Source organism: Dyella choica (assembly GCF_003977665.1).
Lineage (GTDB): Bacteria > Pseudomonadota > Gammaproteobacteria > Xanthomonadales > Rhodanobacteraceae > Dyella_B > Dyella_B choica.
On sequence record NZ_RYYV01000001.1, the window covers coordinates 227225 to 284895 of the forward strand.

Here is a 57671-nt window from a genome sequence, read left to right on the forward strand (position 1 = left end):
AGCCCGGCACGTAGGGGGCGTGGAAACCCGCCAGCAGCTTGGACTTCACCACCACGTCCTTGAGGATCTTGTTGATCGCGTGGCCCAGATGGATCGTACCGTTCGCGTACGGCGGACCGTCATGCAGCACGAACAGCGGGCGACCCTGGGTCTTGGCCTGAATCTGCGCGTAGCGGTTCACCTTTTCCCATTCGGCCAGCCAGCCCGGCTCGCGCTTGGGCAGGTCGCCGCGCATCGGGAAGCTGGTCTGCGGCAGGTTGATGGTGCTCTTGTAGTCCTGGGTCATCGCTCGGTTGCCGTGTCTACGGGGGTTCCGCTTCGATGCCCGGGAGGGACCGAAGCTTCGGTGCTTGCCGCGCGCGGCGGCAAGCGCACGCGCTTCGGCGAGGGCTCGTCAAATAATAATGATCGTCGCGACCATGGCCGTCGGCGAAGGGTGCAAGCTGGGCAAGGGGCTGCTCATGATGAGGCCTGGTTCGCGTCGATCAATGCCGGGTTCATCCCAAGGATCTCCCGGGCGGAACGTGCATCATGCCGCATTTGCTCTTTCAATGCGTCGAGGCCGTCGAATTTCATTTCGTCGCGCAGCTTGGCCACGAACTGAACCGCCATGCGCTTGCCGTAGAGATCGCCCTCGAAATCGAACAGATGCACTTCCAGCAGCGGCTCGGCCACCTCGTTGACGGTGGGCCGCGTGCCCAGGCTGGCTACGCCCGGCCAACTACACTCGCCCTCGCCCAATCCCACGCGTACCGCAAAGATGCCGTGTAGCGGGGTGACGCGCTCACGCAAATGGATATTGGCGGTAGGAAAGCCGAGGGTGCGGCCCAGCCGGTTGCCGTATTCCACCTTGCCCTCGATCACGAAGGGCCGGCCCAGCAACGGCGTGACGGCGCCGAAATTCCCCGCGGCGAGCAGCGCCCTCACCCGGCTGGCCGAGACGCGCTCACCTTCCAGCAGCACGGCCCGCAGGGTGTGCGCGATAAAGCCCTGGTCCCTGCCGATGCGCTCCAGCATGGCCACGTCGCCGGCACGCTTGTGACCGAAACGGAAATCCGCTCCCACCCACACCTCGCGCACCTTGAGCCGGTCGATCAGTATCTGCTGCACGAACTGCTCCGGCAGCATGGCTGTCAACGCCTGGTTGAAGCGCAGCAGCAACGTGTGTTCCATGCCGGCCGCGGCAAAACCCAATAGCTTCTCGCGCACGCTGGACAAGCGCGGCACCGGTTCCTTGGAGAAATAGGCGCGCGGCAGCGGTTCGAAGCTCACCACGATCGGCGTGCAGCCAAGCTCCTGCGCCCGCTGGCGCACTTCGCTGAGCAAGGCTTGGTGGCCGCGGTGCAGGCCATCGAAAGCGCCGACCGCAACCACGCTGCCGCCGGGGGCCAGGCACGGCCCCGCGACATCCCGGGACAGTTTCATCATCCTGGAAGTATAGCCGTAGGCTGGGGTGCAAACCCCAGCATTGCCATGCCAGCACATCGCGATATTGGGGTTGCACCCCAACCTACGTCACTGGTGATGGAGATCGCGCAAGCGGAAGCCGGTAGCGAACAGCACCACGACGTAGGTGCCCCCACCCGCACCGACCAGCAAGGCCAGACGCCACACGCGTCCTGCCACTGACAGCAGCGTCCAGTCGGGCCAATACCAACGTCCCAACAGCAAAAGCGCAACCATCGCTGCGCAGGCCAGCGCCAGCCGGGTCAGATGGCGCCCCCATCCCGGCTGCTGCTGATAGATGTCCGCCCGCTGCAGCCAACGCCACAGCAACCACAGGTTGATGTAACTGGCCACTGCACTGGCCATGCCCAGCGCCAGATGTAGTCCGGGCACCCTGGACAAACCATCCAGCAATGGCCCGGCCCGCAGTTCAGGTGGTGCCCAAGACGCATACAACATCATCAGAAACACGCCGTTGAGCAGCATATTCGACAGCAACGACGCCACCCCGGCACGGACCGGTGTACGCGTATCCTTGCGCGCATAAAATGACGGCAGCAGTACTTTCACCAGCGCGTACGCCGGCACGCCAAAGCTCAGCGCAGTAACCGACAGCGTGGCCATGCGCGTATCGAACGGCCGGAACTGGCCGTTCTGGAACAGCGTGGCGACCAGCGGTTGTGCCAGCAGCATCAGGCCGAACATGGCCGGCACGGCAATCAGCAAAGTGGTGCGCAAGCCCCAGTCCAGCGCTTTGGAAAAACCTTCCGTGTCGGTCGCCACGTGATGGCGCGACAGCGAAGGTAGGATCACCGTGCCCAGCGCCACGCCGAACACCCCCAGCGGCAATTCCAGAAAACGGTCAGCCTGCGACAGCCAGGTCTGCGAGCCGGAAATCAACAGCGAGGCGATCACCGTGTCGAACAACAGGTTGATCTGCGAGACGGAGGAGCCAAACAGCGTTGGCACCATCTGGCGCATGATCCGTTGTACCTGCGGGTGGCTCCAGCCCCAATGCGGCCAGGCCAGCAAATCGAGCCTGCGCAAGGCCGGAAGTTGAAACAGCACCTGCGCAATTCCCGCGGCGAGCACCGCCCAGCCCAGCGCCAGGATCGGCGTCTGCAAACGCTTCGACAGCCACCACGCGCCGGCGATCATGCACAGATTGAGGATCACCGGCGTCAGCGCCGGCAGGCCGAAACGGTGGAAGCTGTTGAGCGCCCCTCCCGCCAGCGCGGTCAGCGAGACGAACAGCAGGAAGGGAAACGTGAGCCGCAGCAACTCCACGGTGAGGGTGAACTTGTGCGGCTCTTCCACCGCCCCCGGCGTGAACAACAATGCCACCTGCGGCGCGAACAACACACACAGCGCCGCAACCACCAGCAGCACGCCACCCAGCGTCCCGGCCACACGCGACATCAGCTCCCTCAGCTCGGCATGGGTACCGGTCTCCTTCACCTCGGTGAACACCGGTACGAAGGCGGTGGAGAAGGCGCCTTCCGCGAACATGCGGCGCATGAAGTTGGGAATACGGAACGCCACCCAGAACGCATCGGTGGCCACGTTGGCGCCGAACACATGGCTGATCGAGATATCCCTGAGCAGCCCGAGCACGCGCGAAACCATGGTCATGCTGCTGAAGGAAAGCAGCCCGCGTAACATGCTGGGGGATTTCATGCTGAGGTTGAGGTCGGTCAGGGCCAGAACGGCGTGTAGTTTGGCAGTAGTATGGGGGCGACGAAAACGCGCCGCGGCGCCCAGCCGCCACACAGATGCTGGCGGCCCGGCTTAAGCGCTTGACCTGCCGGCAAATTACCGTCATAATTGCCGCCTTTTTCCAGCCCCAGTATTCATTCCGGAGTTCTACCTTGGCCAACATCAAGTCCGCGAAGAAGCGCGCGCGCCAGTCCGAGCAGCGCCGCCTGCGCAACGTCAGCGCCCGTTCCATGGTCCGTTCCGCCCTGCGCAAGGTCGTCAAAGCGATCGAAGCGAAGGACAAGGCTGCCGCCGTGGAAGCCTTCGCGGCTGCCCAGCCGGTGATGGATCGCTACGCCGCCCGCGGCCTGATCCACAAGAACAAGGCCGCTCGCCACAAGAGCCGCCTGAACGCGAAGATTCATGAGCTGGCCTAAGGCTGAGCTCGCGTAAGGGTTGGTACAAAAGGCCGGCGGAAACGCCGGCTTTTTTGTGCTCCGAAATGCAGCCGCCTCCCCTACTACACGTAGGGGAGGGAGCCGATGCCGGCTAGCTGAGCCTTCATCGCCCGCACCTCTTCCACGCTGCTCTGCTCGATATCCGGCGCCAGATCCTTCAACGCCGGATTGAGATAGCGCATCGAGGATTTCAGCACCGTACGCGCCGAGCCATGAAACTCATGGGCTCCGGTCAACCGCGCCACTTCGGCCAGATTGCCAGAGCGTATGCCCGCCCCGGCCATGATCCTGATCCGTTCTCCTGCCTGCCTCACCAGGCCGGCCAGCACCTGAGCACCGGCCAGTGCATTGGCGCATCCGCCCGACGTGAGCACGCGCTCGCAACCCAGCGCGATGATGTCCTCCAATGACCGGTTCAGATCCACGCTTGCATCGATCGCACGATGGAAAGTCACGCCCAGCTTGCCGGCAGCCCCGATCAATTCACGGCAGCGCGGATCGACCTTTCCGTCTGCATCGAGCGCACCGATCACCACTCCATCGAATCCCAGCCCGGCGCAGGTTTCGATGTCCCGCCGCATCATCTCGAACTCGGCATCGTCATACAGAAAATCGCCGGCCCGCGGCCGCACCAGCACATACACCGGAATGCGCACACGCTCGCGCACGGCAACCAGCATTCCGTAGGACGGGGTGATGCCGCCTTCGGCCAGGCTGCTGCAAAGTTCGACGCGGTCGGCACCGCCTTCCTGCGCGGCCAGGGCGGATGCCAGCGAACCGGCGGCAATTTCAAGCAAGGGTTGTCTGCTCATTAGCTGTACGTGGTCTGGTAAACACTGGGCGAGGCGAGCAGGCGATCCTGCTGCTGCGCATCGCACACCGCATAGGTGAAGCCTTTCTGGATCGCGTAGGCACCGCATTCGCCGTCACGCCGCAGGGCGAGAAAACCTACCTGCAACTCCTTCGCGGCATCCGGTCGCTTCTTCACGATGCGCCGCACGGCCTCTTCGCAAGCCTCCTGCGGGCTGCGCCCCTGGCGCATCAGTTCCACCACCAGGAAGCTGCCGGCATTGCGAATCACTTCCTCGCCGACACCGGTCGAGGTGGCGCCACCCACTTCGTTGTCGACGTACAAACCGGCGCCGATGATCGGACTATCGCCCACGCGGCCGCGCAGCTTCCACGCCATGCCGCTGGTGGTGCAGGCGCCGGCAAGGCGTCCGTTCGCATCTACGGCCAGCATGCCGATGGTGTCGTGATTGTGCTTGCCGCCTGGTAGACCCAGGTTCTGCACGCTGCGGTGGTAGTCGATGTTCTCGCTGTTGGCCACCGGCTTGTACTTGGCCTGCTTCAGCCATTCGTGCCAGGCCTTTTCGGATGCCGGCGTGAGCAGGTCTTCTTTCTTGAAGCCCTGCTGCAAGGCGAATTCCAGCGCTCCGTCACCGACCAGCAGGACGTGCTGTGTGTTCTCCATCACCTTGCGCGCCACGTTGATCGGATGGCCGATATGTTCCAATGCCGCTACGGCACCACAGCGGCCGTCGCCATCCATGATGCTGGCATCCAGCGAAACGTGGCCGTCGCGATCCGGATAGCCCGCACGCCCCACACTATGATTGTTGAGATCCGACTCCGGCACCATTACGCCCTGCTCCACCGCATCCAGCGGCTTGCCGCCCTTGCCGAGCAAGGCCCACGCCGCCTGGTTGGCCGGCACACCGAAATCCCAGGTGGAAACGACGCGTGCGCCCACCTTGCCGGGGACAGAGCCGGCCACCGTGGTGGTGGCGCGCGAGATGCGTGGCAGCGCCAAGACGGAACTGGCCAGCAGGCTGGCTTTGAGGAAGTCGCGGCGATCGGTCATGAATAGCTCCGGCAGGAGGACATCGCATCATGACGGATTGACGCAATGCCCGCATGCTTCACAGGTCATGATCCCTGTCGCTGGTCGCCACGAAACTCTCTGCGGTAAACGGAGGGCGCAACCTGGGCGCCTCAAGCCGAATACTTCCGCTGCGATGCCGGCCTCGAACAGGCTGAGGCCACGGTAAGCGATCGACACCACTCGGGGCAGCACGGCAGGCATGGCGGCTTCCTACCGCTATGGGGCGAATTCGTCAATGGGATTCCTTCCGCGCGCTGCGTAAAGTAGCTGCATCGAAGCCTCTTGGAGCTCTGCCGTGCTCCCCAAGCTTGCATCGATCGGCGTGCTCCTTCTGGCCTGGGCCATGGCCGACTCCCGCCCCATGAGCAGCATGAGTTCCAGCATGATCGAAGCCTTGCGCGCCGAAGGTCCCCACGCCTCGCTAGGAGCTCAGGCCAGCGTGTTCGGTCGACTGGTCGGCACCTGGGACCTCACCTGCGAGCGGCATGCCTCCGACGGCGCGCACACGAACTCGCGCGGCATTTGGTCTTTCGGGTGGGTCATCGATGGCCGGATCTTGCAGGACGTCATCGACTTCTTTGCGGCCGGGCAATCGGCCGAGCGCGATGGCGGCACCACGCTGCGGTTTTACGACACGCAGACCCGGCAATGGCGTGTCTATTTCTTCGCGCCTGCGCGCAACGCCGTCATCGCGCTTGCCGGCGGCGCCGAGGGTAACCGGATCGTTCTGCGTGGGAATGATGTGGATGGATCGCTACTGCGCTGGTCCTTCAACGACATCAAGCCGGATTCGCTCTACTGGAAGGGCGAAATCTCGCACGATGGCGGCAAATCCTGGCGAATTGAACAGGAGATGCACCTGACCAGGCATCGGTAGGCTGGGATCACAATCGTAGGCTGGGTTGAAAAACCCAGCATGGCCATGCGTGTAACCCACGCGATGCTGGGATTGTCATCCCAGCCTACACCGTCACGGGGCGAGGTTACTCACTATGCGTCGCCAGGCAAAATCCCACGCAATGCGCTCCTGCTCCAGGCGCACTTGCTTGTACTCGCCTTCGCGCAAGGCGCGATACAAGTCCTGCTCTGCGTCGGTGAGATGCGAAAACGCTGTTGCCGCATGCGGTTTCTCTTCCCTGCCCCACAACTGCTTGAATTCCAGCAGTGTCGTTTCATCCATCAGCAACGACTGCGCCTGCGGCAAATGCATGCGCAATCGGCTCAGTATCGCGAAACCGTGCGTATCGATATCGCCCCAGTAAAACACCGGCAAAGATGCCACCCACGGCAAGCGCGCCAATGCATCCACCGCATAGCCACGCTGCATGAACACCAGCGTGCCGGGCAGCTCTTCGCAGGCAAGACCGGTGACGAGATTTTCCACGATCAGCACCTGCCGCACAGGCAAGGCCAGCTCGACCAACTCATCAACCGGCGCTTCGATGTCAGCCAGGCCGGCCAACGCTGCACGCAACGCCGGATCGAGCAAGCGCATGCGCAAGCGGTCAGGCGCGGCACGCAAGCCCGTCACCGAGTGAAAATCGCCGGACGATCCACAGCCCTGCAACGCACCTACCCACGCCGACACCACCCCGCGACGCGATTCGATCCACTTGCTGTCGATGCCGGAAATCCCGAGCTGCCGCGGATATAGACCCGATGCCGGATGCTGCCACAGCCACTCGACTACGCGACACAGACACCCGAAATCAGTGTCGTCCAGATCGGCCAGCAGGTCGAAATGGCGCGACAATTCCGCTTGCCAAGCGGCATCGGCCTGCCACGCCGCCAGGGCATCGAAACGTTGCTTCGCCACGGACCAGCGTGCCAGCTGCCTCAATGTCCCAGCTACGGCTGCCGGCGCAGCAAACTGCCAGGCGCAAGGGATCCGCTGCTCGCCCACGCGCGACCAGGTACGCGCTTCATAGCGCACCACCCCCTCTCCGCCGCGCGATACGTCCCGCCATTGCGCAAGCCAGCCATCGAAATGCGCCCAGTCCGCCAGCACCTTCGCTTCGGTAGGCGGGTCAATGCTCAAGGCCAGCGGCCATTCGCCCTGTCCCTGCAGCCAATGGCGCCGCTGGTTGTGCCAGCGTGACAACAGACGCCTTCGCAGCTCCTCAGGCGTCCGCATCGGCCTGGCGCACCTTCTCGGGCAAGGCCAACCGCTTGTTGCCTTCGTCGTATTCGATCAGCAGCACGCCTGAATCGTGACGGCCGGTAATATCGACGAAGCACGCGCCACCGATGAATGGCTCCAGCGTCATCACCGACTTCAGCGGCGTGGCCACCACCATCTGGAAGCCGAAGTTCTCGAAGATGTTCATCGCCAGCGCGGTGAATTCGTTGTCGGCCTTGTCGAAGGCTTCGTCGAGCACCACCGGCGCATAACGCGGCAAATGTCCGTCATCACCGCCGAGCTGGTAGCGCAACGCTGCGGCAAGACAGGTCGTAGCCAGCTTCTGGCGCTGGCCGCCGGATTTGCCAGCACCGCTGCGGTACACCTCTACCGTAGCCTGCGTGTTGGCATCCTTCTCCACGCCCACGAATTCCACATGCTGGCGCACGTCCAGCACCTGTTCACGCCAGCGCTTGTGTTCGGCATCGTCGGCAGCCAGCTTGGCCACCACCTGGCGCAACACGGCGAACTGCGCCTCGGCGCGATCGCGATCCTCGGTCTGGTGGTGGGAAAGCACCTCGCGCAATTGCAGCTGGAAGTCGCGCACTTCCGGCAAATTGCGGTCGGTGAGGTCGATCTGCAGCAGGGTGCCGCGGTTGAACGGCACGCGCTCCAGGCTTTCGTTCACCTCCTCCATGCGCTGGCCGATCGACTTGCGCGCCTCGGTCATGTGTTTCTGCAGCACCAGCAGGTTCTGCTTGCTCTGGCTTTGCAGCAGTTCGAAGAAACGCGCCTCATGCTTGGGTAGGCCGTCCAGTTCCAGCCGGCGCAGACGAGAGAGAAAACCTTCCGCCGAATCCATGTTGGGCGTGAAGTCGGCGCTGTCCTGTGGCCACTTGCGGCAGAAGCTGCGGAAGCATTCTTCGGCCGTTTGCACCAAGGCATTGTCCTTCTGCGCCTGCTCGGCCAAGGCCACGTTCAAGCCGTCCTTGACTTGGTTGATCTGGCGTTCGAGATTGTCCAGCAGCAACGGCGGATGCTGCGGCAAACGCATCGCCAGCGCATTGGCCTGCACAGGCGACAGCGTCATCGCGTGGGCCAGCGGCAGGCAGGATTCACGTTGCCGGGTTACGCCGTTGCGCTCTTTTTCCAGCGAGAGGCGCTCGGCGGAAGCGTCTTCCAGGTTGCCGGCCGCACGCCCTCGCGCAATGCGTTCGGTATCGAGCTGGCGCATGATCTCCTGCAGCGTGGCATCGCCCGCGCGCAATTGCTGCAGCTGGGTTTCGATATCGCCCAGGCGGCGCAGCTTGGGCGCCACGTCGATCTCTTCCCATTCCAGGTTGGCGAGCTGCGAAGCGGCCAGGCGGCGGTCACCGTCTGTATCGCGCTCGGCCTTCAACTGGTCCAGCTCGGCGGCGGCTTGCGCGATCGCCTGGGCCAGCTCCTGCCCTTCGCGCTCGAACACGGCGAGCTTGTCGCGGTTGTCGAAGCCGAGCACCCAATTGCGGCGGTCATCCACCGCACGGCGATCATCCTTTTCATGCCGGTCGCCGCCATGCTTCACCAGGCCCTCGCGGGTGATGGCACGATCGGCATTACGCAAGGCAGCCGGCGTATCCACGCAAGCGTAGTCGAAGCGCCGCGTCAGCTCGTTGGTGAGCCAATCGCGATGTGCATGATCGCGAACCTCCAGCCGATGCACCAGCGAGCGCGACTCCGGCGTACGGTTACCAAGCCCATCGGCGCGCCCTACGCGGTAATACACCAGCTTGCCGCCCAAGTGAGTCTTGTTGACCCAGCTGGAAACCTCCGCATAGTGGCGCTCGTCCACCAGCAGCGACAAGGCGAAACCGTGCAGCACGCGCTCGACGGCCCCTCGCCATGCGGCGTGTTCGGCTTTCACCTGCAACAGCTCGCCCACGAAGGGCAGCGTGTTCTCCGACCAGCCCAGCTCGCTGCACAGGCGTGCACGCATGGCCTGGACCGGCGCGGGTATATTGGATGGATTGCGTTTCAGTGCCTCGATCTCGGCGCGCACGCCGCCAAAGCGCTGGCTGGCCAGGTCGCGTTCGCGCTTGAGCGCATCCATGCGTTCTTCCAGGCCGGCCGCACGATCGCGCGCGCCGTCCAGCAGTTCGCGCGAACGCCCTACCAGCTCGGCAAAACCTTGCGCAGTGGACGGCACAGTCCAGTCGAGCGCCTTGCAGGCGCGCTCAGCCTTGTCACGGCGCTTCATGCGCTCGTCGCGTTCGCGTGCGACCTGCTCATGCTCGCGTTCGAGCTGGTCGATCAGGTCGCCACCCTGCTCGCGGCGCTGGCGTTCCAGATCGAGCAGGCGGCGGTCGTGGTTTTCCACGATTTGCCGGCGTTGCGCGATTTCGCCTTCCAGCGCCACGTCGCGCACGTTCAGTTCGGCCAGCTTTTCGTCCAGCAGCACGAGGCGGCGTTGCTCGCGCCAGGTATCCACGCAAAGATGCAGTTCACGCAGGGTGCTGGTTTCGCGTCGCAGCGTGATGAGGTCTTCGTGCGCGATACGCGCTGGCACCAGCGTATCGACCTGCTCGCGTGCAATCACCACCGCCTTGTGGGCGGCATCCAGCTCACCGAAGTCTGTCACCAACCGGCTCGCTGCACCGAAAGTTTCCGGCTCATCCAGCATGAAGCCGCGCAGGAACGAATTCAGATCGCCCAGGTTCTTGGCCGACTGCGTCTTGTGCAGCAGCTTCAGCGCCATTTCGTTCTGGATGCCGAGCAAACGGCGAAAGCGTTCGGCGTAGCCGGTGAAGGTATCGAAGTGGTGCACGTCTTCGCCGAGGCGCGTCTTGAGCTTGCGCAGGTCCAGATCGAAGCCCTTGAGCTCGCTGGCCACGTCGAAGGCGCGCTCGCACACCATGTAGTGCTTCTTCACGTCCGCCGCGGTGGAACCGTTGCCGGCGACCCAGAACAGGCGAATCAGGCTGACCGTTTCCCCCACCGCATTGCGGTATTCCAGCACCAACGCAGACCAGGTGCTGCCTTTGCGCAGGTACTGCGTGGCGATTTCACCGGATTCGCCATCGTGCTGATCCGCCCACGCACCGCGTACGTACGAAACCAGGCTGCGATCGCGGCCGCTGCGTTCGGCCTCGCGCGCGGCGGCGTTGAAGTCCACCAGGTTCGGTGGCACCAGCAAGGCCGACATGGCGTCGAGCAAAGTGGATTTGCCCGAGCCGGAACGGCCCACGAACAGAAAGCCGCGCTCGGCGATCGGCACCTCGACCAGGCCGCTGAAGGTGCCCCAGTTGAACACCTGCAGGCGCCGCATGCGGAACTGCTCGTCGCGCGGGTCGGGCAAGTCGGAGAGGAACAGCGTGGGTGTCGTGTCGCGCTTGGGTTGCTTGCGCGTGGTCTTGGCCTTAGCGTTCATCCGCTGCCTCCTCCATGGCTTCGTCCGCCTCGCGCAGCTGGCGGTAGATCTGCGCCAGGTTCTGCACGTCCTCAGCCGAGAACAGCAGCTTCAGCGCGGGCGACACTTCGTAGCGATCTTCGCTGCCGCGCAGCTTTTCCAGCACGTGGTTGTCCTTCATCTTGGCGATGGAGCCAGCAACGCGCCTGTTGAAGCCGGCACGGTCGGTGGAAAGATTCTTTTCGTACACCGACAAGGCATCCAGCAGCACGCTTTCCTCCACCACCGCGCGACGCCCTTGCGCATCGGCCTCGGCCAGCTGCTGGCGCAGGTGCAGCAGCAGCACCGAATCGATGAAGGTGAGCGGCGAGGAACGCAGCAGCACCGGCGTTTCCAGCTCTCCGGTGTCGGCCTGGCGCGTGAAGGCCACGCCGCCTTCCCGGTCGAGCACCAGTTCCAGGAACAGGTCGTTCAGATGCGAACGCAGCTGCGCTTCGTAGCGCAATACGGCCGGCCACAGTTGATGGTGCCGCCCTTGGTCGATACTGGGCCCGCTCAGCAGCTGGCACAGCGCGCGGCGCGCATCCAGCGGCAAACTGCCGGAGTCGCCTTCGAACAGGGCGCCATCGCGTGAAGGCTTGGGCGCAGGAGCGATGGAAAGTGTTTCGTCTTCAAGCAAATTCATTGCGTTTCTCTTTCAGAAACCACACCAGCGGAATGCGCGCCTGGCGCCAGTGGCCGTCGCCGCCCTTCCAGCGCACGGCTTCCTGTTCGTCGCCGATCACGCCATGGCGCGTGGCCAGCGAGAGATAGCCCACCACGCTGCCCAACCCCTGCTCGGCCGGCTTGCGTTCCAGTACCTGGGCAATGGAAAGCTGATCGTGCTCGGCAAGCAGCTCGTGCAGGTCGCGGCGCAGGCTGCGGAAATCGATTTCCGATTGCGACACCAGCTCGCTCACGCTGTCCAGCGAAATAGCCGCGCCTTCGCTGCGCACGATGCTGCCGTCCACCTGGGCGTTGCGCGGATCATGTAGCCGCCACTGCGAGAGCGAACGCAGGCGGCTGGTGGTGAGCTGCAGCGTGTACGGAGTGCGCTGGTGCGCGCTGACTGAGTCGCGCAATTGGAGCGCTTCGGCTTGCGCCTGTTTCAGCAATTGGTTCAAGCGGCGCTGCTCCAGGTAGCCGCGGCTCTGCACAAAGCCGCGCAGGCTGCGTGCGAACTGTTGCAGCACGTCGTGCACGTGACCACCGCGCTCCATCATCACACCGGTGAAGCCGCGCAGGAACTGGCGTTCGTGCCGTTGCAGTTTCTTGGTGAAGTTGCGCGACAGCACGTTTTCCAACGCCGCATCCAGCTGAGCGCTTTGCTCCATGTCGTTGAGCAGGCTCCAGAAGGCATGGAAGCTGCGGCCAGCTTCGCTCTCGGCGATGACGTCCACGCCTTCGAACAGGCGATCGAGCACCTCGCCGCGCTCGCCTTCGTCATCGATGATACGCTCGCGGAATTCGCGGTTCAGGCGCTCGAAGTCATCGCGCACGCGGCGAAAGTCTTCGGCCAGCTCGTCGGCAAGCTGAATCACCTCACGTGTCCGCTCCAAGGCGCGCTTGCCGTCCAGCGCGGCGACCTTGCCGGTGCCGATCCGAGCGATCTCGGCATCCAGCCGATCGCGTTCGGCGTACAGGGCCTGCAGGCGTGCGGTCGGATCGGTCTCGGTCTGCTCGGCCAGACGGACGAGCTGCTGGATCACCAGCGACAGGCGGCTCTCGGTAGCGACGTTGCGCGGCGTATCCAGTGTGCTTACGAAACGGATCGCCTGCGCGGCCAGGGCTGAGAGTTCGTATTCCTCTTCGCTCGCGCCCTCGGGCAGGCGTCGCTCCAAAAAGCCTTTGGCCAGCCAGTCGGCGATGTAAGCCTGGGCAGTACGCGGCAATTCGCGCGGCAAATCGGATGCATTGATGGCATCGAGCTGGTGCTGCAAGCGCTCGAACAGGACGGAGGCGCCGAGCTTGCGCTCGCCATCCATCAACAAGGTTTGCAGCAGGCCAATGATTTCCGGCGCGTGATCGGCGGCAAGCAGGCGCCAGAGCGGCTCATCGCGCAGGCGTCGGTAGGTGGCGATACGGGCCTGGAGTTTCATCGCTTAAGCTCAGGACTCCCCGCGCAAGCGCACATCTCCTGGCAACATGTCGGTACGCCCTTCGCGCGCTTCATGCTGTGCTTCGAAGAAGCGCTGGACCTGCTGGCACACGCTCATGGTGTTCTCGCGCGCAATGGCCGAGACCAGGAACCAGGGCTGGGTCCAGCCCAGGCGCTCGACGACGGCCTCAGCCACGCCCTGGCGCTCGTCCTCCGGCAGCACGTCAGCCTTGTTCAAGACCAGCCAGCGCGGGCGCTGCAGGAGTTGCGGGTCGAACTTCTCCAGTTCGTGCTCGATGGCGTGCACCTGCTCGGCTACGTCGGAGCCATCGATTGGCGCGATGTCCACGATGTGCAGCAGCAGGCGCGTACGTGCCACGTGGCGCAGGAACTGGATGCCCAGGCCCGCTCCTTCCGCGGCACCTTCGATCAGGCCGGGGATGTCGGCAATCACGAAGCTCTGGTCGGTTCCAAGGCTGACCACACCCAGGTTGGGATGCAAGGTGGTGAACGGGTAGTCGGCCACCCGCGGGGTGGCGGCGGAAACGGCGCGGATGAAGGTGGATTTGCCGGCGTTGGGGAAGCCAAGCAGGCCCACGTCGGCCAGCAGCTTCAGCTCCAGCTTCAGCTCGCGCACCTCGCCAGGCGTGCCGGGGGTGGATTTACGTGGCGCGCGGTTCACCGAACTCTTGAAGTGGATATTGCCCAGGCCGCCCTTGCCGCCCTGCGCCACCAGCAGGCGCTGACCGTGCGCGGTGAGGTCACCGATGATTTCGTCGGTGTCGAGGTTGGTGACGACCGTGCCGACCGGGACGCGGATGCTGTTGTCCCCGCCGCCCTTGCCGTACATGTCGCTGCCCATGCCGTTCTCGCCGCGCTGCGCCTTGAAGCTGCGCTGGTGACGAAAATCGATCAGCGTGTTGAGGCCTTCATCGGCCACCAGCCAGACCGAGCCGCCCGAGCCGCCGTCACCGCCGTCGGGCCCCCCGAACGGGATGAATTTTTCGCGGCGAAAGCTGATGCAGCCGTTGCCGCCGTCCCCGGCGTGGACTTTGATGATCGCTTCGTCGACGAATTTCATGAGCTTGAGACCGTAGATGAGGGATCCTGGCGGAAAGGCGATCTTGCCATACCGTCATTCCGGCATAGGCCGGCATGAGGCCGAGGCAGAGCCGGCCAGGACCCGGATAAGACTGATAAAACAAAAGCCCCGCCGGGGCGGGGCCTTCGTTGCAGTGCAAAGGCTTCGATCAGGCCTTGACTACATTGACGAACTTGCGGTTGTTCTCGCCGCGGGTCTTGAACTCGACCACGCCGTCAACCAGCGCGTAGAGAGTGTGGTCACGGCCCAGGCCCACGCCGGTGCCGGCATGAAACTTGGTGCCGCGCTGGCGGACGATGATGTTGCCGGCCTCGATGGCCTGGCCACCGTAAATCTTCACGCCGAGGTATTTCGGGTTCGAATCGCGACCGTTGCGGGATGAACCTACGCCTTTCTTATGTGCCATGACTGATTACTCCAGATTGGCGGATCAGGCGTTGATGCCCGTGATCTCGACTTCGGTAAAATGCTGACGATGTCCCTGCTGGCGCTTGTAATGCTTGCGGCGGCGGAACTTGACGATGCGGACCTTGTCGGCGCGGCCATGCTTGCGCACGGTGGCGGTGACGGTGGCGCCGGCCACGGTCGGAGCGCCGACGGTGATGGTCTCACCGGCGCCGACCAACAGCACCTGGTCGAACTTCACGCTGGCGCCTTCTTCGGCGCTCAGAAGCTCCACGCGCAGGACATCGCCCTGCTGGACGCGGTATTGCTTGCCGCCGGTCTTGATGACTGCATAACTCATGGGATTGGCCCTTGTGTCGTTATTCTCTTGGGTTCGATGCAGCCCTTACAGGCGCACCGAACTGGGGATTATAGCGATGCGGGCGTTGACTGGTCAATCACTGACCAGCCGGGTCCTTGCCGCCGCCGGTCGCCGGGCAGCGCCCGTCCGCCCCCAGTTTCCCTTGCTTCTGCAGCTCGGCAAACATGTCCGCGGTGCGCTGACGGCTCCATTGCTGGCCGCTCTGGGCCGCCTCGGCCAGGGTGGCCGGCATCTGGGCAACCAGCTTCTGTCCCAACGGAGATTTATAGAATTTGATCAGGCCCGCCACTTCATCGGCGCTGAAATGGTGCTGGTAGGCCGGGATCATCGCCGTAACCAGCTGTTCGGTCCCGGCCTTGTCGATGTAGCCCTTCCAGTAGTCGACCGGCACGCACGGGAGCTGCTGGCCCATCATCTCGGCCATCTGGCCGTTCATGGCGGCGAACTGGCCGGACACGTTCATGACCTGCATCAGTTCCCGGACCTGCGCCTCGCTAGGCTGCGACGCCAGGGCCGGGCCAGACGCCAGCGCTGCACATGCCCCCAGGATCATCCACCGCTTGCCCTTCATAGGTCCTCCGCTCACCACCGGCGTTCACCTTTGAGAGCATAAGTCGCCTGCCTGACTGCTGCCTAGACGGACGCACGCCCGGCCTGCTGACACAACGTTGTCAGCAGGTTTTCGTTCACGCCCTGCGGCCCTGACACAAGCACTTGTTATAGTGCGAGGTCACCCAAAATAGTCAGCGTGATGGATACCATACGCATTCGCGGCGCGCGCACGCACAACCTCAAGAACATCGACCTGGACCTACCCCGTGATCGGCTGATCGTGATCACCGGCCTGTCCGGTTCGGGCAAATCCTCGCTGGCCTTCGACACCATCTATGCCGAGGGCCAGCGGCGCTATGTCGAATCGCTGTCGGCCTATGCCCGCCAATTCCTCTCGATGATGGAAAAGCCGGACGTGGACCACATAGAGGGCCTGTCGCCGGCCATCTCGATCGAGCAGAAATCCACCTCGCACAACCCGCGCTCCACCGTGGGCACCATCACCGAGGTGTACGACTACCTGCGCCTGCTGTACGCGCGCGTGGGCACGCCGCGCTGCCCGGACCACGGCATTCCGCTGGAGGCGCAGACGGTAAGCCAGATGGTCGACACTACCCTGGCGCTGAACCCGGAAAAGCGCTTCATGCTGCTGGCACCGGTGATCCGCGAGCGCAAGGGCGAGCACGTACAAGTGTTCGAGCAACTGCGCGCCCAGGGCTTCGTGCGTGCACGCGTGGATGGCGCCGTGTACGACCTGGATGCTGTGCCACCGCTCACCCTGCGCCAGAAGCACACCATCGAGGCGGTGATCGACCGCTTCCGTCCGCGCGAAGACCTCAAGCAGCGCCTGGCCGAATCGTTCGAGACTGCGCTGCGACTGGGCGACGGTCTGGCCATCGTGGTCGACATGGACGACGCCAAGGCGAGCGAACAGCTGTACTCTTCCCGCTACTCCTGCCCGGTGTGCGACTACTCGCTGCCGGAACTGGAACCTCGCCTGTTCTCCTTCAACTCGCCGGTGGGCGCCTGCCCCTCTTGCGACGGCCTGGGCGTGACCCAGGTGTTTTCACCTGAGCGGGTGGTGCATCACCCGGATATGTCGCTCTCCAACGGTGCGATCCGCGGCTGGGACCGGCGCAACGCGCATTACTTCCAGTTGATTCTGTCGCTGTCCAAGCACTACGGGTTCGACGTGGACACGCCCTGGCAGAAACTGTCCAAGCCCGTGCAGCAAGCCGTGCTGTACGGCAGCGGCAAGGAAAAAATCACCTTCAAGTACCTCACCGAGCGTGGCGGCAAGGTCACGCGCGAGCATGCCTTCGAAGGCATCCTGCCGAACCTGGAGCGCCGCTACAAGGAAACCGAATCGGCAGCGGTGCGCGAAGAACTGGCCAAGTACATCAGCGACCAGCCTTGCCGTGAATGCGAGGGGCAGCGTCTGAACCGTTCGGCGCGCAACGTGTTCGTGGTCGATCAGTCATTGCCCTCGCTTACCTCGCGCTCCATCGACGACTCACTCGCCTTCTTCGAAACGCTCACGCTCAGCGGCTGGCGTGGCGAGATCGCGGTGAAGATCGTGAAGGAAATCCGCGAACGCCTGAGCTTCCTCAACGACGTAGGTCTGAACTACCTCACGCTCGACCGCCAAGCTGATTCACTGTCCGGCGGCGAGGCACAGCGCATTCGCCTGGCCTCGCAGATCGGTGCCGGCTTGGTCGGCGTGATGTACGTGCTGGATGAACCTTCGATCGGCCTGCATCAGCGCGACAACGAGCGCCTGCTCGGCACGCTTACCCGGCTACGCGACCTGGGCAACACGGTGATCGTGGTGGAACATGACGAGGATGCGATCCGTGCCGCCGATCATGTGCTCGACATCGGCCCCGGCGCCGGTGTGCACGGCGGCGAAATAGTCGCGCAAGGCACGCTGAAGGACATCCTCGCCTCGCCGCGTTCGGTCACCGGCCAATACCTGTCCGGCAAGCGCGAGATCAAGGTGCCCGAAGATCGCCGCGAGCAGCTCGACAAGGAATCCTGGCTGCATTTGCGCGGGGCCAGCGGCAACAATCTTAAAAGCGTGGACCTGGCGATTCCCGCGGGCCTGTTCACTTGCGTCACCGGCGTATCGGGTTCCGGCAAGTCCACTCTGATCAATGACACGCTGTTCGCGCTCGCGGCCGCGGAATTGAACGGCTCAAGCGTCCAGCCTGCGGCGTACAAGTCAGTGGAGGGGCTGGAACTGTTCGACAAGGTAGTGGATATAGACCAGTCGCCGATCGGTCGCACACCGCGTTCGAATCCCGCCACCTATACCGGCCTATTCACCCCTCTGCGCGAGCTGTTTGCGCAGGTGCCCGAAGCGCGTTCACGTGGCTACACCGCTGGCCGCTTCAGTTTCAACGTGCGCGGCGGCCGCTGCGAGGCCTGCGAAGGCGACGGCATGATCAAGGTGGAAATGCACTTCCTGCCGGACGTGTACGTACCTTGCGACGTCTGCCACGGCAAGCGATACAACCGCGAAACGCTGGAAATTCTCTACAAGGGCCACACGATTGCCGACGTGCTCGACATGACGGTGGAAGACGCCGCCAAGCTGTTCGAGAACGTGCCGGTGATTGCACGCAAGCTGGATACGCTGCGCGCAGTGGGCCTGGACTACATCAAGCTGGGCCAGAGTGCGACCACCCTGTCCGGCGGCGAGGCGCAACGCGTGAAACTGTCCAAGGAATTGTCCAAGCGCGATACGGGTCGCACGCTGTACATCCTCGACGAGCCCACCACAGGCCTGCATTTCCATGACATCGAGCAGTTGCTGGACGTGTTGCATCAGCTGGTCGAACAGGGCAACACGGTGGTGGTGATCGAGCACAATCTCGACGTGATCAAGACCGCCGACTGGATCGTGGACCTGGGACCGGAAGGCGGCGCCGGCGGCGGGCGCATCCTGGTCACCGGCACGCCGGAAGCCGTGGCCGCCACGCCGGGCTCGCACACCGGACGCTTCCTCGCCACCCACCTCAAGCCGGCAAAGGCCGCGCGCGCGAAGATCGAGAACGACAAGCCCAAACCCAAACGCAAAGTAGCCCTATGACAACGGCACCCGATACCCCCGCAGCGCAATCGCCCCTGCTGTACACCGCGCCGATCAGCGTGCGCTGGCGTGATCTGGACGCGTTCAACCACGTCAACAATTCAACCTACCTCACCTATCTGGAAGAGGCGCGCGTGCAATGGCTGCAGCGCCTCCCCGGCCCATGGTCCGACGAGCACGCGATGCCGGTGATGGCCGCCAGCGAACTCAACTACCGCCTGCCGATCGAATGGCCTGGCGAGGTGCACGTGCAGTTGTACTGTACACGGCTGGGCAACAGCTCCATGACGGTCGGGCATCGCATTGTCGACGCCGCCGATCACAACAAGCTTTACTGCGATGGCCACGTGGTGATGGTGTGGATGGATCCGGCGACCGGGAAATCCGTGCCGTTGCCGCAGGCGCTCAGGGAAGCCGCGTCCCAGGCCGCGTAGGCTGGGATGACAATCCCAGCATGCGCCGCTGATGGCCGTCATTCCCGCGAAAGCGGGAATCCATCTTCAGCTTTTTGTATCAGAGCAACATGGATTCCCGCTTTCGCGGGAATGACGACGCAAAAGGGGATCCCCTAGCAAAAGCTGAAGCACCCTCCGCGGGAGCACATGCGCCACGGTCTTCCCCCGCTATGATCGGCCGCATCATCCGCTAAGGGAGTGCACCATGACGATCAGGCATCGAACTGTATTGGCCTTCAGCCTCGCCACGCTTTGCGGCACTTCATCGGTATGGGCTGCCGATGGCGCATCCATCACCTTGTATCGCAGCGACAGCCCCTCTTTGTATGCCAGCAGCGGCGAAACCGACAGCAACGAGGGCTACGCCGTAGTCCGCGAGGGGCGCCATTTGGAGTTGCAATCGGGTGTGCATGATCTGGTGCTGGGTGACCTGCCCAATCACCTGGATGCCGAAGCGTTGGCGCTGGGCTTTCCCAACGTCTCGGCCAACGTCGTTTCGCAACGTCTGTTGATTGGCCAGGGCCCGAACGCCGCACTCACCGGCCTTACCGGCAGCAACATCAGCGTGCTCGGCGATAACGGTCAGCCGCTGGCCAGCGGCTCGTTGCTGCGCGCAGGGCCGGATGGGCTGGTCGTACGCAGCGGCAACGGTACAACGCTGATTCGCCAATACGCCGCGGTAACTACCGTGGACGGCAATTTCCCGACCGGCTCCAGCCTGCGCCTGCGCGTGGATGCTTCGCGCAGTGGGCAGGCCGACGCCGTCCTGAGCTATCCCACTTCCGGCATCGGCTGGCGTGCCAGCTATGTGGCCACGCTGCGGTATGGCAATGTCTGCAGCATGCAATTCGAATCACGCGCCAGCATTGCCAACCGCAGCGGTCGCGACTGGCGCGACAGCAACCTCACCCTGATCGCCGGCGAGCCGAATTTCGCCAAATCTGCCGCACCTCGTCCGATGATGGTGTACGCAAACGCTGCTCCCAGGGCCGCTAACGCGTTGCCCGAGCAATCGTCCGTAGGCGATTACCGCAGCTATACCCTGCCCGCAGCGGTCGACCTGCCCGACGGCAGCGTCAGCCAGGTGCTGCTATATGCCCCGCGCACGGTCGATTGTGAACGCACCTCACTGTATGAAAATGGTGGCAACTGGATGCCGCCGCAGCCGATGCTCAACGACGGCTTCAACTCCGACAGCAACACCAGCATCACCAGCACACTACGCTTCAGCGCTTTCGACAGCCTGCCCGCCGGCTATCTGCGCGTGCTTGCAGCTGGTCGCACCGGCGGGCCGCAATTCATTGGCGAAGGGCGCATCAATGACACCCCCAAAGGAACGGATGCCACGATCACCCTGGGCACCGCTTTCGACCTGCGCGGCAAGCGCGATCGCAGCAGCTTCCACGTGGACAAGGCCGGCCGCACCCTGGACGAAGCGTTCCGCATCACGCTGACCAACGCTGGCGACTATGCGCGCACGATAACGGTACGCGAGCATCCGAATCGCTGGCGGCAGTGGACGCTGACCTCGTCCACGGTGAAGCCCAGCCAGCAGACCACCGATACTCTGGAATTCAAGGTCGACGTACCGGCCAACGGCAAGGCCGTACTCGACTATGGCGTACGCTACACCTGGACGGCTGACGATCAGCCGCAATCCTGACCACAGGGGCCCCTATCCATGCTCAACCTCATCAAGCACGATGCCGTCACCGAGATCCAGATGACGCGCCCACCGGTCAATGCACTGAATCTGGATCTGCTGCGTAGCTTGCAGCAAGCCTTGGCGGAAGCGGTAGGCGATGGCACACGCGGCGTCGTTTTGTCCGGCACCCAGGGCATGTTCTCGGCCGGCGTGGATGTGCCGGAGCTGCTGACGCGCGACCGCAGTGGCGTGCATGAATTCTGGCGCGAGTTCTTCGTCACTTGTGCCGCGCTTGCGCACCTGCCGATACCAGTCGTTGCCGCCATCACCGGCCATAGCCCCGCCGGCGGCGCGGTGCTGTCACTGTTCTGCGATTACCGTGTGATGGCGCAAGGCCCTTACCGCATCGGCCTGAACGAAGTGCAGGTGGGCCTGATTGCGCCCGACTGCATCCAGATGGCGTTGCGCCGCGTGGTGGGCGCGTACCGGGCGGAGCGCCTGCTGGTCTCCGGGGCATTGATCGATTCGGAACAGGCGCTGGCGTTCGGCTTTGTCGACGAACTTACGTCCGTGGATGAGGTTTCCACGCGTGCCCTGCACTGGCTCAGCGAAACGCTGGCCCTGCCCGCGCACGCGATGCTGGGAACGCGCCGGATCGCACGGGCGGATCTGATGACCGCTTTTGCCGACGTGGATGCCTTGCCGATCGACACGTTCGTGGATGCAACCTTCCATCCGCAGACGCAAGCCACGCTGCAAGCGTTGGTCGAGAGGCTAAAGAACAAAGCCAAATGACAAGGCACTCCCTCCCCTGCTACGGCAGGGGAGGGAGAAGATTACGCGTCTCCGGTTGCAATCGGGCGCGATTCGTCACTGATCCAGCCGCTCCACGAAGGGGCATACAAGCGCGAGCCGGCAAGCCCTGCGTGCTCCATCGCCAGCAGGTTGTGACAGGCAGTAACGCCGGAGCCGCACATATGCACCACTTGCTCCGTTGCATGATTACCGACCACCGACTGAAATTCCTTGCGCAATTCGGTCGGCGATTTGAAGCGCCCATCCGCCTGCAGATTGTCGGTGAACGGACGATTCGCCGCGCCCGGCACATGGCCTGCGACGCGATCGATCGGCTCCACCTCACCGCGATAACGCGGCGTGGCGCGCGCATCGATCAGCAGTTCATCATGCATGCCTGCGATCACGGCATGATCGAGAATCACCTGGTCATGCTGGAAATGCACGCTGACCTGGGTCGGCTGCCGCTGCGGAATCTCCTGCGTTACCGGCAGGTTCGCCGTCTTCCATGCCGCGTAGCCACCATCGAGTACCGCCGCTTCGCGCACGCCGCACAACCGTAGCAGCCACCAGAAACGCACGGCAGCCAACGCACCAGTGCTGGCGTCGTAGCACACCACCTGTAGTCCCGGGCGCCAGCCCAGGCGCGAGAGGAACGCCGAAAACGCGGCTTCGGACGGCAGCGGATGTCGCCCCAGGCCAAGCTGCACGCGGCTGAGATCGGACAAATCGTGATCAAGGTCCGCGAACACCGCACCGGGAATATGTTCGGCGCGGTAGTCACGCTCGCCCTTGGCCGGATCGGTCAGTTCATGCCGGCAATCGACGATCAACACGCCTTGTGGGGACAGCGCCGCGAGCTGTTCGGCCGCAATCAAGGTGCTTTTCATGGCTGTTCCATCCTTTGCACAAGATTCAGCAAGATCGCCGCGGTGGCGCCCCAGATGCGATGGCCTTCGTAGTGGAATTCCACCATCTCGCGCCGATGGCCGCGGTAGTCCATGGTGTAGCGCTTCAGGTTCGCCGGCTTCAGGAAAAACTTGAGCGGCACCTCGAACACCTCGGCCACTTCGGCCGGCGCCGGCCGAAACCGCGCTTCGCTGGCGATGTGCGCAACCACCGGCGTGATGCAGAAGCCGCTGATGGTTTCGAAGCAGTCCAGGTAACCCAGCGGCGTCACCCGGGCACGTTCCAGGCCGATTTCCTCTTCGCTTTCACGTAACGCCGTGGTCAGAGCATCGGCGTCGGTCGGATCGGCACTGCCACCGGGAAACGCTACCTGCCCCGCATGCGAACTCAGATGATCCGTGCGCACCGTGAGCACCAGGCATCCGTCGCGCAACCCAATCAACACGGCAGCTGGCCTGCGTTCGATCTCGCCGATCAGCTCGGTCATCGCGGCATGATTCCAGCCTGGCGGCGCCGGTGGCTGCGACAGCGGACGCAAGGCGCGCTGCAGGTCCTCGATCATACGGACTCGCGCGCGGGCAGCACCACGTCCATGTAGTGTGAACGTTCGGTCTCGCTCATGCTGCGCCAGCGGGCGATTTCATCACCAGTACGGTAGCAGCCTTCGCAAAGACCACGCGCATCCAGCCGGCAGATGCCAACGCACGGGCTCAGAATGGCTGGGAGGGGAAGCGGAGAAGGATTCGGCATGAGCTCGCCATGCTAGCGCACCCGTCGTCCCGGCGTCAGGGGCCCGGCGCCTGCGGATTCGGCGGCTTGATGTCGAGTAGTTCAATGTCGAACACCAGCGCCTGGTTCGGGCCGATGCGCGGCAGCGCGCCCTGCTCGCCGTAGGCCAGTGCGGGAGGAATGACGACCTTCCAGCGGTCGCCCACGTGCATGTGCGGGATCACGTACTGCCAGCCTCGGATCACCTTGTCCACGGTGAAAGTCACCGGCTTGCCGTGTGCCCAGGTACTATCGAATTCGGTACCGTCGATCAGCATGCCGCGGTAGTTGACGGTAACCTGGTTGTCGGTACTCGGGCTGACCGTGCCGTCACCCTTCTTGATCACCGAATACTGGATGCCCGACGGGAGCTGCACCACACCGGACAGCGTTGCGTTGTGCGTCAGGTACTCGGTGCTCTTCTTGGCATTTTCGGTGGCGATCCGATTGAATTCGGCCATGGCCTGCTCATGCATGCGTTCGCCCAGGCCGACCAGCTGGTTGTACATGTCCTGTTTGGAAACGGCAGGCGGACGTTTGGCGTAGGCGTCCTCGATGGCTTTTTGCAGCACACCCATGTCGATCGGGAAATCACCATCGGAGAACTGCGTGCCGATACGGTAGCCGATGGCGTAGGACAGCTTGTGCTTATCGAGCTTCACCACCGGGGGTTTCGGTTGCGAAGCACCGGACGCGTTCGTTCCCTGCGCCTGCGCCGTGCATGCGGCAAGCAACAGTAGAACCGGAAGCAAGCAACGCGCAGGGATCATTCTTTTCTCCAGGCTGCAAAACCGCCCAACACCTCCGTGCGGCTGGCATCCTTGAGCGGCCGCCGTAGGGGCAAACAGAACTGATGGGTACGACTTGGAGACATGGGGCGGGCTCTAAGCATACGGCCAAAGCCATCATCGTAGGCAGTCCTGTGGCTCGATACGGCCTGCCGAACGTTCAGCGCGGCGGGGAGACTGCTCAACATCCCCAGGCGGGATATAGCGGGCGGCAAGCAGAGATATCGAACTGGCATTGAGAAAGCCGGAACCGGCAAAGGTTCCCACTGCTAAAATCGGTGCTTTATCTTTGCTTCGGAGTCCAACGTGGCCTACCGCAACCTTGAGATCGGCAATCGTGGTGCCGTGCGCACCATCACTGTCAACCGCCCGGACAAGCTCAATGCGCTCAATCGCGAAACCTTGAACGAGCTGACCTTGGCCTTCAACCAGGCCGCACAGGACGATGCCGTACGATCCATCGTCCTGGCAGGAGCCGGCGACAAGGCGTTCGTGGCCGGGGCGGACATCAGCGAGATGAACGGCTACACGTCGATGCAGGCGCAGAGCTTTTCGCGCACCGGCCAGCGCCTGATGAGCGGCATCGAGCGGCTCGGCAAGCCGGTGATCGCGCGCATCCAGGGCTTCGCCCTGGGCGGGGGCATGGAACTGGCCATGTGCTGCCACCTGCGCATCGCCAGCGAGAAAGCCAAGTTCGGCCAGCCCGAGATCAACCTGGGCCTGATTCCCGGATTCGGCGGCACTCAGCGCCTGTTGCGCCTGGCCGGACGCGGCGCGGCACTTGAACTATGCCTCACCGGCAGCACCATCACGGCGCAGCGCGCCTACGAACTGGGTGTCGTGAACCGCGTCGTGGCGCCGGAAGCGCTGGATGAAACGGTCAACACGCTGGCCGACCAGCTGGCGGCGGCTGCACCGGTGGCAGCGGCGAGCATTCTCGATACAGTGTTGCAGGGCGGCGAGACATCATTGGATCAAGGGCTGGAGTTCGAGACCCAGGCCTTCGCATTGATGTTCGCCACGCAAGACATGAAGGAAGGTACGACTGCGTTCCTTGAAAAGCGCAAGGCCGTGTTCCAGGGGAAATAAAACCGGAACTGCGTAGGCTTAGGTTGCCAAACCCAGCATTGCCGTGAATGTAAACCGCGCGATGCTGGGATTGTCATCCCAGCCTACTAATGCGCGCCGCGGTACTTCTTTTCCCCGGCGGTGATGCGCAGGTCCAGCCGATTCTCCGGCGGAGCCAGCGGACAGGTCGCGAACGGCGTGAACGAGCAAGGCGGGTTGTAAGCCTGGTTGAAATCCAGCACCACCTTGCCGTTTTGCGGCAGGGCTGCGTAAAGGAACCGTGCTGCACCGTAGGTCTCATGCCCGGAGGTACGGTCGGCGAGCACGAAAAACAGCTCGCCACCGGGCTCTTCCTGGTACGGCAGCAGCTCGTAAGTGCGGCCGTCACGAGTAAATACGGCCTTGCCCGGCACCTTGACGGTATCGATGGTACCGATCACGGAACCGATCTGGAGGTCATGCGGTGGATCGAACGATACCCAGTCGGCCACGATGTGCCAGGACCGATCGATCGGAAAATAGTCGATGCCGAGGAAATGCTTGCGTGTCGCGGCTTCGGCATCCTTCACGCGCAGCGCCTTGCGGCCCTCGCGATCGATCACATAGAAACTCGCCGTACCGAAGGCCACTTTGGTGGGTGCAGCGTCGCCTTTGACGTGCATGTCATCGATCAGGGCAGCTTCCTGCAGCGGCTTGCCGTCGATTGTCGCGCCACTGCCCGGAGCGAGCTTAATGCTGGCCTGCCCGCTTGAGTCCAGCGTGATAACGCCCAGATGCGTCGGACCGGCCTGCAGAATGATGTCGTTATCGGCGGCGCTGCCAAGCTTGTTCGCGCCTTCTTGCAACCATTCCAAGCCGATGAGGCTGAGCCAGCCGTCCGCCGCAGTCAGCCGTGCGACACGTTCGGCGCGCCATTTTTCTATGCTTTGCTGATACGCGTCAGGCGTTGCAGCTTGTTGGGGGGTGTCAGCATGCACGAGGGCCACTCCAGTGATCAGGACCAATCCGGTCAGGACGCTACGCCACATGGGGTTTGCTCCACTGGATGCAAGTAACTAGGCTGGGATGATAATCCCAGCTTTCCATGCGGCGTCCAATGCTGGGATTGGCATCCCAGCCTACACAAAATCACAAATTCCTTAACGGCCACGCAGAAAAAGCTTATCCAGTTCGGTCATACCCAGTTGCACCCAGGTCGGGCGGCCGTGGTTGCACTGGCCGGAACGTTCGGTGGCCTCCATTTCGCGTAGCAAGGCGTTCATTTCCGGCAGGGTCAGGCGCCGGCCAGCCCGTACCGAACCATGGCAAGCCATGCTGGACAACAGTTCGTTTTCCAGCTCCTGCAGCTGGCGCGAACTGCCGTGCTGGGCCAGCTCGCCGAGCACGCTGCGCGTGAGTTCGGCCACGTCCGCGCCCTCCAACAAGGCGGGAATACGCCGCACCACCACCGTGGAAGGGCCGCTGCGCGAAAGCTCCAGCCCCCAATCGGCCATGGCGTCGGCATGTTCTTCGGCGGCCGCGGCTTCCTTCGCGCTGACCGGCACCGACAACGGCACCAACAGCATTTGCGAACGAAGATTGCTGCAGGCACGGCCGGCCTTGAGTTTTTCGTAGGTGATGCGCTCGTGCGCAGCGTGCATGTCGACCAGCACCAGGCCGTGCGCATTCTCGGCCAGGATGTAGATGGTCTTGAGCTGCGCCATGGCGAAGCCCAGCGGCGGCGTTTCGCTGTCATCAACCGCGGGCAGGGGTTGTGGCGCAACACTCCGCTGCCCGGCCATCGGCTCACCGAGCAGGGTGGCGTATTCGGCCAGCGGTTCGTCGCGAACACCCAGGTGCAGGCGGCTTTGCGACGCGCTCGCCGGCCAGCTGCTCATGGGTCGGTTCACTTCTTGCACCACGGTCGATGCCACACCTGCCGTGGCCGGCCATGCCGGAGCTTCCGCCGCCTGTTGGCCAGCGCGTGTTTCCGCGAGCGCTTCATGCAAGCTGCGGAACAGGAAATCGTGCACCAGGCGCTGTTCGCGGAAACGCACTTCGCTCTTGGCCGGATGCACGTTCACATCCACGCCGGCGGGATCCAGCTCCAGGTAGAGCACGAAGGCCGGATGGCGGCCATGGAACAGCACGTCGGCATACGCCTGGCGCACCGCGTGCGCAACTACACGATCGCGCACCAGGCGCCCGTTGACGTAAAAGTATTGCGCATCGGCCTGCGACCGCGAAGCCGTCGGCAAGCCCACCCATCCAGATAGGCGCATGCCGGCCGAAGCATGGTCGATGCGCAGGCTCTGCTGCGGAAAGCTTTCGCCCAGCATTTCCGCCACGCGCATCAACATGGCCTTGTCATCGCGCGCCGCCTTCCACACGCGCACGGACTTGCCGTTGTGGCTCAAGCGAAACTCCACGCCGCCGCGCGCCAGTGCGAGTGACTTGAGCAGATCGTCGATGTGCGCGAATTCGGTGCGTTCGGCACGCAGGAACTTCCTGCGCGCCGGCACGTTGTAGAACAGGTCGCGCACTTCCACGCTGGTGCCTTGCGGATGCTGCGCGGGACGTACATCGTGCATGCGGCCGCTGTCGACCTCGATACGGAAAGCATTGTCCGCACCGCGCAGGCGCGAGGTCATGGCGAAACGCCCCACCGAGGCCATCGACGCCAGCGCTTCGCCACGAAATCCCATGCTTGCCACGTGCTCGAGGTCGTCGAAGCTGCCGATCTTGCTGGTGGCGTGAGAGGCCACGGCCAACGGCAGATCGTCGGCTGCGATGCCGTCGCCATCGTCGCGCACGCGAATCAGGCGCGCGCCCCCCAGCTCAATGTCGACTTCAACGCGCCCGGCACCGGCGTCAAGGCTGTTTTCGACCAGTTCCTTCACCACCGAAGACGGCCGTTCGATGACCTCGCCGGCGGCTATCTGATTGATGAGTTCGGGAGGAAGCGGGCGGATGCGTGACATGGGCGCAAGCTTAACAGCGCGCGGCGGCATCACCTATCCGGATTTCGATGCGCTTGCGGCTTTCCATGCGGTTTGCTGATGCCGGGACTGTCATCCCAGCCTGCCGCGCTAGCTATTGGGAATCACCAGCATCGTGCCGATGCGCACGCTGTTGCTGCTGATGCCATTGACGTTCTTGAGCGAATCCACGCTCACGCCGTACTGCTTGGCAATGCTGCGCAACGTTTCGCCGTTGCCGACTCGATGCATGTCACGCACGTCCGCATCCGCCGCTTCGTCGGCGCTGGCCACGGCATTGGACTTGGCATCGTTCGGCAGCACCCCCTTGCGGCGCGCGGCCTCCATGGCAAACCAGGTGCCCGGCGGCGGACTGCTCAGGAAATAGCCTTTCACGCCATCCATGATCGCGGTGGCCAGTTGCTGCTGGTGCGAAGGATCGCGCAACCTGTGCTCTTCGGTCGGATTGCTGATGAAGGCCGTTTCCACCAGGATCGACGGCACGTCCGGTGAACGCAGCACTACGAAGTTGGCACGCTCCACGTAGCCGCGATGGGTGGGCCCAAGTGCCGAGAGCGCATTCAGCACGTTCTGCGCCACCGTCTCGCTCGCCTGCACCGCCCAGCCCTGCTGCATGTCCAGCAGCACGGAGGCGAGACTGTCGTTTTCGGCCGCCAGCGATACGCCGCCGATCAGGTCGGAACTGTTTTCACGATCGGCCAGCATCTGCGCCGCCACCGAACTTTTGCCGCGCGACGACAGCACCCACACGGAAGATCCGCGGGCATCGCTGCTGGAGTACGAATCGGCGTGAACGGCGACGAACAGGTCGGCCTGGTTCTGGCGGGCGATCTCATAACGCTGCTTCAGCGGGATGAAGTAGTCGCCGTCGCGCGTGAGGATCGCCTTCATGCCCGGCTGGCGGTTGATCAGCGCAGCGAGATTGCGCGCCACGGCAAGCGTGACGTCCTTCTCCAGCGTGCCGTCAGGGCCGTGGGCCCCCTGGTCTTTGCCGCCGTGGCCAGCATCCACTGCCACGACGACCTGGCGCTGGCTGTTCAGCAGTACGGCCGCCTGGCGGGTGGTGACACCCTTGCGGGAGGTCAGCTTGCTGCTGGCATTGACCACCACCGGCGCGGGAGTATCGGCCTGGTCGGCCGGAGCGATGGCCGGCGCCGTCTTGCTGGAGGCTACGGCAGTTTCATCACTTTCATCCGGCACCGAGGATCGGGCCGGCGTAGCCGGTTGCTTGCCGCTGCCGGGGTACAGGTCCAGCACGAGCCGATAGCCGGCCTGGCCGGAAGGACCGAGCACAAAAGTCTTCGGCTGACTGTTTGGCGCCACGGACGCGGTCAAGCGCAGTGCATCCCCCTGCGCCGCGCTGACCAGACCCTTGAACAGACCTTGCGCGGCAGGTGCGAGCCGGCCATTGGCGCTGCTGTCAGCCAGCTCGAGCATGACCTGGTCGCCGACCTGGCTGAGCTTGTACTTGGCTGGACCGGAAAGATCGAACACCACTCGGGTGTAGTCATGGCCGGCCCAGACGCGGGCGTTCTTCACTTCAGCCGCGTGCAAGGCGAAACCGGGCACCGCAGCAAACATCGCGGTACCGGCCAGGTAACAAATGCGAGTGAGATAGCCCCTCATGGTGCCGCATTGAAGCTCACCCGATTCCTGAATGCAAGAGGTTTTTCTTTAAATTTCCATGACCTGCATGGCATTTGTTAGATTGACTCAAGCAAGCGGCCATAAACCACGCATTTTGCGTGCACACCCGCACCGACCGATCCACTCGGTTTTCCTCACCCTGCTGCCGCTGCCGCAGGCGAAATGGTCGATGCCCGCAGGGCCGGTACCAGCACAGCAAGCTGTCCAGTCGTCCACAGTGCCAGCGCCCCCAGCGGAAAGTAGAACCAGGGCAGCCGCGGCAATTCGTAGTACCGCATCAGCAACATGCTCAAGCCGTAGGCCAGCGCCATGCCCAGCACGACCCCCAGGCTGGTGAGCAGGAAATTCTCCAGCATGAAGTAGCGCAGGATATCGGTGCGAGTAGCCCCTAGGGCTCGGCGTACCCCGATCTGGCGGCGTCGCTGCTGCACCCAATAGCTGCTCAGGCCGACAATGCCCAAGCCGGTGATCAACAGCAAAGTGACGCATAGTCCGGCCAGCATCCTGGCCATGGCCAGATCCTTGCCGAGCTGTTCTGCGCGCGCATCGGTAAGCGGCCGCTGCGCGATGATGGCGACGTGCGGATCGAGCCTGTGCAGCGTATCCACCGCTGCGTGCAAGACCCGCTGGCGCTCGCCGGCTTCAGTGCGGATCAGGTAGTAGGCACCATCGTCCAGCCACATACGCACCGGCAGAACGATGCTGAAGTCTTCCTCGCCTTCACCGAACAGCACCGGTCGTGGCAGGTGTTCGACTACCCCGACCACCACCGTCGGAGGTTTGCCGCCGGTGAAGTAAAACGGCTTGCCCAACGGGTTCTCGCCAGGCCACACGCGCTCGGCCAGCGCCCTGGTGATCAGTGCTTCGGCAGGGGCAGCCTGGCTGCCTGATTTGAAGACGTCGGCGTAGTCGACGAAGCCGAGCGGGTTCAGCCAGCGGCCGGCCACCAGACGCAGGCCCAAAGTACTGGCCAAGTCCTGGCCGCCATAGACTGCAACCAGTACGCCGGACCGACTGGCTGCGTCCTTCTCGTTGAGCGCCACGTATCCGGGAAAGAACGCGCTGTAGTCCAGTGGCACCAGATTGCTGAGCGCCACATCCTTAACGCTGGGAAGCTGGCGCAAGGCATCGAGCGCTTCGCGGGTGTGACGCTTGGCCTCGTCGCTGCCGGGGATCAGGAGGTTGTCGGCATCGATTTCAACCAGCTGGCTTTCCTCAAAACCGGCCGGCAAGTGCAGCCGCTTGAGGTGCAGGCTCATCAGGAAGACGCTGTTGCTCACTACGCCGCAGCTGAGGGCGATCACCAGCACCAGCAGCACAAGCACCACTTTGTGTCGCAACAGGGCGGAGAGAATCGGCTTGAGGTCCAAGGCGGCGGCGCTCACTGGGTCTTCAACTGCAGCGCAGGCGAGACCTGGCAGGCACGCCATGCCGGCAGCAAGCCGACCAGCAGACTGCTACCCAGGGCAATCACGATGCTGACAACCAGCATGCCGACATCCATATGCACAAGCGCGGTGTAGTCGATGTCCCCGTTTGGCTGCTGCCGCACCAGCCACAGGCCTAGATAGGCCAGCACCAGTCCGATCAGGCCGCCCACCGCCCCGATCATGCCGGCTTCGATCAGCAGTTGCGCGAACACTGTTCGCCGCGACGCCCCCATGGCGCGACGCACGCCCAAGGTGCCGGTGCTGCGCATGAATTTGGCCAGCATCAGCCCGGTGGCATTGATCAGGCAGACCAGCAGAAAGGCGAAGGCCAGCCACACCTGCACACGCGATTCGTCCGAAACCGCATGAAAGGTCTCCAGCCACTGGCTTACGTTGCGCAGACGTATGTTGGCCGGCCGCTGGAATCGGCCCAGCGTCCTCTGCTGTTCCGAATAGTGGGTGAGAAAGTCGCGATAGGCCGATACCTTCGCCGCGCTGTCCAATTGCACCCACATCTGCAGCCAGGCGCAGGGCGCGCTTTTCTTCTGCTGGTTGTCGGTGGGAAAAGACGCTTTTTCGGTCCAGCAGCGCCGGCTGCCTGCCGGGCGCAGCTCGGCATCGATAGCCGCTGCCAAGGGAACGTAGGCCATGTACTCATCCGTGAATTCGACGGCCCCATAGGAGCCATAGATGCGTGGCAGGATCCGCCAATGGTTCAGCACGCCTACCACGCGAAACGGCACGTTCCTCAACACGACGATACGACCGCTGCTGTCGGCGCCGCCGAACAACATGTCGTTGAGCGTATCGGTAATGACTGCCACTCGCTCGCCGCGCTCGTCATCAGCCTCGCTCCAGGCGTGGCCATAACGGAATGGAGCGCCGAACATGGGGAAGAAATCGGCGGTCGTGTACAGCCCGAAGGAATGGCTGGGCATGACCTGGCTATCGGGCAGCTCCACGCGAAAAGAACCGGTCGCCATGACTGCCTGGCGATCCGCGCGATGCGCATGCCACAAAGCCATCGCGTCGATCCAGCTCAGCTGGGTATAGGGCTCGTCGTCGCCGACACGAAGGCTGGCGTTGCTGCGGTCACTGGATTCGCGCGGGTCCAGCTGCGGCCGATAAAGCTCGCCGCTGCGCCCGGGATAGGGGTCGTGGGTCAATACGTGGTAAACGGTGAGCGCCGTCGTGCTCGCACCGATGCCGATGGCGATGGTCAACACCATCAACAACGTCAAAGCGATATCGCGCCAAAGACTCCGTATGGCCAGCGCAGCGTAGTAACCGAACACAAACTCCCTCCCCACTAGCCAATCATTCCTGGTCAACTTGCGCGCTAGCCGCCGGCTTGCCTTCTTATAACGTCCATGTTCGCTGTCTAAGGAACGTGAAGCCGTGGACCAAACTCGCGTAGAAACTTGTTCGGATGCCTGATTGGCGCCAGGTCTCAACTACGCCTGGCCCCCGCAAGCCGAGAAGCTGCGTGTAGGCTGGGATGGCAATCCCGGCATCGGATGCAGCTTGGAAACCGGGTTTATCATCCCAGCGTACGCGCTGCGAAAGTGCCTACGAGTTTGCGAAAAATCTCAGGAGCCCAGGCGAGGCTCCCTCAGCCAAGCCGGGCCAGGACCTGCTCGCCGCGCGCGGATTTCGGTTGCAGGCGCGCGTGGCGGCCTTCACCGCGGTAACACAGCTGCACCTCCATATCCGGCGCAGGCAACGCCCCTAGTCCGCGTTCGGGCCATTCCACCAGCACGACGGCTGCGCGATCGGCCAGCGCATCCAGGCCCAGCCATTCCAGCTCGCCGGGATCGGCGATGCGGTAAAGATCCAGATGCCAAGCCGGCCGGCCGTCCTGGCCCCGATAGCCTTCGACCAGGCTGTAGGTAGGACTTTTGATGCGCTCGCCGACGCCCATGGCGGTCAGCATGGCCCGCGCAAAACTGGTCTTGCCCGCCCCCAGCTCACCGTACAGGTAAACGACCAGGCCACTGTCCAGTGCTCCGGCGAGCCGGCGGCCCAGCTCGCGCGTGGCGTCTTCGTCGGGCAGTTCCCAGTGTTGTTCAGTCATGATCGAGTCCGTTGCCCAGCGCGCGCAGCGGATCCAGCAAATCGCTGGCCATCAGGCCTCGCTCACCCTTGCGTGCGGCTACGTCGCCAGCCCTCGCATGCTGGCCGACGCCGATACGGGCTGCGTCCCAGGCCGAACAGCCTTGCGCCATCAATGCCGCGATCACGCCCGTCAACAGGTCGCCCATGCCGCCACTGGCCATGCCGGGATTGCCCCAGGTACAGACGTCCAGACGTCCATCCGGATTCGCGATGAGGCTGCCCGAGCCTTTCAATACGACCACGGCTCCATAGCGTTGCGCCAGTTCGCGCGCTGCAGCGAATCGATCAGCCTGTACTTCGACATTGGTCCTGGCGAGCAGTCGCGCCGCTTCGCCCGGATGCGGTGTAAGCACCGCCGGCGCGGCGAAACGGTGCTGTTCGCGCGCTAGCAGGTTCAGGCCGTCAGCATCCAGCACCAGCGGTTTGCCGCTGTCCAATGCGGTCAACCACAGCGCATGCCCCCACGCGCCCTGCCCCAGACCCGGCCCTACAGCCAGCACGCTGGCTCGGGCGAGCATGGATTGAAGTTCCTGCGGCCCATGCACACCATGCGCCATCAATTCCGGGCGCGCGCTGTTCAATGCCGTGAGATTTTCGCTGCGGGTAGCGACGCTCACGAGTCCCGCCCCACAACGCAGCGCCGCTTCGCCACACAGGCGGATGGCACCTGCCGTGCCGTGATCGCCGCCGATCGCCAGCACGTGCCCGCAATCGCCTTTGTGCGCATCGCGTGCGCGCGGTCCCAGATGCATGGCGTCGAGCAATGTCGCGTCGGCAGGCATGCCTTGCCACAGGATCTCCGGCAGGCCGAGTGTATTGATCTCCAGCGCACCGGTCCGGGTCGCGGCCTGTCCCGTATACATGCCGCGCTTGGCGGCGATGAAGCTCAACGTCACCGGGGCACGGATCGCCGCACCGGGACAATGACCGGTATCTGCGTTCAACCCGGATGGAATATCCACCGCCAGCACAGGTATGCCGGAGGCATTGATGCGTTCGATCAAGGCGCTCGCCGCAGCCTCCGGTGCACGATTCAGACCCGTACCATAAAGCGCATCCACATACACGTCGGCGTGCGGCAGCGAGGCATCCTGATGCCAGCGATGCGTGATGCCGCCGCCGCGTTGCCACACATCGCGCGCAAGCGCGGCGTCACCGCAAGCGGCATCGCTCAACTCCACCACTTCGGCACCAAGGCCGGCGTCCTGTGCAAGGCCGGCGATCAGATAACCATCCCCACCGTTGTTGCCCGGGCCGCAAAACACTGCGATGCATCGCGCGTGCGGCCAATGCCGGCGCAGGCAAGCGAAGGCCGCCGTGGCCGCCCGATTCATAAGCTCGAAGCCGCTGATACCCAGTTCGTCGATGGCGCGCCGGTCGAGGGCGCGCACCTGTTCGACGGTGTAAAGTTCACGAAGGTGCCGGTTTGCGTGCATCGGCCGATTATATAGAGACTGGCTCATGTCTCCGCGTGGTTCACCATGTGCCTGACCGGCCTTTGGGCCGGGCCGCGCGCAGGCATGAGCCGGGCTCTGCGGGCGTTAAACTATGCACATGTCCACGCAAGTCATTCCCGACTACACCGCGCTTGCCCGCGATATCAAGCACTGGGCGCGCGAGCTCGGTTTCGCCGAAGCCGGCATCAGCGGCGTCACGCTGGAGCAGGACGAGCAGCATCTGAATCGCTGGCTGGAAGACGGCTACCACGGCGAGATGGACTACATGGCGCGCCATGGCAGCAAGCGCAGCCGCCCGGATGAACTGGAGCCAGGCACGCAACGTGTGATCTCGGTACGCATGGATTACCTGCCGCCGGGGACCCAGCACGCCTGGGACGTGCTGCAGGATGCCGAGGCCGGCTATGTCGCGCGCTACGCGCTGGGCCGGGACTACCACAAGCTGATGCGCAACCGGCTGCAGAAACTGGCCGACCGCATTCGCGGGGCGATCGGCGATTTCGGCTACCGCGCTTATGTCGATTCCGCCCCGGTGCTGGAAAAAGCGCTCGCGCGCAATGCCGGCCTCGGCTGGATCGGCAAGCACACGGTGCTGATCAACCGCCTGGCCGGCTCGTATTTTTTTCTCGGCGAGCTGTACACCAACCTGCCGCTGCCGGTCGACGAAGCGGCAACCGCGCATTGCGGTAGCTGTCGCAAATGCATCGACATCTGCCCGACTCAGGCCATCGTCGGGCCGTATCGCCTGGATGCGCGCCGCTGCATTTCCTATCTCACGATCGAGCTGAAAGGCTCGATTCCTGAGGAGCTGCGTGCGCCGATGGGCAACCGCATTTTCGGTTGCGACGATTGCCAGTTGATCTGCCCATGGAACAAGTTCGCGCAAGATACGAGCGAGCCGGATTTCGCACCGCGGCATAGCCTGGACGGTGCGAAGCTGGTGGAACTGTTCGATTGGAGCGAGGAAGAATTCCTGCGGCGCACGGAAGGCATGGCGATCCGCCGCACAGGCTACGAGGGCTGGTTGCGCAATATTGCGGTGGCGCTTGGCAATGCGCCCTCGTCAGAGGGAGTGCGCGCGGCATTGCTGAAGCGCGCCGAACATTCATCGGCCATCGTACGCGAGCATGTGGCCTGGGCGCTGGAGCGCCATCGCCAAGTTCCTTAACAGCCGTCATTTCCGCGCAGGCGGAGGAGCTTTTCAACGGCGAATACCGGTCAATCCATTTTCAAAGATGGATCAGAGCAAGGCAAAATGGTTTCCCGCTTGCGCGGGAATGACGGCTGCACTGCGTTACGCGACCGCCATCTGCTTGGGAATCGAGCGATTCGTATGGCTGATGCGGTTGTCCTTGTCCACGTACACCAGGGTGGGCTGGAACTTCTCCACTTCCGCCTCATTGAGATGCACGAAGGCCGCGATGATGACCAGGTCACCCGGCTGTGCACGGTGCGCGGCGCTGCCGTTCACCGAGATGATGCCGGAGCCTTCTTCAGCGCGCAGCGCGTAGGTAACGAAGCGCTTGCCGTTATTGATGTTCCAGGCGTGGATTTGCTCGTATTCGCGGATGCCCGAGGCATCGAGCAGCAGGCCGTCGATGGCGATCGAACCCTCATAGTGCAGCTCCGCATGGGTTACGGTGGCACGATGGATCTTCGCCTTCAGCATGTTCAGTTGCATGACTTCATTCCAGCAGGAACTGCCTGCATAGCTCGCTATTATCCCGCCGCTGCCGGCATCGCCGCAACGGCACCCGCCCCGTAAATGGGGTGGCGCCGGTCAGCCTTCAATAGCGCAGAAATGTTTCAATCAAACAACAGGTTATCGATCAGCCGGGTGGTGCCCAGGCGAGCTGCGATCAGCGCCACGAGGCCTTCCCGCTCGCCGTCGGCCGGCTCGGCCAGGTCCTCGGCCCGCCGGATGGCGGCGTAATCGGGGGCGAAGCCGGCCCGTTCCAGTTTCGATGCTGCCGCCTGCTCCACCACCTTGCGGGCGTGCCCCTTGGCGATCAGCTCGCGCATCTGCTGCAGGGTCTCGTAGATCAGGGGCGCGCTCGCCCGGTCACTCGCCGACAGGTACTGGTTGCGCGAGCTGAGCGCCAGCCCGTCTTCCGCCCGCTGGGTGGAGCCGCTCATCACCTTCACCGGCAAGGACAGGTCGCGCACCAGGCGCTCGATCACCTTCAGCTGCTGGAAATCCTTCTGGCCGAAGATCGCGATATCCGGCTGCACCAGGTTGAACAGCTTGCACACCACCGTGGCCACGCCGTCGAAATGGCCGGGACGATGCGCGCCCTCCAGGGTCTCGGTCAGTTCCGGCACATGCAAGCTGACGCTCCTTTCCGCACCAAAGGGATACATCACCGCCACGTCTGGCGCGAACAGCAAGTCGCACCCCGATTCGGCCAGCCCGGCCTGATCCTGCGCAAGCGTGCGCGGATAGCGCTCGAAATCCTCGTTCGGGCCGAACTGGGTAGGATTGACGAACACGCTGGCCACGACGCGGTCTGTGCGCGTGCGCGCCAGCTTCACCAACGAGTGATGCCCTGCGTGCAGGTTGCCCATGGTCGGCACGAAGCCGATCGTGTGCCCTTGCCCGCGCCAGCCGCGAATGGTGGCGCGCAAGCTTGCGGCATCTTGAAGGGTTTGCATGAAAAGTGTCCGTTCTAGTTATAACCGTGTTCGGCGGCAGGAAATGCTCCGCTGCGCACTTCGGCGACGAAGGCGGCAACCGCCTCCTGCACCGAGCCGCGGCCGGCCAGAAAATCCTTGCTGAACTTGGGACGCTTGCCGGGAGTAATGCCCAGCATGTCGTAGATCACCAGCACCTGCCCATCGCAGTGGGGGCCAGCGCCGATGCCGATGACGGGGATATCGAGGGCCTTTGTAACGCGCTCACCCAGTGTCGTGGGCACCCCTTCCAGCACCAGGATATCGGCACCGGCCTGCTGGACCGCCAGCGCTTCATTCACGACGCGCTCGGCCGCTTCATGTTCGCGGCCCTGCACCTTGTAGCCCCCGAACTTGTGCACCGATTGCGGCGTGAGTCCCAGGTGCGCGCACACCGGAATGGCGCGCCCGGCCAAGGCATGAATCGACTCCAGGATGTGCGCCCCGGCGCCTTCGATCTTCACCATCGCCGCGCCTGCTTCGCCGACCAGCCGCGCACCGGCTTCCAGCGCATGGTCGACGTTGCGGTCGGCCATGAAAGGCATGTCGGCGACCAGCAACGTAGCGGACAGACCGCGCGCCACCATGCTGGTGTGATAGACCATCTGATCGAGCGTGACCGGCAGGGTACTGCGTTGGCCTTGCACCACCATGCCCAATGAATCGCCGACCAGGGCGATGTCGACACCGGCCCATTCCAATTGCGCGGCGAAGCTCGCGTCGTACGCGGTGAGCATGACGATCTTGCGCCCTTCCGCCTTCATCGCATGCAGGCCCGGTACCGTCACCGGTTTGCGAACGGGAGCGCTGGCGTTTTCCACGTACACGGCCATTCCTTTTATGTTGCGGTGAACAATTATCCGGCGCGCGGCGGCAACGCTCAAGCCAATGGCATACAGCCTTGCGTATCAACGGCATGTAGGCTGGGATGACAATCCCAGCTCTGCGGCGACATCCGAGTGCTGGGATTGTCATCCCAGCCTACGTGACGGGCGTGCAACCATGGGTGTCGACGCCCTGCAGCAGGTTCGCCACCTTACCTTGCCCCGGAATCTCCAGCTCGGGCGCCACGTCGTGCAACGGCAACAGCACGAAGGCGCGATCGGCGATATGCGGATGGGGCAAGGTCAGGCGCTCGCTGTTCACGGTTCTGCCGGCTACGTGCAGCAAATCCAGATCGAGGGTGCGCGGCCCCCAACGGTCGCCGTTGCGCTGGCGGCCGGCGGCGCGCTCGATGTTCAGCAAGGCTTCGAGCAAATCGTGCGGCGCCAGCGCCGTTTCAATCGCCACCACCGCATTGAGGAAATCCGGCTGATCGAGCACCCCCCACGGTGGCGTGCGATAGAGCCGTGAGCGCGCCAGCACTTCGGTTTGGGGCAGCACAGCCAGCGCTTCGATGGCATCCAGCAGGTGTTGTCGCGTATCGCCAAGGTTACTGCCCAACGCGATGTAGGCGCGCATCAGACGGTCCCGGACTTACCGGCGGCAGGCTTGCGCCTCCGCTTGCGCTTGCCTGGCGCGCCGGCGCGCGCCGGCTCGGCTTCGCCGGCGGCGTTGGCCTGGTGTAGCGGCAGCGCGGCAGCCAGCGTTTCATGCGGCAATTGCTGCGCATGCGACCACCACTGGCCGAGTTCGCCGATCGCCGGCGATTCGGCCGCGCGCAGCAGCAGGAAATCGAACGCAGCGCGGAACCGCGGATGGGCCAGCAGACGGAAGACCTTCTTGCGCTGAATCTGCTCGAAGCGCGGCTGCAGCGACCAGATTTCTTCCATCGTGATGGTGAAGCGACGAGGAATCGCCACGCGCTGGCATTGCTCGGCCACCACGTGCATGGCGGCACGCGCCCATGCCTCGTTGATATCTTTGCCGTGCGTGGCCCAGGTGTGGGCCAGGTCACGTACTTCGCCCCATAGCAGCACGGCGAACAGGAACGCCGGCGTGACCGACTTGCCCTCGGCCACGCGGGCATCGGTGTTTTCCAAGCCCTGTTCGACCAATGAGCGCAATGCCTTGTCACCGCGCTTGAGCGCGCGCGCCGTGGCCGGGAACATGAACTTGAGCAGCCCACATTCCTCGAGCATGCGGAAGCTCTTGCGGCCGTAGCCGGCCAGAAACATTTTCAGTGATTCGTCGAACAATCGCGCCGGCGCGACGCCGCTGAGCAACGGACCGAGTTCCGCGAACGGTGCGGATGCGGAAGCGTCGATGCGGAAATCGAGCTTGGCCGCCAAGCGTACGGCGCGCAGCATGCGCACCGGATCTTCACGATAGCGCGTGGATGGATCACCAATCAGATGCAGCACGCGGTCCTCAAGATCCTTGATGCCGCCCACGTAGTCGCGCACGGAGAAATCGCTGATGTCGTAATACATCGCGTTGACGCGAAAATCGCGGCGCAGCGCATCTTCCTCGATCGTACCCCACACGTTGTCGCGCACGATGCGGCCGTCCACGATGTGCCGATCGCCCTCGACGCCTTCTTCTTCGCTGGCGCCGCGGAAGGTTGCCACTTCGATGATTTCCGTGCCGTACACCACGTGCGCGAGACGGAAGCGACGGCCGATCAGGCGACAGTTGCGGAACAGCTTCTTCACTTCATCCGGCGTGGCGTTGGTGGCCACGTCGAAATCCTTGGGATGGCCGCCCAGCAACAGGTCGCGGACGGCGCCGCCGACCAGGTAAGCGTCGTAGCCGGCTTCGTTCAGGCGATAGAGCACGCGCAAGGCAGCCTTGCTGATGTTCTTGCGGGAAATCGTGTGCTGCTCGCGCGGAATGATGCGCAGGGCAAGCTTGGCGTCGTTCCTGGCTGTGGGATTCAAGCGATCGAAATCCTTGCGGGTATCCAAATCCGGGGGCGTATGGTCGGGCACGCCTGGCGTGCCTCGATACCTTCCGGCACCGGTCGTAAGCATTGTCCTGCAAGCGCTCCCGCTGGTGCGAGGACACTGTCTCAAGGCGTTGCCGGACGAGACAATTCAGCTATACTAGCGCGCTTCGCGACAAATCGCTCCCATCGTCTAGTGGCCCAGGACACCGCCCTCTCAAGGCGGGAACACGAGTTCGAACCTCGTTGGGAGCGCCACCGTCCATTCCGTATGATCGGCTCACCGATCCCTAGCAGGCACATGGCAGCATGACTTTCGTCGTCACCGACAACTGCATCAAGTGCAAATACACCGATTGTGTCGAAGTCTGTCCGGTCGACGCTTTCCACGAAGGCCCCAATTTCCTGGCGATCAATCCGGACGAGTGCATCGACTGCACCCTGTGCGAGCCGGAATGCCCGATCAACGCGATCTACCCGGAGGACGACGTTCCCGCCGGCCAGGAGCATTTCACCGCCCTGAACAAAGAGCTCGCCAAGGCTTGGCCGGTGATCACGGTACGCAAGGATGCCCTGCCGGATGCGAAGGAATGGGAGAACAAGCCGGAGAAGATCAAGCTGCTCGAACGCTGAGCGCCGCCGGATCCGGTACCTAAAAAAAACGCCGCAAAAGCGGCGTTTTTTTTGTTTGGCCGGTTCAGGCCGAGCGTAGCGCTCAGCCCTTTCCGCCCAGGCGCGACTTCAGGCTGTCGACCACCTTGGCCACGGCTGCCGCATCACCCTGCGCACGCACTTCGCTCGAGCCCTGGCCGCTGCTGTTCACAGTGACCACGACCGCCCGCGGCGCCACATTCGGGCCGCTCGAATTGCCACTGCTACCACGGCCGAACAGGCGGCTGATGAAGCCACCCTTTTCCGCCGGCTGGTCGGACGCCAGCACGTTCAGGCTATAGCTGTGCGCGGCGTCGTCATGACCCTGCAGCGTGCCGATTTCGCCATTGCTAAGAGCTTCGCCCACGCGGCGATAGGTGTTGTCCACGCTGTCGGCCAGGATGAAGCCATCGGTAATCGCGCTGGGAGTGTTGCCCACGCGCGCGGTGGCGCCATTGGCGGTCGGGTGATTGGCACCCTGCGGCGGAATCACCAGCGCGGCGCTGGCGTTGGGGGTGTCCATGCCCGGCGGAATTTCCAGCGGAGTTTGCTGCTTGGCCGTCTGCCAGGCCTTTTCGGAACGGAAGATGCCGCAGCCCGAAAGGAGCAAGCCAGTCAAAACCAAGGCCGGCAGGGCGACGGCGAGGGAAGATTTCTTCATGTAGTGAATTCCGTTGGGTTCCGAAAGGATAATCAGTAGCCGATCAGGTTAAGCGGCATCCGCCAAGGATGCCAGAGTCGCCAAGGCCTTGCTTAGCTGCTCGCGCGCCGGCCCCTGCTCCAGTTCCACCAAGGGCAGGCGAGGCATCGCCGTGCCCAGCCCCAGCTCCGGCAAGCCAGCCTTCACCGCGATCGGATTGGGCGCGCAGTTGAGCGCCTGCACCAGCGGTTCCAGCACGGCGTTGCAGCGCGCAGTAGCGGCCCGGTCGCCTGCCGTGGCCGCGTCGCACAACGCACGAAAAGCCTTGGGCGCCAGGTTGGCTACCACCGAGATCACGCCCCCGGCGCCGGCCAGCATGGCTTGCCCCCCGGTGCCGTCGTCGCCGGACAGATAGACGAAATCCGGTCGCACAAGTTCCGCGCTGCGCTGGATCCGCTCGGCATCGGCACGTGCTTCCTTGATGCCGATGATGGCCGGATGATCGCGCAAGACCGCGGTGGTTTCCGGCGCCAGGTCGCAGGCCGTGCGGCTGGGCACGTTGTAGAGAATCACCGGCAGGCCACCGTGATCGGCCACTTCGAGGAAGTGGCGACGCAGACCTTCCTGCGTCGGGCGCACGTAATACGGCGCCACCACCAAGGCGGCATTCGCCCCAAGCACGCGTGCGCGCTGCGTAAGAGCCACGGTTTTGGCAGTGCCCGCCTCGCCGGTGCCGGCAATGACCGGAATACGGCCGGCGACACGCTCCACCGCAAAGGCCAGCAGGCGATCGTATTCATCGTGTTCGAGCATGTGGGCTTCGCCGGTGGAACCAGCGACGACCACCGCCTGGGTGCCGCCCGCGATCTGGAAGTCGAGCAGACGGCCGAACGCCGTCAGGTCGAGCGCCCCATCCGAGCCGAATGGAGTGACCAGCGCGCAGACGCTTCCGTGAATCTTCATGGCGCGATCCGCACAAAAAAACTAAGACATAACATCTTACTTGCGGGCTCGCGGGACGGGCAAGTAAGCTGGCGTATCGTTCGTCGTCATCCCGCACGACGCGGGGGTCGCCTCCATCCATGTCCACCAACCCTTTTTCTGCGCGATCCAGCAACGACCATCAATTGCTGATCCAGACGCTGACGCCGGCCACGCGTACCCCGCTGCTCGCACTGGCCCGGCGCATTGCCGATGCCGGCTGCAATCTTTCCGATGCGCGCGTATCGACCATCGGCGCGGATACCTCCCTTACCCTGCTCGCCAGCGGCGCCTGGGATGCGGTAGCCAAGCTCGAAACCGCCTTGACCAAGCTGGCGCGCGAGGAAGAGCTGCGCCTTACGCATTATCGCACCAGCCTGCGCGAACCGAGCGGCCACCTGTTGCCGTACCTGGTGGAAGTGGTGTCGTCCGATCGTCCCGGCATCCTGGTCAAGATCGTCGATTTTTTCAGCCGCCACGACATCAGCGTGGAACAGCTCAGCTCGATGCGCTACCAGGCCATGCAGACCGGCGCCGCGATGTTCCAGGCGCAGTTCACGATCGGGGTGCCGGATAAACTGCACATAGCCGCTTTGCGCGACGACTTCCTGGAATTCTGCGATGGCCTGAATCTGGATGCCATCATGGATCCGGTGAAATTCTAGCGGCGGCGACGCCTTCTGCCTGTTCGCGTCACGTAGGCCGGGATGACTATCCCAGCCTGGATGCGGCTTGCGGATGCTGGGATTGTCATCCCAGCCTACGTGCGGAATCCGAATTCGATGCCGGACACGATGAAATTCTAGGATGCTCCGCCTTTAGCCATCTGACAAGGCTGTTTCCGTAACGTTTGCCGCGCTAGTCTGCGCCCCAGCAATGGCATTACCCAAGCAGGCTAGCGGAGAGCCCATGCCCGAACTAGGCAAGAAAGTCCCCAAGCTGCACGGCGTCACCGGCGACGGCAGTACGCTGAAACTCGATTCACTGAAAGGCCAATGGGTAGTGCTCTACTTCTACCCCAAGGACAGTACCCCCGGTTGCACCAGCGAAGCCCAAGACTTCCGCGACCTCTACCCCAAGTTCCAAAAGCGCCATGCCGAAATCATCGGCGTCTCGCGCGACTCGGTGAAATCCCACGCCAACTTCGCCAGCAAGCAGGAACTGCCGTTCCCGCTGCTGTCCGATGCGGACGAAGCCTGGTGCCAGGCCTTCGACGTGATCCACGAAAAAGTGCTGTACGGAAAACGTCATATGGGCGTGGTACGCAGTACCTTCCTGATCGACCCCGACGGCAAGCTCGCCGCCCAGTGGCGGGGCGTGAAAGTACCCGGCCATGCCCAGGCGGTGCTCGACGCCATTCCTGCACGGTGATTTTTACGATCGTCCCTGACGCCCGCGATCACGTGACGCGATCCATCCACCTCCCACCTCGTGAGGTTACTTCCGCATGACCGGAAGCAAGCGCATCTACGCCCTCGACACCAACGTGCTGTTGCATGACCCTACGTCGCTGTTCCGTTTCGAGGAGCACGACGTCTTCATCCCGATGACCGTGCTGGAGGAACTGGACGAAAAGAAGAAAGGCGCCTCGGAAGTTTCGCGCAACGGGCGCCAGGTCAGCCGCTTCCTCAATGAACTGATCGAGCGCGGCAACGGCCACGGCATCAGCAATGGCCTGGAACTGGAAAATCCCGAAGGCGTCTCGCTCAGGCGCGGCGGCGCGGTCGGCCGGCTGTATTTCCAGCAGCGCACCACCAACGGCCACGGCAAGGCCGACAACCTGATCCTTTCGGCGGTGATCGAGCTGCGCGAGGAGAACCCTGGCCGCTCGGTGATTCTGGTCACCAAGGACATCAACCTGCGCATCAAGGCCAAGATCTATGGCATCGATGCGGAGGACTACGAAAACGACCGCGCGCTGGACGATTTCGCCCTGCTCTACACCGGCTCGGCCGAACTTGCGGAAGACTTCTGGGACCGTCATCCGGAAGTGCAGTCGTGGAACGAGCGCGGCCGCACCTTCTACAAGGTCGATCGCCGCAAGGACGAGGACTGGCATCCCAACCAGTGCCTGTTCCTGCCCGGCGACAACAGCGTGGAATTGCGCGTGCTGCACGTCGACGATGTGCGTGCCACGTTGGTGCTGCTCGATGATCGCAGCCACACCAATCACAGCGTATGGGGAATCGCCGCACGCAACCGCGAGCAGAATTTCGCGCTCAACGTGCTGATGGACCCGGATGTGGATTTCGTGACCCTGCTCGGCACCGCCGGCACCGGCAAGACCTTGCTGGCGCTTGCCGCGGGTTTGGCGCAGGTGATGGACCAGCAGCGCTACCGCGAAATCATTATGACGCGCGCCACGGTCTCGGTCGGCGAGGACATCGGTTTCCTGCCCGGCACCGAGGAAGAGAAGATGACGCCGTGGATGGGCGCACTGACCGACAACCTCGAAGTGCTCGCCAACCCGGAAGAAGGCGGCAGCTGGGGACGCCAGGCCACCAATGACCTGCTGGCCTCGCGCATCAAGATCCGCTCGCTGAACTTCATGCGCGGGCGCACCTTCCTTTCGCGCTATCTGATCATCGACGAGGCGCAGAACCTCACGCCGAAGCAGATGAAGACCCTGATCACCCGTGCGGGCCCCGGCACCAAGATCGTGTGCCTGGGCAATGTGGAGCAGATCGACACCCCCTACCTCACCGAAACCACTTCGGGCCTGACGTACGCGGTCGATCGCTTCAAGCATTGGGCGCATTCGGCGCACATCACGCTTCGACGCGGCGAGCGCTCGCGTTTGGCCGATTTTGCCTCCGAGGCGTTGTAGCCCTAGGCGCAGGCCGCGTAGGCTGGGATGGCAATCCCAGCATTCGGGGTACCGGTCGGAAAGCTGGGATTGTCATCCCAGCCTACGTGGCTTGCTTCTGGATGACGAGTAAAAGCAACGTGCCACGGAACCTGCCACCTCCTGTCGCCCTCACCATCGCCGGCTCCGATTCCGGCGGTGGCGCCGGCATCCAGGCCGACCTGAAAACCTTCCATGCGCATGGCGTGCACGGCCTCTCCGCCATCGCTGCCATTACCTCGCAAAACACGCGTGGCGTCACCGCCGTGCACCCGGTTCCGCTCACGCATATCCGCAGCCAGCTTGAAGCCGTGTTCGATGACTTCCCCGTCGCCGCGGTGAAAACTGGCATGCTGGGCAATGCGGGCATCGTGCGGCTGGTGGCGAGGGAGCTGCGCAAGCGCAAGCCGGCCTGGGTGGTGATCGATCCGGTAATGATCTCCACCAGCGGTTCGCGATTGCTGGATGAAGATGCGATCGAGGCGTTGATCAAAAACCTTATTCCACTGGCTGATGTGCTCACGCCAAACCTGCCCGAGGCCGAAGCGCTGCTAGGTCATCCGCTGCGCACAGCGAAACAATTTGCGCAGGCCGGCCATGCCTTGCGCGCGCTCGGAGCACGTGCGGTGCTGCTGAAAGGCGGCCACGGACGCGGCAACACCTTGATCGACCGTTATTTTGATGAACGGGGCCTGATGGAAATCCACCACGCCCGTCTTCCCCGCGAAGGGCACGGCACCGGCTGCACGCTGGCTTCCGCCATCGCCGCCGAACTGGCCAAGGGCGCGGCGCCCCGCCAGGCGGTGCGCCGGGCGGTTGCCTACGTCCAACGCGCGCTGAAAAACGGCTATCGGCCGGGCGCTGGCACGGCCTTCGCCCTGCGTCACTGAGCGCCATTCATTTGCCGTAAAATTGCCCGGCGGCCATCCGGCCACTCAAGTCAGGCGACAGCCGCTTTCACGATGGATTTCCTCAGCCCTCGCTTTATCGCTCTCTACCTGCTGCTGGCCTTCGTGCTGTGCGTGCTGCTGGTGCATTTGCGCGGACGGGCGCGGCTGCGCTTCGATCGCCAGCTGGTGGACCACTCCGCCGTCTTCGCGCCGTACAACCTTCTGATGTATGCCTTTTCGGCGGTGCCGGCACGGCCGATCCTCGATCGCGGCGGCTTTCCGCAGCTGGACCTGCTGAAGGACAACTGGCAAACGATACGCGACGAAGCGCTGCAGCTGTTCGACGAAGGCCATATCCGCGCCGCCGAACGGCATAACGACGCCAGCTTCAACAGCTTCTTCAAGCAAGGCTGGAAACGCTTTTACCTGAAGTGGTACGGCGAGCCGCTGGCTTCGGCGGAAACCCTGTGCCCGAAAACCGTAGCGCTGCTCAAGGCCATTCCCAGCGTGAAAGCGGCGATGTTCGCCACGCTTGCCCCGCAAAGCAAACTCAATCCGCATCGCGATCCCTTTGCCGGCTCGCTGCGCTACCACCTCGGCCTGATTACGCCAAACTCGCGCCATTGCCGCATCTTCGTCGACGGCGAGGAACACGCCTGGGGCGACGGCAAGGACGTGGTGTTCGACGAAACCTACGTGCACTGGGTGGAGAACAACACCGACCAGACGCGCGTGATCCTGTTCGCCGACGTCGAGCGCCCGCTGCGCACGCGCCTGATGAGCGCCATCAATCACCGTGTCGGCGCATTCATGGGCAAGATCACGGCCTCGCCGAACACCGAGTCGCCGGAAGAAAGAACCGGCTTCGTCAACCGCGTATTCGCGCTCAACCAACGCGGACGCGAGCGCAGCCGCGCCTTCAAGAAGAAGTATCCGAAGCTGTTCCGTGCGGTGAAATACGTGGGCATGCTGATCTTCATCTGGTTGGTGTTCCTGGCGCCCTGGCCGTTCGTCCGCTAAGGACCCTCTGATCTATTCCTACGCACCCGGCATGACGTCCAGAAGGCCCGCAGGGCGTGTCGCGCGGCACAGGGCAGACTGGGCGTCTGTTCAAGCCGCGGGGCACGGCCTGCAGGCCTTCTGGACGTCACCCCATCATTAAAATTTAAAATGTGGGGGCCGCACTGTATGCGCGTCTGGCGGCGTCCCAGTGCCTAGACAGACAGCCAGTCTGCCTTCGCCACTGGGACGCCGCCAGACGCGCATACAATGCGGTGACGGGTACGTAGGAATAGATCAGAGGGTCCTAAGGCCGTCACGTTTTTGCTTGCTGGCGCGTCCTGGCTATAAGCCCTACCGGAGTTGACCATGGACGCGCCTACCGAACTGTTCCAGCAACACCGCCCACGCCTGCTTGGCCTCGCCTACCGCATGTTGGGCACCCAGGCGGACGCCGAAGACGTACTGCACGACGCCTGGCTGCGCTGGCATGCGCAGGACCAGGCTGGTCTGGATGACGCCGAAGCCTGGCTGGTGACCGTCACCACCCGTCTCGCACTGGATCGCCTGCGCCACGCCAAGGTGGAGCGCGAACACTACACCGGACCTTGGCTGCCCGAGCCGCTGGTGGAGCCGGAAGCGCAGCCGGACTCGCAAGCCGAACAAGCCCAAACGCTCACCCACTCTTTTCTGCTGATGCTCGAACGGCTGAGCCCGGAAGAGCGCGCCGCGTTCCTGCTGCGTGAGGTTTTCGACTACAGCCATGCCGAAGCCGCGAGCATCCTTGGCATCACCGAAGAATCCTGCCGCCAGCGCTCGCATCGCGCCAAACAGCGGCTGCGCGAGGAGCGTGTGCGCTTCAGTGCCAACACGCAAACCCAGCGGCGCCTGCTGGAGCGGTTCGCCCTGGCCCTGCGGCGCCCTTCCGAAGAAAACCTGCGCGCGCTGCTGTCCGAGGACGCGATACAGGTGGCCGACGGTGGCGGACTGGTCGCCGCCACACTGCGGCCACTGCTCGGCAGCGAGCGGATCACGCGCCTGTACCTGCAGATCCACAAACATGAGCAAGGGCACGACATCCGCCGCGATCTGCGCGTGGTGAATGGTGAACCCGCACTGCTGACCTGGGTGGACGGCCAGCTGACCACCGTGGTTTGGATCGAGTGCGACGGCGAGCGCATCACCGCGCTGCATGCGCTGCGCAATCCACAAAAATTGGCGCGGCTGGCCGCTGTCACGAAATCACCGGCTGGCTCGTCCTTGCATTGAACGGCCGATTCAGGCCGCTTCCATTCAAGGAGCCCCCATGTCCCGTTTCAATATCCAAAAGCACTTTCAGGCTGTGCAGCCGCTGTTCGCCCTCAGCAAGCACATCAAGTCCGGCACGCTGGAGCCGGCACTGATCGAATTGGTACTGATGCGCGTCTCGCAGATCAACGGCTGCGCCTACTGCCTGGACATGCACAGCAAGGACGCGCGCGCTGCCGGCGAAACCGAGCAGCGTCTATACGTGCTGGCCGGCTGGCGCGAGGCGCCGTTCTACAGCGAGCGCGAACGCGCCGCTTTCGACTGGGCCGAGGCGCTCACCCGGCTGGTTCCCGGCAACCCGGTGCCGGATGCCCTCTACGAGGAAGCGAGCCGTCACTTCAACGAAAAAGAGCTGGTCGAGCTCACCCTGCTGGTGGCCAACATCAACACCTGGAACCGGATCAACCTGGCGGCGCATACCGTGGCGGGCGACTACAAGCCCGGCATGTTCGGCTGAGTACACTCGACGGGAGCCAGTCACGAAATGGCCGGCTGCCACGTCCTTGAATTGAATGGCCCGTCAAGGGCCTCTCCCCAACGAGGATTCGACCATGCAACGCTTTTCCTACGATACCTACCCCGAAGCCATGAAACCGTTGTTCGCCATGTGGAAGCATGTCGAACACTCAGGGCTGGAAAAGAACCTGATGCATCTGGTGATGATGCGCGCCTCTCAACTCAACGGCTGCACCTATTGCATGGACATGCACAGCAAGGAAGCGCGCGCCGACGGTGAAACCGAGCAGCGCCTGTACCTGCTGCAAGCATGGCGTGAAGCGCCGGTCTACAGCGAACGCGAGCGTGCTGCGCTCGCCTGGTGCGAAACAGTGACCCGGCTCGACCCGGCGCACGGCGTACCGGATGATATCTACGAACAAGCGCGCGCCCAGTTCAGCGAAAAAGAGCTGATGGACCTGAACCTGCTGGTGATCATGATCAACAGTTGGAATCGGATCGCGATACCGGCGAAGAAGGCGCCGAATTACCAGGTGCCGGAGCGCAAGGTGGCCTGAAAGCCCCTGCCATTTCACGAAACAGCGTAGGCTGAGATGCCAATCCCAGCATCAGAAAACCGCCAAATAGCTGGGATTTGCATCCCAGCCTACGCTCCCCGGATCACATCCGGGGAGCCAGGTGCAACCGAGCGTTTGAACCTCAGCCCTTAACGCGTTTGGCAATCGCCTCGCCAAAGCTCTGCGTCGAGCCCTTGCCACCCAGGTCCGGCGTGACGTGCTCACGATCGTTCGCCATGGTGTCGCGGATCGCCGCTCGCAGCCTGGTCCCTTTCTCCACCATGCCGAGGTGATCGAGCATGTCGGCCGCAGCCAGCAGCAGTGCGCAGGGGTTGGCGATACCCTTGCCCGCGATGTCCGGCGCCGAACCATGCACCGCTTCGAAGATCGCCGCGTGCTCGCCGATGTTATCGCCCGGGGCAAGGCCCAGGCCGCCGACCAGGCCGGCGCACAGGTCGGAAAGAATGTCGCCGAACAGATTGGTGGTGACGATCACGTCGAACTGCTCCGGACGCATCACCAACTGCATGCAGGCGTTGTCCACGATCATCTCGTTGAACTCGATCTGCGAATAGTCCTTGGCGATTTCGCGCGCCACGTTGAGGAACAGGCCCGAGGCGGTCTTGATGATGTTGGCCTTGTGCACCGCGGTGACCTTCTTGCGGCCTTTCTTCACCGCCATCTCGAACGCGTAGCGCACGATGCGCGCGCAGCCCTTGCGGGTGACGCGGATCATCGAGGTGGCCAGTTCGCCGTCTTCCGACAGGGTCTGGCCTTCGGAAAGATAGGCGCCCTCGGTGTTCTCGCGCACCGTGATGATGTCGATGTTGTCGTAGCGCGCCTTGGTGCCCGGGAAACTGATGGCCGGACGCACATTGGCGTACAGATCGAAGTGGCGGCGCAGCGTGACGTTGATCGAGGTGAAGCCGCCGCCGACCGGCGTGGTCAGCGGGCCCTTCAGCGCTACATTGTGCTTGGCGATGGTCTCAAGCGTGGCCTTGGGCAGCAGGTCGCCATGCTTTTCGAGCGCGATCATGCCGGCTTCGACAGTGTCATAGCTGAGGCCGCAGTCGAGCGCGTCGAGCACGTGCAGCGTGGCGGCCATGATCTCCGGGCCGATGCCATCGCCCGGGATCACCGCAATGGTCTTGCTCATGGGGGGAACTCCTTGGAATGAAGCGGGGAGGCCGGCGCGCAGGGGCAGGCGCCTGGCTGAAAACCGCTCAATTATCCCCGATGCGCCGGCCGGCGAACAGCCTGGAAGGGCTGGGAGGCGTTGCAAATGCTCGCATGCAGCGTTGCTTCAATTCGAATGGTGGGCTCTTCGCATTCCCCTCCTCTCCCCGGAGGGAGAGAGGGTGCACATTACGCGTGCTCGCCGCAGCCTTCCGCTTGCCCGGCTGCCTCACCCGCTTCCAGTTGATCGAGAAAATCCACCGCCCGGCGCAAATGCGGGATCACGATCGAACCGCCTACCACCAGGCCAACGCTGAACACTTCGAAGAACTCATCGCGGCTGACGCCCGCCTCCTTGCATTGCGCGATGTGATAGCTGATGCAATCGTCGCAACGCAGCACCATCGACGCGACCAGGCCGAGCATTTCCTTAGTTCTCACGTCCAGCGCACCGGACTTGTAAGTCTGCGTATCCAGCGCGAAAAAGCGTCGCACGACCTGGTTGTCCTCGGCCAGGATGCGCTGGTTCATGCGCTGGCGGAACGCGGTGAATTCGGCGACACGATCCTTTTCTTGACTCATGCGGCCGCTCCCAGCAACTGGGCGAGCGTGCCGCTGCGGTCGGCGGCGACCAGGTCGTCGTAGCCGCCCACATGCCGGTCGTTGATGAAGATCTGCGGCACGGTGCGGCGGCCGCCGCTGCGCTCGAGCATGGTGTCGCGCTGGGCCGGATCGGTATCCACCCGCACCTCCTCCCACGCCAGCCCCTTGGCCTTGAGCAGGTTCTTGGCGGCCACACAGTAGGGGCATCGCTCGGAGGAATAGACTTCGATCTTGGGCATCGCGAAACTCCGGAATTACTTGCGCCTTAAGTGGCGGTGGCGACTCTCGAAAGCAAGCGTTCGACGCGGAACCACCATGCCGCCAAACGGTCTCAGTGTTATTGTCGTTCATCTATGATCCCAGCGCATCGACATCTTCATAAACGCCTGCTGACCGCACTTGCCGCCGCCAGTGTGGCCTTCGCCGCGGGCGCACAGGACAAGCCAGACGACATCCGCCTGCCCGACCTCGGCAGCTCAGCCAACGCGCTGATCTCGCCCCAGGAAGCCCAGGACTACGGCGCCATGATGCTGCAGCAGATGCGGGCGCTGGACATGGTGGTGGACGATCCGCTGCTGGACGATTACATCAATAACCTAGGCTTCCGCCTGGTCGCGAACTCGGCCAAGCCAAAGGATCACTTCGCGTTCTTCATCGCCAAGGACTCGGTCATCAACGCGTTCTCGGCTCCTGGCGGCTACATCGGCATCAATTCCGGCCTGATCGACATCACGCGCAGCGAGGACGAGCTGTCCGCGGTGATGGCGCACGAAATTGGCCACATCACGCAGAACCATCTGCAACGCGCCTATGAATCGGCGAAGAAAGATACGCCACTGATGGCGCTGGTCGCGCTGGGCGCGATCGCCGCTGGCGGCGCGGCCGGCGGCCAGGCTGCCGCGGCCACCTTGCTCGGCGGCCAGGGCGTGCTGATGCAAAAGGAAATCAACTTCACCCGCAAGGACGAAGCCGAAGCCGATCGTACCGGCATCGAAACCCTGGCCAAGTCCGGCTACGACCCGAACGCGATGGCCGGTTTCTTCCAGCGCATGGAAGACGAAATGAGCGCCGATTCGGGCGGCGTCAACGTGCCGTCGCTGTTGCTGGACCATCCGGTGACCTCCCAGCGCATCAGCGATGCGAAAGCGCGCGCCGGCTCGTTGATCGCAGCGCGGAAGCTGCAGCCGATCGGCAACCTGCTCGACAAGGAACGCTGGTCCCAACAAACGGCGCCGATCGCCTATGTGAAAGACGCCACTGCCCTGTTGGCGCCTCGTGCCACCGGCCAGGACATCAACACTTACCTGCTGATGCGCGAACGCGTGCGGGTGCTGTCCGGCGACGCCTATCGCATGAGCAGCTATTACAGCGGCCTGCTCGGCCGCGAGGACGGCCGCTACAACACGCCGGAAAATTATTATGGCTATGCCCTGGCGCTCACCCGTAGCGGCCAGGGCGGCAAAGCCATCGGCCAATTGCAGCCGCTGCTGGACAAGCATCCGGACAACCTCATCGTACGCCTGGCGATGGCCGATGCTCGCTTGCAATCCGGTGAACGCGCCGCCGCTCTGAACATCTACGCCGCGCTCAACATCGAGTCCCCGCGCAACAAGGCCATTGGCCTGGCCTATGCCAATGCGCTGACCCAGGGTGGCAGCCGCGAACAGGCCGTCCGGGCCGCCGAGCTGCTGCGCCCGATGCTGGAAGGTACCGAAGAGCCAAGCCTCTACGCCGCCTATGCCCGCGCCAGCGAACGGGCCGGCGAGACAGTACGAGCCGGCGAGGCCTACGCCCAGGCCAGCTACCTGGCAGGGCGGCCTTTCGACGCCATGGAGCAGCTCAAGACCCTGCTCAAGCGCAATGACCTGGACTACTACGCCCGCGCCCGCATCCAGGCCCATGTCGCCGAGCTCACCCCACTGGTGATGGAACTGCGCAAGCGCAGGGTATCCACTGAAGACAACCCGGACGGCACCAGCCAGACGCAGCAGCAGCTCGGCTGCCAAGGGCGGCTTTGCATGGGCTGGGATGCCAATCCCAACCGGTGACGCAGGCCGGGGGGCAAACCCCGACATCACGATGGGCATACATGGCAATGTCGGGGTTTGCACCCCGACCTGCACACCCTTTCCGCTTCGCAAGGTACTGTTTTCACGCGCTGTCATTGGCGCGTAACATTTCGCCGTTGCAATATTTGCGTCACAGGCCACCCCATTCGGACCTTAGCGTGCACAAACGCATCCTGATTGTTGAAGACGAAGCCTCCATCCGCGACATGGTCGCCTTCGCCCTGCGCAAGGCCGGGATGGATACCTCCCAGGCCGCCGATGCACGCACGGCGCAGATGTCCATAGCTGAACAGGTACCGGACCTGATCCTGCTCGACTGGATGCTCCCGGGCACCAGCGGCCTGGACCTGGCCCGCCGCCTGCGCAAGGAAGAGCTCAGCCGCGAGATTCCGATCATCATGCTGACCGCGCGCGGCGAGGAAATGGACCGCGTGAACGGGCTGGAGGCGGGCGTGGACGACTACGTCGTAAAGCCCTTCTCCACCCGTGAGCTGATCGCCCGTATCAAGGCCGTGCTGCGCCGTAGCCAGGGCGATGACGGTTCGGGCATGGTCGAGCTGGGCCGCCTGCGCATCGATGGCCCGGCGCACCGCGTGTTCGCGGGCGACGAACCGGTGCCGATCGGCCCCACCGAATACCGCCTGCTGTACTTCTTCATGACCCATCCGGAACGCGTCTACTCGCGCGCCCAGCTGCTCGACCACGTGTGGGGCGGCAGCGTGTACGTGGAAGAGCGCACCGTGGACGTACATATCCGTCGCCTGCGCAAAACGCTCGAGCCATGGAAGCTCGAAGACATGGTGCAGACGGTCAGAGGGGCGGGTTATCGCTTCTCGGCGAGCCCTTGAGGCAACCTTCCGTATGAAAAACCCGGTCGTAGGCGCCTGGAAACTCCCCCTCGCGCTGGCCGGGGGACTGCTTGTGGGCGCCCTCGGCGGCTGGCTGGCCGGAGGACATGTGGCGATCGCTGTGGCGCTAGTGGCCGTAGCAGAGATTGTCTTGTTACTGACGCATTTGCGTCACATTGTTAAGCCCATCATGAGCTTACCGTCCACGTCCCCCGATGGTACCTCCGATCCCCGGCATGACCGATTCATGATGCGCTCCCGACGCCTAGCCGCCAACCTGCATGATCTACGCCGCGCCGCAGGCAGCCTGCCGGACGCCATCGTGCTGCTCGACCAGGAGCAGCACGTGCGCTGGTTCAACCATGCTGCGGAAAGCCTGCTCGGCCTGCGCCGCCCGCAAGATCGCGGCGTGGTGCTGAAGGAACGCCTGCACAATTCCGAACTCGCCGGCTGGCTGGAAGAACCCTCGCCCGAGCCGCTCAACGACGTTAGCGCACCGGGCGCGCCCAGCCGCCACATCAACGTGACCCTGCTGCCGTTCGGCGCGCGTCAACGCCTGTTGCTGGCGCGCGACATCAGCCACATGTCGCGGCTGGAGCAGATCCGCCGTGATTTCGTCGCCAACGTCTCGCATGAATTGCGCACCCCGCTGACCGTGATCCACGGCTACCTCGAACTGCTCGATCCGGAAGACGTGCCGCACCTGGCACCGGTGCTCAACGAAATGCGCGCACAATCCAAGCGCATGGGCCAGATCGTGGAAGATCTGCTCACCCTGTCGCGGCTGGAAACGCAGGATCACGTGAGCGAAGAGCGCGTGCAGATGGCGCCGCTGCTGGCCACGCTGCGCAAGGAAGCGGAGGCGCTGAGCCAGGGCCGGCACAGCATCAGCGTGGAAAACGTGGCGAATATCGATCTGCTCGGCTCGCCGAAGGATCTGCACAGCGCACTGTCCAACCTGGTCAGCAACGCGGTGCGTTACACGCCCACCGGCGGACGCATCACCATTCGCTGGGAACGCAGCGCCGAAGGCGCGAACTATTCGGTCACCGACACCGGTTACGGCATCCCCGCCGATCACCTGTCCCGCCTTACCGAGCGCTTCTACCGCGTCTCCTCCAGCCGTTCGCGCGATAGCGGCGGTACCGGCTTGGGGCTGTCGATCGTCAAGCACGTGCTCGGCCTGCACCAGGCGCGCCTGGATATCCGCAGCACGCCCGGCCAGGGCTCCACCTTCACCTGCTGCTTCGGGCGCGAGCGCTTGATGGCGCCGGAGACGCACGAGTCCCGGTCCTCGGACAGCAACCTCGGCTAGCGCATAGGCTGGGATGCCAATCCCGGCATCAGGCGGCTGCGTCGTATTACAAAACGTTGAACGACTTCTTACAAACGCATAGGCGCTGCGGTAGCTCATGAGTAAGAATGTGCGGATGCCGCGCCGCCAAGCCATCCAACCCGCCGTTACCGAAACGCCCCAGCCCGAGCTGTTCCTGAGCCGCGAGCTGGCCACCCTCGAGTTCAATTTCCGGGTCCTGGCGCAAGCGCGCGACACTCGTATCCCGCTGCTGGAACGCCTGCGCTATCTCAGCATCGTCGCCAACAACCTCGACGAATTCTTCGAGGTGCGCGTAGCGATGCTCAAGCACCACCACCAGTTCGGCTCGGCAGCGCCCGGCCCTGACGGCATTCCTTCCGGTGAACTGCTGGCCAGCATCCGCGAGCGCGTGCTTGAGCTGGTCAGCGCGCAATACACCACCTGGCAGGACGAACTGGGCCCTGCGCTCGCCGCCGAGGATATCCACTTCCTCACGCGCAAGCAGTGGACGCCGCGCCAGCGGCGCTGGCTGCACGGCTACTTCGAAAACGAAGTGCTGCCAGTGTTGTCGCCGCTGGGGCTGGACCCTGCGCATCCGTTCCCGCGCATCCTCAACAAGACCTTGAACATCGCGGTAGTGCTGCAAGGCCGCGACGCATTCGGCCACGAAGGCCACCTGGCGCTGGTGCGCGCGCCGCGTTCGCTGCCCCGGATCATCCGAATTCCCAACGAGGTGTGCGGCCCCGGCGATCACTTCGTGTTCCTCGCCGAATTGCTGCAGGCCTTCGTCGACACGATGTTCCCCGGCTTCAAGGTCGCCGGCTCGTACCAGTTCCGCGTCACCCGCAACAGCGAATTGATCGTCGAAGAGGAAGAAGTCGACAACCTGGCGCGCGCGCTGGCGGAAGAACTGCATGGCCGCGGCTATGCCCGGCCGGTGCGGCTGGAGATCGGCGCCGATTGCCCGCCGTCGATCGTGGCGATGCTGATCGGCAACTTCGAGCTGGAAGAAACCGACGTCTATCGCTGCAACGGCCCGGTCAACATCATCCGTGCCGGCATGGTCTACGAGGAGCTCGACCGTCCTGCGCTGAAGTTCCCGCGCTTCAGCTCCGCCCTGCCCGCCGCCCTGGGCAACGGGCGCAAGATCTTCGACGTGCTCGGCCAACGCGACATCCTGCTGCATCACCCGTACGAATCGTTCAATGCCGTGGTCGATCTGCTGCGCGAAGCCGTGCAGGATCCGGACGTACTGGCGATCAAGCAAACGCTGTACCGCGCCGGCAAAGACACGCCGCTGGTGGATCTGCTGGTGGAAGCGGCCCGCAACGGCAAGGATGTCACCGTGGTGATCGAATTGCGTGCGCGCTTCGACGAGGAAGCCAACATCCGGTTCGCCACGCGCCTGCAGGAAGCCGGCGTGCAGGTGGTGTATGGCGTAGTGGGCTTCAAGACGCACGCCAAGATGATGCTGATCGTGCGGCGCGAGAACGGTCACCTGCGCCGCTACGTGCATCTGTCCACCGGCAACTATCACCAGACCAACAGCCGCCTGTACACCGACATTGGCCTGATGACGGCCAATCCGGAATTCTCCGAAGACCTGCACAAGATCTTTCAGCAATTGTCCGGATTAGGCCCGGTCATCAACTTGAAGCGCCTGCTGCATTCACCCTTCACGCTGTACAAGAGCGTGGTGGAGAAGATCGAGCGCGAAGCCACCCATGCGCGCAACGGCAAGCCGGCGAGGATCGTCGCCAAGCTCAACGCCCTGAACGAATCTCACGTGATCGAGGCACTCTACGCCGCGGCGCGCTCTGGCGTGGAGATCGACCTGATCGTACGCGGTGCGTGTACGCTGCGTCCGGGTTTACCCGGTATTTCCGAACGCATCCGCGTACGCTCGATCGTGGGCCGCTTCCTCGAACACAGCCGCGTGTACTGGTTCGCCAATGACGGCCAGCCGGAAATCTATTGCGCCAGCGCGGACTGGATGGAGCGCAACCTGATGCGCCGCATCGAAGTGGCGTTCCCCATTCTTGATCCGCAGCTGGCCACGCGTGTGTACGAGGAAACGCTGGCCAACTACCTCGCCGACAACACGCAGGCCTGGCTGCTGGATCGCCATGGGCAATATACGCGCGCCTC

General features: G+C 63.6%; 53 protein-coding genes, 1 tRNA gene and 1 pseudogene (2 of these 55 running past the window's edge). 22 read left to right on the forward strand and 33 right to left on the reverse strand.

Annotation, left to right across the window (positions count from 1 at the left end):
- The 3 genes from ileS to murJ all read right to left on the reverse strand — a co-directional run.
- Positions 1-286, reverse strand: the start of a protein-coding gene (ileS, locus tag EKH80_RS01150) for an isoleucine--tRNA ligase (RefSeq protein WP_126682886.1). 2570 nt of this gene lie to the left of the window's left edge; the window shows 286 of its 2856 coding nt (coding positions 1-286); its start codon is at positions 284-286; its stop codon lies off the left edge, out of view.
- 173 nt (positions 287-459) lie between these two features.
- Positions 460-1428, reverse strand: a complete 969-nt coding sequence (locus EKH80_RS01155) for a bifunctional riboflavin kinase/FAD synthetase (protein WP_126682887.1) — start codon at positions 1426-1428, stop codon at positions 460-462.
- Positions 1429-1515: 87 nt separating this feature from the next.
- Positions 1516-3123, reverse strand: coding sequence for a murein biosynthesis integral membrane protein MurJ (gene murJ, locus EKH80_RS01160; RefSeq protein ID WP_126682888.1), 1608 nt, complete (start codon positions 3121-3123; stop codon positions 1516-1518).
- A gap of 191 nt (positions 3124-3314) precedes the next feature.
- Between murJ and rpsT the strand changes: the two genes are divergently transcribed.
- Entirely contained in the window at positions 3315-3578 is a 264-nt protein-coding gene (gene rpsT, locus EKH80_RS01165; protein ID WP_126682889.1) for a 30S ribosomal protein S20, read from the forward strand.
- 83 nt (positions 3579-3661) lie between these two features.
- Here rpsT and EKH80_RS01170 read toward each other — a convergent pair whose 3' ends face one another.
- Together EKH80_RS01170 and EKH80_RS01175 are read right to left on the reverse strand one after the other, a co-directional pair.
- Positions 3662-4411, reverse strand: a complete 750-nt coding sequence (locus EKH80_RS01170; protein ID WP_126682890.1) for a copper homeostasis protein CutC — start codon at positions 4409-4411, stop codon at positions 3662-3664.
- Positions 4411-5463: a glycosylasparaginase gene (locus EKH80_RS01175; protein ID WP_126682891.1), complete on the reverse strand. Its 1053-nt coding sequence runs from the start codon at positions 5461-5463 to the stop codon at positions 4411-4413. Before EKH80_RS01175 ends, EKH80_RS01170 begins: the two co-directional genes overlap by 1 nt.
- Before the next feature lie 316 nt (positions 5464-5779).
- On the opposite strand from EKH80_RS01175, the gene EKH80_RS01180 reads away from it, so the two are divergent.
- Positions 5780-6361: a hypothetical protein gene (locus tag EKH80_RS01180; protein ID WP_126682892.1), complete on the forward strand. Its 582-nt coding sequence runs from the start codon at positions 5780-5782 to the stop codon at positions 6359-6361.
- 93 nt (positions 6362-6454) lie between these two features.
- Here the strand turns inward: EKH80_RS01180 and EKH80_RS01185 are convergent, their stop codons facing one another.
- From EKH80_RS01185 to EKH80_RS01220, 8 genes are all read right to left on the reverse strand, one after another.
- On the reverse strand, positions 6455-7585 hold the full coding sequence (locus EKH80_RS01185; protein ID WP_158628707.1) for a Wadjet anti-phage system protein JetD domain-containing protein: 1131 nt from the start codon (positions 7583-7585) through the stop codon (positions 6455-6457).
- 19 nt (positions 7586-7604) lie between these two features.
- Positions 7605-11009 (reverse strand): ATP-binding protein, encoded by a 3405-nt coding sequence (locus EKH80_RS01190; RefSeq protein ID WP_126682894.1) that lies wholly within the window; start codon positions 11007-11009, stop codon positions 7605-7607.
- Positions 10999-11673, reverse strand: coding sequence for a DUF4194 domain-containing protein (locus EKH80_RS01195; RefSeq protein ID WP_126682895.1), 675 nt, complete (start codon positions 11671-11673; stop codon positions 10999-11001). Before EKH80_RS01195 ends, EKH80_RS01190 begins: the two co-directional genes overlap by 11 nt.
- Entirely contained in the window at positions 11660-13126 is a 1467-nt protein-coding gene (locus EKH80_RS01200) for a DUF3375 domain-containing protein (protein WP_126682896.1), read from the reverse strand. The genes EKH80_RS01195 and EKH80_RS01200 overlap by 14 nt, the downstream gene beginning before the upstream one ends.
- 9 nt (positions 13127-13135) lie before the next feature.
- A complete protein-coding gene (gene cgtA, locus EKH80_RS01205; protein WP_126682897.1) occupies positions 13136-14206 on the reverse strand; it encodes an Obg family GTPase CgtA in 1071 nt (356 codons plus the stop codon).
- A gap of 169 nt (positions 14207-14375) precedes the next feature.
- Complete coding sequence (gene rpmA, locus EKH80_RS01210) at positions 14376-14633, reverse strand: 50S ribosomal protein L27 (protein ID WP_126682898.1); 258 nt, start codon at positions 14631-14633, stop codon at positions 14376-14378.
- Positions 14634-14657: 24 nt separating this feature from the next.
- The gene (gene rplU / locus EKH80_RS01215) at positions 14658-14972 is read right to left on the reverse strand and encodes a 50S ribosomal protein L21 (protein WP_126682899.1); all 315 of its coding nucleotides are present in this window, start codon (positions 14970-14972) and stop codon (positions 14658-14660) included.
- Between the two features lie 97 nt (positions 14973-15069).
- A complete protein-coding gene (locus tag EKH80_RS01220; RefSeq protein WP_126682900.1) occupies positions 15070-15564 on the reverse strand; it encodes a DUF2059 domain-containing protein in 495 nt (164 codons plus the stop codon).
- Positions 15565-15744: 180 nt separating this feature from the next.
- Between EKH80_RS01220 and uvrA the strand changes: the two genes are divergently transcribed.
- The 4 genes from uvrA (at position 15745) to EKH80_RS01240 (ending at position 21531) form a co-directional block, all read left to right on the forward strand.
- Entirely contained in the window at positions 15745-18636 is a 2892-nt protein-coding gene (gene uvrA / locus EKH80_RS01225; protein ID WP_126683192.1) for an excinuclease ABC subunit UvrA, read from the forward strand.
- Positions 18633-19070, forward strand: coding sequence for an acyl-CoA thioesterase (locus EKH80_RS01230; protein ID WP_126682901.1), 438 nt, complete (start codon positions 18633-18635; stop codon positions 19068-19070). The genes uvrA and EKH80_RS01230 overlap by 4 nt, the downstream gene beginning before the upstream one ends.
- Before the next feature lie 226 nt (positions 19071-19296).
- Entirely contained in the window at positions 19297-20754 is a 1458-nt protein-coding gene (locus EKH80_RS01235) for a DUF4139 domain-containing protein (RefSeq protein WP_126682902.1), read from the forward strand.
- A gap of 18 nt (positions 20755-20772) precedes the next feature.
- The gene (locus EKH80_RS01240) at positions 20773-21531 is read left to right on the forward strand and encodes an enoyl-CoA hydratase/isomerase family protein (protein ID WP_126682903.1); all 759 of its coding nucleotides are present in this window, start codon (positions 20773-20775) and stop codon (positions 21529-21531) included.
- 41 nt (positions 21532-21572) lie between these two features.
- Here EKH80_RS01240 and EKH80_RS01245 read toward each other — a convergent pair whose 3' ends face one another.
- The 3 genes and pseudogenes from EKH80_RS01245 to bamJ all read right to left on the reverse strand — a co-directional run bounded on the left by EKH80_RS01245 (position 21573) and on the right by bamJ (position 23978).
- Positions 21573-22421 carry a sulfurtransferase gene (locus tag EKH80_RS01245; RefSeq protein ID WP_126682904.1) on the reverse strand — a complete coding sequence of 283 codons (849 nt, stop codon included), beginning with the start codon at positions 22419-22421 and terminating at the stop codon, positions 21573-21575.
- Positions 22418-23190: pseudogene (locus EKH80_RS01250) on the reverse strand (CoA pyrophosphatase). The gene EKH80_RS01245 and the pseudogene EKH80_RS01250 overlap by 4 nt, the downstream one beginning before the upstream one ends.
- 35 nt (positions 23191-23225) lie before the next feature.
- Entirely contained in the window at positions 23226-23978 is a 753-nt protein-coding gene (bamJ, locus tag EKH80_RS01260; RefSeq protein ID WP_126682907.1) for a BamJ family beta-barrel-assembly machinery protein, read from the reverse strand.
- A 324-nt stretch (positions 23979-24302) separates the two neighbouring features.
- Between bamJ and EKH80_RS01265 the strand changes: the two genes are divergently transcribed.
- Positions 24303-25085 (forward strand): enoyl-CoA hydratase/isomerase family protein, encoded by a 783-nt coding sequence (locus EKH80_RS01265; RefSeq protein WP_126682908.1) that lies wholly within the window; start codon positions 24303-24305, stop codon positions 25083-25085.
- Between the two features lie 86 nt (positions 25086-25171).
- On the opposite strand, the gene EKH80_RS01270 is transcribed toward EKH80_RS01265, so the two are convergent.
- From EKH80_RS01270 to EKH80_RS01300, 7 genes are all read right to left on the reverse strand, one after another.
- On the reverse strand, positions 25172-26092 hold the full coding sequence (locus EKH80_RS01270) for a DUF1684 domain-containing protein (RefSeq protein WP_126682909.1): 921 nt from the start codon (positions 26090-26092) through the stop codon (positions 25172-25174).
- 111 nt (positions 26093-26203) lie between these two features.
- Complete coding sequence (gene mutL, locus EKH80_RS01275) at positions 26204-28024, reverse strand: DNA mismatch repair endonuclease MutL (protein WP_126682910.1); 1821 nt, start codon at positions 28022-28024, stop codon at positions 26204-26206.
- Between the two features lie 108 nt (positions 28025-28132).
- On the reverse strand, positions 28133-29668 hold the full coding sequence (locus tag EKH80_RS01280; protein WP_126682911.1) for an N-acetylmuramoyl-L-alanine amidase: 1536 nt from the start codon (positions 29666-29668) through the stop codon (positions 28133-28135).
- 155 nt (positions 29669-29823) lie between these two features.
- Positions 29824-31074, reverse strand: a complete 1251-nt coding sequence (locus tag EKH80_RS01285; protein ID WP_158628708.1) for an ABC transporter permease — start codon at positions 31072-31074, stop codon at positions 29824-29826.
- Positions 31071-32414 (reverse strand): ABC transporter permease, encoded by a 1344-nt coding sequence (locus tag EKH80_RS01290; protein WP_126682913.1) that lies wholly within the window; start codon positions 32412-32414, stop codon positions 31071-31073. The genes EKH80_RS01285 and EKH80_RS01290 overlap by 4 nt, the downstream gene beginning before the upstream one ends.
- A 317-nt stretch (positions 32415-32731) precedes the next feature.
- A complete protein-coding gene (tsaE, locus tag EKH80_RS01295) occupies positions 32732-33193 on the reverse strand; it encodes a tRNA (adenosine(37)-N6)-threonylcarbamoyltransferase complex ATPase subunit type 1 TsaE (RefSeq protein WP_126682914.1) in 462 nt (153 codons plus the stop codon).
- A complete protein-coding gene (locus tag EKH80_RS01300) occupies positions 33186-34670 on the reverse strand; it encodes an NAD(P)H-hydrate dehydratase (protein ID WP_126683193.1) in 1485 nt (494 codons plus the stop codon). Before EKH80_RS01300 ends, tsaE begins: the two co-directional genes overlap by 8 nt.
- Before the next feature lie 118 nt (positions 34671-34788).
- Between EKH80_RS01300 and queG the strand changes: the two genes are divergently transcribed.
- Positions 34789-35859 carry a tRNA epoxyqueuosine(34) reductase QueG gene (gene queG, locus EKH80_RS01305; protein WP_126682915.1) on the forward strand — a complete coding sequence of 357 codons (1071 nt, stop codon included), beginning with the start codon at positions 34789-34791 and terminating at the stop codon, positions 35857-35859.
- A gap of 126 nt (positions 35860-35985) precedes the next feature.
- On the opposite strand, the gene panD is transcribed toward queG, so the two are convergent.
- The 5 genes from panD to pcnB form a co-directional block, all read right to left on the reverse strand.
- The gene (gene panD / locus EKH80_RS01310; RefSeq protein WP_126682916.1) at positions 35986-36372 is read right to left on the reverse strand and encodes an aspartate 1-decarboxylase; all 387 of its coding nucleotides are present in this window, start codon (positions 36370-36372) and stop codon (positions 35986-35988) included.
- Positions 36373-36497: 125 nt separating this feature from the next.
- Positions 36498-37343, reverse strand: coding sequence for a pantoate--beta-alanine ligase (gene panC, locus EKH80_RS01315; protein ID WP_126682917.1), 846 nt, complete (start codon positions 37341-37343; stop codon positions 36498-36500).
- A 14-nt stretch (positions 37344-37357) separates the two neighbouring features.
- Positions 37358-38188 (reverse strand): 3-methyl-2-oxobutanoate hydroxymethyltransferase, encoded by an 831-nt coding sequence (gene panB / locus EKH80_RS01320; protein WP_126682918.1) that lies wholly within the window; start codon positions 38186-38188, stop codon positions 37358-37360.
- 154 nt (positions 38189-38342) lie between these two features.
- A complete protein-coding gene (folK, locus tag EKH80_RS01325; RefSeq protein ID WP_126682919.1) occupies positions 38343-38825 on the reverse strand; it encodes a 2-amino-4-hydroxy-6-hydroxymethyldihydropteridine diphosphokinase in 483 nt (160 codons plus the stop codon).
- Positions 38822-40180 (reverse strand): polynucleotide adenylyltransferase PcnB, encoded by a 1359-nt coding sequence (gene pcnB, locus EKH80_RS01330; protein ID WP_126683194.1) that lies wholly within the window; start codon positions 40178-40180, stop codon positions 38822-38824. Before pcnB ends, folK begins: the two co-directional genes overlap by 4 nt.
- Positions 40181-40367: 187 nt before the next feature.
- Here pcnB and EKH80_RS01335 point away from each other — a divergent pair.
- Positions 40368-40443: transfer RNA gene (locus tag EKH80_RS01335), tRNA-Glu, on the forward strand.
- Positions 40444-40494: 51 nt separating this feature from the next.
- Positions 40495-40818 carry a ferredoxin FdxA gene (fdxA, locus tag EKH80_RS01340; protein ID WP_126682920.1) on the forward strand — a complete coding sequence of 108 codons (324 nt, stop codon included), beginning with the start codon at positions 40495-40497 and terminating at the stop codon, positions 40816-40818.
- Between the two features lie 82 nt (positions 40819-40900).
- Here the strand turns inward: fdxA and EKH80_RS01345 are convergent, their stop codons facing one another.
- Positions 40901-41497 (reverse strand): hypothetical protein, encoded by a 597-nt coding sequence (locus tag EKH80_RS01345; RefSeq protein ID WP_126682921.1) that lies wholly within the window; start codon positions 41495-41497, stop codon positions 40901-40903.
- A gap of 48 nt (positions 41498-41545) precedes the next feature.
- Entirely contained in the window at positions 41546-42439 is an 894-nt protein-coding gene (gene dapA / locus EKH80_RS01350; protein ID WP_126682922.1) for a 4-hydroxy-tetrahydrodipicolinate synthase, read from the reverse strand.
- A gap of 119 nt (positions 42440-42558) precedes the next feature.
- Between dapA and EKH80_RS01355 the strand changes: the two genes are divergently transcribed.
- From EKH80_RS01355 to EKH80_RS01390, 8 genes are all read left to right on the forward strand, one after another.
- Complete coding sequence (locus EKH80_RS01355) at positions 42559-43122, forward strand: glycine cleavage system transcriptional repressor (protein WP_196240315.1); 564 nt, start codon at positions 42559-42561, stop codon at positions 43120-43122.
- Positions 43123-43366: 244 nt separating this feature from the next.
- Positions 43367-43828 carry a peroxiredoxin gene (locus EKH80_RS01360; RefSeq protein WP_126682923.1) on the forward strand — a complete coding sequence of 154 codons (462 nt, stop codon included), beginning with the start codon at positions 43367-43369 and terminating at the stop codon, positions 43826-43828.
- A gap of 76 nt (positions 43829-43904) precedes the next feature.
- Entirely contained in the window at positions 43905-45284 is a 1380-nt protein-coding gene (locus EKH80_RS01365; RefSeq protein WP_126682924.1) for a PhoH family protein, read from the forward strand.
- A 101-nt stretch (positions 45285-45385) separates the two neighbouring features.
- Complete coding sequence (gene thiD, locus EKH80_RS01370; RefSeq protein WP_126682925.1) at positions 45386-46192, forward strand: bifunctional hydroxymethylpyrimidine kinase/phosphomethylpyrimidine kinase; 807 nt, start codon at positions 45386-45388, stop codon at positions 46190-46192.
- Between the two features lie 96 nt (positions 46193-46288).
- Positions 46289-47212, forward strand: coding sequence for an aspartyl/asparaginyl beta-hydroxylase domain-containing protein (locus EKH80_RS01375; RefSeq protein WP_329955464.1), 924 nt, complete (start codon positions 46289-46291; stop codon positions 47210-47212).
- A 348-nt stretch (positions 47213-47560) separates the two neighbouring features.
- Positions 47561-48460, forward strand: coding sequence for an RNA polymerase sigma factor SigJ (sigJ, locus tag EKH80_RS01380; protein ID WP_126682927.1), 900 nt, complete (start codon positions 47561-47563; stop codon positions 48458-48460).
- 37 nt (positions 48461-48497) lie between these two features.
- Positions 48498-48956, forward strand: a complete 459-nt coding sequence (locus tag EKH80_RS01385) for a carboxymuconolactone decarboxylase family protein (protein ID WP_126682928.1) — start codon at positions 48498-48500, stop codon at positions 48954-48956.
- Between the two features lie 94 nt (positions 48957-49050).
- Entirely contained in the window at positions 49051-49512 is a 462-nt protein-coding gene (locus tag EKH80_RS01390; protein WP_126682929.1) for a carboxymuconolactone decarboxylase family protein, read from the forward strand.
- Between the two features lie 142 nt (positions 49513-49654).
- Here EKH80_RS01390 and EKH80_RS01395 read toward each other — a convergent pair whose 3' ends face one another.
- The 3 genes from EKH80_RS01395 to grxC all read right to left on the reverse strand — a co-directional run bounded on the left by EKH80_RS01395 (position 49655) and on the right by grxC (position 51530).
- Positions 49655-50668 carry an isocitrate dehydrogenase gene (locus EKH80_RS01395; RefSeq protein ID WP_126682930.1) on the reverse strand — a complete coding sequence of 338 codons (1014 nt, stop codon included), beginning with the start codon at positions 50666-50668 and terminating at the stop codon, positions 49655-49657.
- A 209-nt stretch (positions 50669-50877) separates the two neighbouring features.
- A complete protein-coding gene (locus EKH80_RS01400; RefSeq protein ID WP_126682931.1) occupies positions 50878-51270 on the reverse strand; it encodes a carboxymuconolactone decarboxylase family protein in 393 nt (130 codons plus the stop codon).
- Positions 51267-51530, reverse strand: coding sequence for a glutaredoxin 3 (gene grxC / locus EKH80_RS01405; protein WP_126682932.1), 264 nt, complete (start codon positions 51528-51530; stop codon positions 51267-51269). Before grxC ends, EKH80_RS01400 begins: the two co-directional genes overlap by 4 nt.
- A 114-nt stretch (positions 51531-51644) precedes the next feature.
- Between grxC and EKH80_RS01410 the strand changes: the two genes are divergently transcribed.
- From EKH80_RS01410 to ppk1, 4 genes are all read left to right on the forward strand, one after another.
- The gene (locus EKH80_RS01410; protein ID WP_126682933.1) at positions 51645-53339 is read left to right on the forward strand and encodes a M48 family metalloprotease; all 1695 of its coding nucleotides are present in this window, start codon (positions 51645-51647) and stop codon (positions 53337-53339) included.
- Positions 53340-53518: 179 nt separating this feature from the next.
- Complete coding sequence (gene phoB / locus EKH80_RS01415) at positions 53519-54208, forward strand: phosphate regulon transcriptional regulator PhoB (RefSeq protein WP_126682934.1); 690 nt, start codon at positions 53519-53521, stop codon at positions 54206-54208.
- A 13-nt stretch (positions 54209-54221) separates the two neighbouring features.
- The gene (gene phoR / locus EKH80_RS01420) at positions 54222-55523 is read left to right on the forward strand and encodes a phosphate regulon sensor histidine kinase PhoR (protein ID WP_126682935.1); all 1302 of its coding nucleotides are present in this window, start codon (positions 54222-54224) and stop codon (positions 55521-55523) included.
- Between the two features lie 115 nt (positions 55524-55638).
- Positions 55639-57671: the 5' portion of a polyphosphate kinase 1 gene (gene ppk1 / locus EKH80_RS01425; RefSeq protein ID WP_126683196.1), read on the forward strand. It continues 118 nt past the right edge of the window; 2033 of the gene's 2151 nt are visible here — the first part of the coding sequence; it begins with the start codon at positions 55639-55641; its stop codon lies off the right edge, out of view.

What these genes read in the sequence shown, in the direction of transcription:
- EKH80_RS01200 (WP_126682896.1), bottom strand. Translation starts at nt 13,126, where the DNA reads ATGAAACTCCAGGCCCGTATCGCCACCTACCGACGCCTGCGCGATGAG.
- queG (WP_126682915.1), top strand. Translation starts at nt 34,789, where the DNA reads ATGTCCACGCAAGTCATTCCCGACTACACCGCGCTTGCCCGCGATATC.
- panD (WP_126682916.1), bottom strand. Translation starts at nt 36,372, where the DNA reads ATGCAACTGAACATGCTGAAGGCGAAGATCCATCGTGCCACCGTAACC.
- EKH80_RS01385 (WP_126682928.1), top strand. Translation starts at nt 48,498, where the DNA reads ATGTCCCGTTTCAATATCCAAAAGCACTTTCAGGCTGTGCAGCCGCTG.
- EKH80_RS01240 (WP_126682903.1), top strand. Translation starts at nt 20,773, where the DNA reads ATGCTCAACCTCATCAAGCACGATGCCGTCACCGAGATCCAGATGACG.
- EKH80_RS01220 (WP_126682900.1), bottom strand. Translation starts at nt 15,564, where the DNA reads ATGAAGGGCAAGCGGTGGATGATCCTGGGGGCATGTGCAGCGCTGGCG.
- mutL (WP_126682910.1), bottom strand. Translation starts at nt 28,024, where the DNA reads ATGTCACGCATCCGCCCGCTTCCTCCCGAACTCATCAATCAGATAGCC.
- panC (WP_126682917.1), bottom strand. Translation starts at nt 37,343, where the DNA reads ATGCAAACCCTTCAAGATGCCGCAAGCTTGCGCGCCACCATTCGCGGC.
- EKH80_RS01175 (WP_126682891.1), bottom strand. Translation starts at nt 5,463, where the DNA reads ATGACCGATCGCCGCGACTTCCTCAAAGCCAGCCTGCTGGCCAGTTCC.
- EKH80_RS01400 (WP_126682931.1), bottom strand. Translation starts at nt 51,270, where the DNA reads ATGAGTCAAGAAAAGGATCGTGTCGCCGAATTCACCGCGTTCCGCCAG.
- EKH80_RS01155 (WP_126682887.1), bottom strand. Translation starts at nt 1,428, where the DNA reads ATGATGAAACTGTCCCGGGATGTCGCGGGGCCGTGCCTGGCCCCCGGC.
- EKH80_RS01235 (WP_126682902.1), top strand. Translation starts at nt 19,297, where the DNA reads ATGACGATCAGGCATCGAACTGTATTGGCCTTCAGCCTCGCCACGCTT.
- EKH80_RS01355 (WP_196240315.1), top strand. Translation starts at nt 42,559, where the DNA reads ATGTCCACCAACCCTTTTTCTGCGCGATCCAGCAACGACCATCAATTG.
- rplU (WP_126682899.1), bottom strand. Translation starts at nt 14,972, where the DNA reads ATGAGTTATGCAGTCATCAAGACCGGCGGCAAGCAATACCGCGTCCAG.
- EKH80_RS01170 (WP_126682890.1), bottom strand. Translation starts at nt 4,411, where the DNA reads ATGAGCAGACAACCCTTGCTTGAAATTGCCGCCGGTTCGCTGGCATCC.
- sigJ (WP_126682927.1), top strand. Translation starts at nt 47,561, where the DNA reads ATGGACGCGCCTACCGAACTGTTCCAGCAACACCGCCCACGCCTGCTT.
- EKH80_RS01280 (WP_126682911.1), bottom strand. Translation starts at nt 29,668, where the DNA reads ATGAGGGGCTATCTCACTCGCATTTGTTACCTGGCCGGTACCGCGATG.
- cgtA (WP_126682897.1), bottom strand. Translation starts at nt 14,206, where the DNA reads ATGAAATTCGTCGACGAAGCGATCATCAAAGTCCACGCCGGGGACGGC.
- EKH80_RS01410 (WP_126682933.1), top strand. Translation starts at nt 51,645, where the DNA reads ATGATCCCAGCGCATCGACATCTTCATAAACGCCTGCTGACCGCACTT.
- EKH80_RS01195 (WP_126682895.1), bottom strand. Translation starts at nt 11,673, where the DNA reads ATGAATTTGCTTGAAGACGAAACACTTTCCATCGCTCCTGCGCCCAAG.
- EKH80_RS01395 (WP_126682930.1), bottom strand. Translation starts at nt 50,668, where the DNA reads ATGAGCAAGACCATTGCGGTGATCCCGGGCGATGGCATCGGCCCGGAG.
- bamJ (WP_126682907.1), bottom strand. Translation starts at nt 23,978, where the DNA reads ATGATCCCTGCGCGTTGCTTGCTTCCGGTTCTACTGTTGCTTGCCGCA.
- grxC (WP_126682932.1), bottom strand. Translation starts at nt 51,530, where the DNA reads ATGCCCAAGATCGAAGTCTATTCCTCCGAGCGATGCCCCTACTGTGTG.
- EKH80_RS01360 (WP_126682923.1), top strand. Translation starts at nt 43,367, where the DNA reads ATGCCCGAACTAGGCAAGAAAGTCCCCAAGCTGCACGGCGTCACCGGC.
- tsaE (WP_126682914.1), bottom strand. Translation starts at nt 33,193, where the DNA reads ATGACTGAACAACACTGGGAACTGCCCGACGAAGACGCCACGCGCGAG.
- rpmA (WP_126682898.1), bottom strand. Translation starts at nt 14,633, where the DNA reads ATGGCACATAAGAAAGGCGTAGGTTCATCCCGCAACGGTCGCGATTCG.
- fdxA (WP_126682920.1), top strand. Translation starts at nt 40,495, where the DNA reads ATGACTTTCGTCGTCACCGACAACTGCATCAAGTGCAAATACACCGAT.
- EKH80_RS01245 (WP_126682904.1), bottom strand. Translation starts at nt 22,421, where the DNA reads ATGAAAAGCACCTTGATTGCGGCCGAACAGCTCGCGGCGCTGTCCCCA.
- EKH80_RS01230 (WP_126682901.1), top strand. Translation starts at nt 18,633, where the DNA reads ATGACAACGGCACCCGATACCCCCGCAGCGCAATCGCCCCTGCTGTAC.
- EKH80_RS01300 (WP_126683193.1), bottom strand. Translation starts at nt 34,670, where the DNA reads ATGCACGCAAACCGGCACCTTCGTGAACTTTACACCGTCGAACAGGTG.
- EKH80_RS01190 (WP_126682894.1), bottom strand. Translation starts at nt 11,009, where the DNA reads ATGAACGCTAAGGCCAAGACCACGCGCAAGCAACCCAAGCGCGACACG.
- dapA (WP_126682922.1), bottom strand. Translation starts at nt 42,439, where the DNA reads ATGAAGATTCACGGAAGCGTCTGCGCGCTGGTCACTCCATTCGGCTCG.
- EKH80_RS01365 (WP_126682924.1), top strand. Translation starts at nt 43,905, where the DNA reads ATGACCGGAAGCAAGCGCATCTACGCCCTCGACACCAACGTGCTGTTG.
- EKH80_RS01270 (WP_126682909.1), bottom strand. Translation starts at nt 26,092, where the DNA reads ATGTGGCGTAGCGTCCTGACCGGATTGGTCCTGATCACTGGAGTGGCC.
- thiD (WP_126682925.1), top strand. Translation starts at nt 45,386, where the DNA reads ATGACGAGTAAAAGCAACGTGCCACGGAACCTGCCACCTCCTGTCGCC.
- EKH80_RS01390 (WP_126682929.1), top strand. Translation starts at nt 49,051, where the DNA reads ATGCAACGCTTTTCCTACGATACCTACCCCGAAGCCATGAAACCGTTG.
- uvrA (WP_126683192.1), top strand. Translation starts at nt 15,745, where the DNA reads ATGGATACCATACGCATTCGCGGCGCGCGCACGCACAACCTCAAGAAC.
- EKH80_RS01345 (WP_126682921.1), bottom strand. Translation starts at nt 41,497, where the DNA reads ATGAAGAAATCTTCCCTCGCCGTCGCCCTGCCGGCCTTGGTTTTGACT.
- murJ (WP_126682888.1), bottom strand. Translation starts at nt 3,123, where the DNA reads ATGAAATCCCCCAGCATGTTACGCGGGCTGCTTTCCTTCAGCAGCATG.
- phoR (WP_126682935.1), top strand. Translation starts at nt 54,222, where the DNA reads ATGAAAAACCCGGTCGTAGGCGCCTGGAAACTCCCCCTCGCGCTGGCC.